The 55,660-nt window shown below is 59.3% G+C and carries 61 protein-coding genes, 1 rRNA gene and 3 pseudogenes (2 of these 65 cut by a window edge); 27 read left to right on the forward strand and 38 right to left on the reverse strand.

All coding sequences use genetic code 11. The features are described from left to right. The 6 genes and pseudogenes from AV059_RS01805 to trxA form a co-directional block, all read right to left on the reverse strand. A pseudogene (locus AV059_RS01805) lies at positions 1-1,046 on the reverse strand (NAD(P)/FAD-dependent oxidoreductase) (it extends 98 nt beyond the left edge of the window). Continuing rightward, positions 1,043-1,279, reverse strand: a complete 237-nt coding sequence (locus tag AV059_RS01810) for a sulfurtransferase TusA family protein (RefSeq protein WP_058991774.1) — start codon at positions 1,277-1,279, stop codon at positions 1,043-1,045. The pseudogene AV059_RS01805 and the gene AV059_RS01810 overlap by 4 nt, the downstream one beginning before the upstream one ends. A 147-nt stretch (positions 1,280-1,426) precedes the next feature. Beyond that, positions 1,427-2,020, reverse strand: a complete 594-nt coding sequence (locus AV059_RS01815; protein ID WP_058991776.1) for a class I SAM-dependent methyltransferase — start codon at positions 2,018-2,020, stop codon at positions 1,427-1,429. A 2-nt stretch (positions 2,021-2,022) separates the two neighbouring features. Next, positions 2,023-2,241 (reverse strand): DUF2892 domain-containing protein, encoded by a 219-nt coding sequence (locus AV059_RS01820; RefSeq protein ID WP_058991778.1) that lies wholly within the window; start codon positions 2,239-2,241, stop codon positions 2,023-2,025. Between the two features lie 106 nt (positions 2,242-2,347). After that, a complete protein-coding gene (locus AV059_RS01825) occupies positions 2,348-3,586 on the reverse strand; it encodes a M20 family metallopeptidase (protein ID WP_058991781.1) in 1,239 nt (412 codons plus the stop codon). A 284-nt stretch (positions 3,587-3,870) separates the two neighbouring features. Beyond that, positions 3,871-4,284, reverse strand: a complete 414-nt coding sequence (gene trxA, locus AV059_RS01830; protein ID WP_058991782.1) for a thioredoxin — start codon at positions 4,282-4,284, stop codon at positions 3,871-3,873. 454 nt (positions 4,285-4,738) lie between these two features. Between trxA and AV059_RS01835 the strand changes: the two genes are divergently transcribed. Together AV059_RS01835 and AV059_RS01840 are read left to right on the forward strand one after the other, a co-directional pair. Next, positions 4,739-5,179 (forward strand): DUF302 domain-containing protein, encoded by a 441-nt coding sequence (locus tag AV059_RS01835; protein ID WP_058991785.1) that lies wholly within the window; start codon positions 4,739-4,741, stop codon positions 5,177-5,179. 1 nt (position 5,180) lies between these two features. After that, positions 5,181-5,741 (forward strand): class I SAM-dependent methyltransferase, encoded by a 561-nt coding sequence (locus AV059_RS01840; protein ID WP_058991787.1) that lies wholly within the window; start codon positions 5,181-5,183, stop codon positions 5,739-5,741. A gap of 102 nt (positions 5,742-5,843) precedes the next feature. On the opposite strand, the gene AV059_RS01845 is transcribed toward AV059_RS01840, so the two are convergent. From AV059_RS01845 to AV059_RS01875, 7 genes are read right to left on the reverse strand one after another with little or no spacing between them, the layout of a single operon-like run. Then, positions 5,844-6,533: an urease accessory protein UreF gene (locus tag AV059_RS01845; RefSeq protein WP_058991789.1), complete on the reverse strand. Its 690-nt coding sequence runs from the start codon at positions 6,531-6,533 to the stop codon at positions 5,844-5,846. Next, positions 6,530-7,114 (reverse strand): urease accessory protein UreE, encoded by a 585-nt coding sequence (locus AV059_RS01850; protein WP_058991791.1) that lies wholly within the window; start codon positions 7,112-7,114, stop codon positions 6,530-6,532. The genes AV059_RS01845 and AV059_RS01850 overlap by 4 nt, the downstream gene beginning before the upstream one ends. Next, positions 7,114-8,013, reverse strand: a complete 900-nt coding sequence (ureD, locus tag AV059_RS01855) for an urease accessory protein UreD (protein ID WP_058991794.1) — start codon at positions 8,011-8,013, stop codon at positions 7,114-7,116. The genes AV059_RS01850 and ureD overlap by 1 nt, the downstream gene beginning before the upstream one ends. Beyond that, positions 8,013-8,636 carry an urease accessory protein UreG gene (gene ureG / locus AV059_RS01860; RefSeq protein ID WP_058991796.1) on the reverse strand — a complete coding sequence of 208 codons (624 nt, stop codon included), beginning with the start codon at positions 8,634-8,636 and terminating at the stop codon, positions 8,013-8,015. Before ureG ends, ureD begins: the two co-directional genes overlap by 1 nt. Continuing rightward, positions 8,633-9,016 carry an urease subunit gamma gene (locus tag AV059_RS01865; protein WP_058991797.1) on the reverse strand — a complete coding sequence of 128 codons (384 nt, stop codon included), beginning with the start codon at positions 9,014-9,016 and terminating at the stop codon, positions 8,633-8,635. The genes ureG and AV059_RS01865 overlap by 4 nt, the downstream gene beginning before the upstream one ends. Further along, on the reverse strand, positions 9,013-10,719 hold the full coding sequence (ureC, locus tag AV059_RS01870; protein WP_058991799.1) for an urease subunit alpha: 1,707 nt from the start codon (positions 10,717-10,719) through the stop codon (positions 9,013-9,015). The genes AV059_RS01865 and ureC overlap by 4 nt, the downstream gene beginning before the upstream one ends. Continuing rightward, positions 10,716-11,132: an urease subunit beta gene (locus tag AV059_RS01875; protein ID WP_058991802.1), complete on the reverse strand. Its 417-nt coding sequence runs from the start codon at positions 11,130-11,132 to the stop codon at positions 10,716-10,718. Before AV059_RS01875 ends, ureC begins: the two co-directional genes overlap by 4 nt. A gap of 630 nt (positions 11,133-11,762) precedes the next feature. Between AV059_RS01875 and AV059_RS01880 the strand changes: the two genes are divergently transcribed. The 6 genes from AV059_RS01880 (at position 11,763) to AV059_RS01905 (ending at position 18,264) form a co-directional block, all read left to right on the forward strand. Continuing rightward, entirely contained in the window at positions 11,763-13,070 is a 1,308-nt protein-coding gene (locus tag AV059_RS01880) for an urea ABC transporter substrate-binding protein (protein ID WP_058991804.1), read from the forward strand. 2 nt (positions 13,071-13,072) lie between these two features. Then, positions 13,073-14,011 (forward strand): urea ABC transporter, permease protein UrtB, encoded by a 939-nt coding sequence (gene urtB / locus AV059_RS01885; RefSeq protein WP_058991806.1) that lies wholly within the window; start codon positions 13,073-13,075, stop codon positions 14,009-14,011. After that, the gene (urtC, locus tag AV059_RS01890) at positions 14,012-15,166 is read left to right on the forward strand and encodes an urea ABC transporter, permease protein UrtC (protein ID WP_058991809.1); all 1,155 of its coding nucleotides are present in this window, start codon (positions 14,012-14,014) and stop codon (positions 15,164-15,166) included. It begins immediately after the preceding gene. Continuing rightward, on the forward strand, positions 15,166-15,972 hold the full coding sequence (locus AV059_RS01895) for an ABC transporter ATP-binding protein (RefSeq protein WP_058991811.1): 807 nt from the start codon (positions 15,166-15,168) through the stop codon (positions 15,970-15,972). The genes urtC and AV059_RS01895 overlap by 1 nt, the downstream gene beginning before the upstream one ends. Further along, positions 15,972-16,670: an ABC transporter ATP-binding protein gene (locus AV059_RS01900; protein ID WP_058992121.1), complete on the forward strand. Its 699-nt coding sequence runs from the start codon at positions 15,972-15,974 to the stop codon at positions 16,668-16,670. Before AV059_RS01895 ends, AV059_RS01900 begins: the two co-directional genes overlap by 1 nt. Before the next feature lie 178 nt (positions 16,671-16,848). After that, entirely contained in the window at positions 16,849-18,264 is a 1,416-nt protein-coding gene (locus AV059_RS01905) for a sodium-dependent transporter (RefSeq protein WP_058991813.1), read from the forward strand. 218 nt (positions 18,265-18,482) lie between these two features. Here the strand turns inward: AV059_RS01905 and nth are convergent. Further along, a pseudogene (nth, locus tag AV059_RS23115) lies at positions 18,483-19,183 on the reverse strand (endonuclease III domain-containing protein). Positions 19,184-19,649: 466 nt separating this feature from the next. Between nth and AV059_RS01915 the strand changes: the two are divergent. Next, the gene (locus AV059_RS01915; RefSeq protein WP_228841700.1) at positions 19,650-20,258 is read left to right on the forward strand and encodes a hypothetical protein; all 609 of its coding nucleotides are present in this window, start codon (positions 19,650-19,652) and stop codon (positions 20,256-20,258) included. 68 nt (positions 20,259-20,326) lie between these two features. Here the strand turns inward: AV059_RS01915 and AV059_RS01920 are convergent. Beyond that, a pseudogene (locus AV059_RS01920) lies at positions 20,327-21,018 on the reverse strand (hypothetical protein). A gap of 81 nt (positions 21,019-21,099) precedes the next feature. Here AV059_RS01920 and AV059_RS01925 point away from each other — a divergent pair. Continuing rightward, positions 21,100-21,573 (forward strand): hypothetical protein, encoded by a 474-nt coding sequence (locus AV059_RS01925; protein WP_058991817.1) that lies wholly within the window; start codon positions 21,100-21,102, stop codon positions 21,571-21,573. A 90-nt stretch (positions 21,574-21,663) separates the two neighbouring features. Here AV059_RS01925 and AV059_RS01930 read toward each other — a convergent pair whose 3' ends face one another. The 3 genes from AV059_RS01930 to AV059_RS01940 form a co-directional block, all read right to left on the reverse strand. Further along, complete coding sequence (locus AV059_RS01930) at positions 21,664-22,692, reverse strand: hypothetical protein (RefSeq protein ID WP_058991820.1); 1,029 nt, start codon at positions 22,690-22,692, stop codon at positions 21,664-21,666. 166 nt (positions 22,693-22,858) lie between these two features. Continuing rightward, the gene (locus AV059_RS01935) at positions 22,859-23,767 is read right to left on the reverse strand and encodes a hypothetical protein (RefSeq protein ID WP_058991823.1); all 909 of its coding nucleotides are present in this window, start codon (positions 23,765-23,767) and stop codon (positions 22,859-22,861) included. A gap of 312 nt (positions 23,768-24,079) precedes the next feature. Then, the gene (locus tag AV059_RS01940; RefSeq protein ID WP_058991825.1) at positions 24,080-24,430 is read right to left on the reverse strand and encodes a hypothetical protein; all 351 of its coding nucleotides are present in this window, start codon (positions 24,428-24,430) and stop codon (positions 24,080-24,082) included. Between the two features lie 735 nt (positions 24,431-25,165). Here AV059_RS01940 and AV059_RS01950 point away from each other — a divergent pair. Next, on the forward strand, positions 25,166-25,609 hold the full coding sequence (locus AV059_RS01950; protein WP_058991828.1) for a MaoC family dehydratase: 444 nt from the start codon (positions 25,166-25,168) through the stop codon (positions 25,607-25,609). A 155-nt stretch (positions 25,610-25,764) separates the two neighbouring features. Here the strand turns inward: AV059_RS01950 and AV059_RS01955 are convergent, their stop codons facing one another. The 5 genes from AV059_RS01955 to AV059_RS01975 form a co-directional block, all read right to left on the reverse strand. Beyond that, a complete protein-coding gene (locus tag AV059_RS01955) occupies positions 25,765-26,523 on the reverse strand; it encodes a creatininase family protein (protein WP_058991831.1) in 759 nt (252 codons plus the stop codon). A 467-nt stretch (positions 26,524-26,990) separates the two neighbouring features. Continuing rightward, complete coding sequence (locus AV059_RS01960; protein ID WP_058992123.1) at positions 26,991-28,133, reverse strand: GAF domain-containing sensor histidine kinase; 1,143 nt, start codon at positions 28,131-28,133, stop codon at positions 26,991-26,993. 23 nt (positions 28,134-28,156) lie between these two features. Next, positions 28,157-29,593 carry a glycosyltransferase family 2 protein gene (locus AV059_RS01965; RefSeq protein WP_058991833.1) on the reverse strand — a complete coding sequence of 479 codons (1,437 nt, stop codon included), beginning with the start codon at positions 29,591-29,593 and terminating at the stop codon, positions 28,157-28,159. 3 nt (positions 29,594-29,596) lie between these two features. Beyond that, complete coding sequence (locus tag AV059_RS01970) at positions 29,597-30,721, reverse strand: HEAT repeat domain-containing protein (protein ID WP_058991835.1); 1,125 nt, start codon at positions 30,719-30,721, stop codon at positions 29,597-29,599. A gap of 15 nt (positions 30,722-30,736) precedes the next feature. Then, the gene (locus AV059_RS01975; protein ID WP_058991837.1) at positions 30,737-31,114 is read right to left on the reverse strand and encodes a response regulator transcription factor; all 378 of its coding nucleotides are present in this window, start codon (positions 31,112-31,114) and stop codon (positions 30,737-30,739) included. 118 nt (positions 31,115-31,232) lie between these two features. On the opposite strand from AV059_RS01975, the gene AV059_RS01980 reads away from it, so the two are divergent. Next, entirely contained in the window at positions 31,233-33,386 is a 2,154-nt protein-coding gene (locus tag AV059_RS01980; protein WP_195156604.1) for a hypothetical protein, read from the forward strand. 107 nt (positions 33,387-33,493) lie between these two features. Here the strand turns inward: AV059_RS01980 and AV059_RS01985 are convergent, their stop codons facing one another. Further along, on the reverse strand, positions 33,494-33,946 hold the full coding sequence (locus AV059_RS01985) for a pyridoxamine 5'-phosphate oxidase family protein (RefSeq protein WP_058991838.1): 453 nt from the start codon (positions 33,944-33,946) through the stop codon (positions 33,494-33,496). 184 nt (positions 33,947-34,130) lie between these two features. On the opposite strand from AV059_RS01985, the gene AV059_RS01990 reads away from it, so the two are divergent. Continuing rightward, positions 34,131-34,355 carry a hypothetical protein gene (locus AV059_RS01990; RefSeq protein ID WP_058991841.1) on the forward strand — a complete coding sequence of 75 codons (225 nt, stop codon included), beginning with the start codon at positions 34,131-34,133 and terminating at the stop codon, positions 34,353-34,355. A gap of 71 nt (positions 34,356-34,426) precedes the next feature. On the opposite strand, the gene AV059_RS01995 is transcribed toward AV059_RS01990, so the two are convergent. Further along, positions 34,427-34,858, reverse strand: coding sequence for a DCC1-like thiol-disulfide oxidoreductase family protein (locus tag AV059_RS01995; protein WP_058991842.1), 432 nt, complete (start codon positions 34,856-34,858; stop codon positions 34,427-34,429). Positions 34,859-35,070: 212 nt separating this feature from the next. Here AV059_RS01995 and AV059_RS02000 point away from each other — a divergent pair, with 212 nt between their 5' ends. Beyond that, positions 35,071-36,369 (forward strand): DUF6498-containing protein, encoded by a 1,299-nt coding sequence (locus tag AV059_RS02000; protein WP_058991844.1) that lies wholly within the window; start codon positions 35,071-35,073, stop codon positions 36,367-36,369. A gap of 29 nt (positions 36,370-36,398) precedes the next feature. Here AV059_RS02000 and AV059_RS02005 read toward each other — a convergent pair whose 3' ends face one another. Continuing rightward, positions 36,399-36,875 carry a hypothetical protein gene (locus AV059_RS02005; RefSeq protein ID WP_228841702.1) on the reverse strand — a complete coding sequence of 159 codons (477 nt, stop codon included), beginning with the start codon at positions 36,873-36,875 and terminating at the stop codon, positions 36,399-36,401. A gap of 156 nt (positions 36,876-37,031) precedes the next feature. Beyond that, positions 37,032-38,222, reverse strand: coding sequence for a PQQ-binding-like beta-propeller repeat protein (locus AV059_RS02010; RefSeq protein ID WP_058992129.1), 1,191 nt, complete (start codon positions 38,220-38,222; stop codon positions 37,032-37,034). A 230-nt stretch (positions 38,223-38,452) separates the two neighbouring features. Between AV059_RS02010 and AV059_RS02015 the strand changes: the two genes are divergently transcribed. Both AV059_RS02015 and AV059_RS02020 read left to right on the forward strand, forming a co-directional pair. Then, positions 38,453-38,665 (forward strand): hypothetical protein, encoded by a 213-nt coding sequence (locus AV059_RS02015; RefSeq protein WP_058991846.1) that lies wholly within the window; start codon positions 38,453-38,455, stop codon positions 38,663-38,665. A 61-nt stretch (positions 38,666-38,726) separates the two neighbouring features. Continuing rightward, positions 38,727-38,990: an MTH865 family protein gene (locus AV059_RS02020; RefSeq protein ID WP_058991848.1), complete on the forward strand. Its 264-nt coding sequence runs from the start codon at positions 38,727-38,729 to the stop codon at positions 38,988-38,990. A 103-nt stretch (positions 38,991-39,093) separates the two neighbouring features. Here the strand turns inward: AV059_RS02020 and AV059_RS02025 are convergent, their stop codons facing one another. The 3 genes from AV059_RS02025 to AV059_RS02035 form a co-directional block, all read right to left on the reverse strand. Beyond that, the gene (locus AV059_RS02025; protein ID WP_058991851.1) at positions 39,094-39,291 is read right to left on the reverse strand and encodes a heavy-metal-associated domain-containing protein; all 198 of its coding nucleotides are present in this window, start codon (positions 39,289-39,291) and stop codon (positions 39,094-39,096) included. 464 nt (positions 39,292-39,755) lie between these two features. After that, a complete protein-coding gene (locus AV059_RS02030; RefSeq protein WP_058991853.1) occupies positions 39,756-40,190 on the reverse strand; it encodes a universal stress protein in 435 nt (144 codons plus the stop codon). A 120-nt stretch (positions 40,191-40,310) separates the two neighbouring features. Further along, positions 40,311-41,666 (reverse strand): sulfatase, encoded by a 1,356-nt coding sequence (locus AV059_RS02035; protein WP_058991854.1) that lies wholly within the window; start codon positions 41,664-41,666, stop codon positions 40,311-40,313. 478 nt (positions 41,667-42,144) lie between these two features. Here AV059_RS02035 and AV059_RS02040 point away from each other — a divergent pair, with 478 nt between their 5' ends. Together AV059_RS02040 and AV059_RS02045 are read left to right on the forward strand one after the other, a co-directional pair. Next, entirely contained in the window at positions 42,145-42,540 is a 396-nt protein-coding gene (locus AV059_RS02040) for a hypothetical protein (protein ID WP_058991856.1), read from the forward strand. Positions 42,541-42,683: 143 nt separating this feature from the next. Continuing rightward, positions 42,684-43,082, forward strand: a complete 399-nt coding sequence (locus AV059_RS02045; RefSeq protein WP_058991858.1) for a hypothetical protein — start codon at positions 42,684-42,686, stop codon at positions 43,080-43,082. Positions 43,083-43,147: 65 nt separating this feature from the next. On the opposite strand, the gene AV059_RS02050 is transcribed toward AV059_RS02045, so the two are convergent. Together AV059_RS02050 and AV059_RS02055 are read right to left on the reverse strand one after the other, a co-directional pair. Beyond that, the gene (locus AV059_RS02050; RefSeq protein ID WP_058991860.1) at positions 43,148-44,221 is read right to left on the reverse strand and encodes an NAD(P)/FAD-dependent oxidoreductase; all 1,074 of its coding nucleotides are present in this window, start codon (positions 44,219-44,221) and stop codon (positions 43,148-43,150) included. A 119-nt stretch (positions 44,222-44,340) separates the two neighbouring features. Further along, positions 44,341-45,015, reverse strand: a complete 675-nt coding sequence (locus AV059_RS02055; protein WP_058991862.1) for a ribonuclease HI family protein — start codon at positions 45,013-45,015, stop codon at positions 44,341-44,343. A 144-nt stretch (positions 45,016-45,159) separates the two neighbouring features. Here AV059_RS02055 and AV059_RS02060 point away from each other — a divergent pair, with 144 nt between their 5' ends. The 3 genes from AV059_RS02060 to AV059_RS21815 all read left to right on the forward strand — a co-directional run bounded on the left by AV059_RS02060 (position 45,160) and on the right by AV059_RS21815 (position 47,134). Then, the gene (locus AV059_RS02060; RefSeq protein ID WP_058991863.1) at positions 45,160-45,489 is read left to right on the forward strand and encodes a hypothetical protein; all 330 of its coding nucleotides are present in this window, start codon (positions 45,160-45,162) and stop codon (positions 45,487-45,489) included. Positions 45,490-45,562: 73 nt separating this feature from the next. Beyond that, the gene (locus tag AV059_RS02065) at positions 45,563-46,771 is read left to right on the forward strand and encodes a PQQ-dependent sugar dehydrogenase (RefSeq protein ID WP_058991865.1); all 1,209 of its coding nucleotides are present in this window, start codon (positions 45,563-45,565) and stop codon (positions 46,769-46,771) included. Positions 46,772-46,930: 159 nt separating this feature from the next. Continuing rightward, positions 46,931-47,134: a DUF202 domain-containing protein gene (locus AV059_RS21815; RefSeq protein WP_154020970.1), complete on the forward strand. Its 204-nt coding sequence runs from the start codon at positions 46,931-46,933 to the stop codon at positions 47,132-47,134. Between the two features lie 66 nt (positions 47,135-47,200). Here AV059_RS21815 and AV059_RS22900 read toward each other — a convergent pair whose 3' ends face one another. Next, positions 47,201-47,332 (reverse strand): hypothetical protein, encoded by a 132-nt coding sequence (locus AV059_RS22900; protein WP_255356088.1) that lies wholly within the window; start codon positions 47,330-47,332, stop codon positions 47,201-47,203. Positions 47,333-47,648: 316 nt separating this feature from the next. Here AV059_RS22900 and AV059_RS02070 point away from each other — a divergent pair, with 316 nt between their 5' ends. Continuing rightward, complete coding sequence (locus AV059_RS02070; protein WP_058991868.1) at positions 47,649-49,079, forward strand: APC family permease; 1,431 nt, start codon at positions 47,649-47,651, stop codon at positions 49,077-49,079. Between the two features lie 2 nt (positions 49,080-49,081). After that, a complete protein-coding gene (locus AV059_RS02075) occupies positions 49,082-49,816 on the forward strand; it encodes a universal stress protein (protein ID WP_058991870.1) in 735 nt (244 codons plus the stop codon). 63 nt (positions 49,817-49,879) lie between these two features. On the opposite strand, the gene AV059_RS02080 is transcribed toward AV059_RS02075, so the two are convergent. Then, the gene (locus AV059_RS02080) at positions 49,880-50,425 is read right to left on the reverse strand and encodes a TCP-1/cpn60 chaperonin family protein (protein ID WP_058991872.1); all 546 of its coding nucleotides are present in this window, start codon (positions 50,423-50,425) and stop codon (positions 49,880-49,882) included. A 203-nt stretch (positions 50,426-50,628) separates the two neighbouring features. Here AV059_RS02080 and AV059_RS02085 point away from each other — a divergent pair, with 203 nt between their 5' ends. From AV059_RS02085 to AV059_RS02095, 3 genes are read left to right on the forward strand one after another with little or no spacing between them, the layout of a single operon-like run. Further along, a complete protein-coding gene (locus tag AV059_RS02085; RefSeq protein ID WP_058991873.1) occupies positions 50,629-51,306 on the forward strand; it encodes an SCO family protein in 678 nt (225 codons plus the stop codon). Then, positions 51,303-51,830: a TlpA disulfide reductase family protein gene (locus tag AV059_RS02090; RefSeq protein ID WP_058991875.1), complete on the forward strand. Its 528-nt coding sequence runs from the start codon at positions 51,303-51,305 to the stop codon at positions 51,828-51,830. Before AV059_RS02085 ends, AV059_RS02090 begins: the two co-directional genes overlap by 4 nt. Before the next feature lies 1 nt (position 51,831). Next, positions 51,832-52,491: a cytochrome c biogenesis protein CcdA gene (locus AV059_RS02095; protein WP_058991877.1), complete on the forward strand. Its 660-nt coding sequence runs from the start codon at positions 51,832-51,834 to the stop codon at positions 52,489-52,491. Between the two features lie 190 nt (positions 52,492-52,681). Here the strand turns inward: AV059_RS02095 and rrf are convergent. The 4 genes from rrf to AV059_RS02115 all read right to left on the reverse strand — a co-directional run bounded on the left by rrf (position 52,682) and on the right by AV059_RS02115 (position 55,544). After that, positions 52,682-52,804: ribosomal RNA gene (gene rrf, locus AV059_RS02100) — 5S ribosomal RNA — on the reverse strand. Positions 52,805-53,023: 219 nt separating this feature from the next. After that, positions 53,024-53,641, reverse strand: coding sequence for a nitroreductase family protein (locus tag AV059_RS02105; protein WP_058991879.1), 618 nt, complete (start codon positions 53,639-53,641; stop codon positions 53,024-53,026). A gap of 241 nt (positions 53,642-53,882) precedes the next feature. Further along, entirely contained in the window at positions 53,883-55,208 is a 1,326-nt protein-coding gene (locus tag AV059_RS02110; RefSeq protein ID WP_058991881.1) for a hypothetical protein, read from the reverse strand. A 147-nt stretch (positions 55,209-55,355) separates the two neighbouring features. Then, entirely contained in the window at positions 55,356-55,544 is a 189-nt protein-coding gene (locus tag AV059_RS02115) for a hypothetical protein (protein ID WP_058991883.1), read from the reverse strand. Between the two features lie 113 nt (positions 55,545-55,657). On the opposite strand from AV059_RS02115, the gene AV059_RS02120 reads away from it, so the two are divergent. After that, positions 55,658-55,660, forward strand: partial view of an ABC transporter ATP-binding protein gene (locus AV059_RS02120; RefSeq protein ID WP_058991885.1) — the 5' end (the start) only. Its footprint extends 747 nt past the window's final position; 3 of the gene's 750 nt are visible here — the first part of the coding sequence; the start codon lies at positions 55,658-55,660; its stop codon lies off the right edge, out of view.

Here is a 55,660-nt window from a genome sequence, read left to right on the forward strand (position 1 = left end):
CGTAGTCGAACTCGACGAACGACGCCGCGTCCATCCCCGTCTCGATGAAACACAGCGTCTTCCCGTCGTAGGTCGCTGTCGCCGGACGACCGCGGATTTCGCTGGCGAGGCGTTGGCCGACGACGCCGGCCTGGTAGTGGGCGACGCTGCCCGCGTTCGGGACGCCAGTTTCAGCGGTGTCGCCGAGCGCGTAGACGTTGTCGGCGGCTTCGGCTTCGAGCGTGTGCTTGTCGACGTCGACCCAGCCGTCGTCGCCGAGCCCCGCCTCCTCGATGAGGTCGATACCGCCGTGGGGCGGAATCGTCACGAGGAGGTCGTAGTCGAGTTCGGTCCCTTCCATCGAGACGAGCGTCTCCGAGTCCGGGTTGACTTCTTCGGCGTTGAAGAACGTCTCGACCTCGATGCCGCGTTCGTCCATAATCGGCCGGGCCCATTCGGCGATATGGGGGTTGCCGTGGACGCGTTGGATCGGGTACGTATAGGTGATGTCGACCTCGTCGCGGAGCCCGCGCTCGCGGAACCAGTCGTCGGCCATGAAGACGAATTCGAGTGGCGCCGCCGGACACATATGCGGTGAGCCGATGACGCTCAACACGAGGTGCCCCTCGGTGAACGAAAGCAGTTCGTCACGGAGGGGTCGAGCCCGATTCGCTGTAGTAGTCGTGCCCGCCGTCCACGAGGCCGGGAATCCGTTCGGGTTCGAGCGTCGACCCGGTCGCCAGCACGAGGTAGTCATAGTTGACTGCCGGGGCGGTGCCGTCGAACCGTAGTCGCTGGGCTTCGGTGTCAATTCCTGTCACGCGGTCGATTCGAAGGTCGACGGCGTCGTCGACGAGCTCGTCGAGCGGTCGCCGACCGTCGTCCGGTTCGCGTTGTCCGAACGGCACGTACAGCCAGACCGGCTTGTACACGTGGTCAGGCCCGTCGTTGACCAGCGTGATTCGGACGTCGTCGGCGTCAAGCTCGGCCCCAAGTCGGTCGGCGAGGTCGTTCGCGAGGACGGTGCCACCGGTCCCGCCGCCGACGATGACGACGTGCTCAGTCATGATTTCTCCACGTAGAACGCGTTATGATCGTCGAACTCCTCGACGGCAAGCAGTTCGTTGCCGGCCTCTTCGGCCCACTCCGGAACGTCCGTGAGCGACTGGTCGGTGTCGCTCAGGAGCCGAACCACGTCACCGGCTTCGGAATCTCGGATCTGTCCGATGAGGTCCATCAGCGGACCGGGACAGGCTGCGCCTCGGGCGTCGACGGTTTCGTCAGGTTCGATGTCAGTCATGGGAGTCTCACAGGAGTTAGTTGGGACTCACCCGTATTAGTATTGTGCGTAAATTCCAAGATTATGAAAACAGATAAGTCCGGCGCAGTGGAGCAAGCGTATCGAACGGACGGCGAGTACGAAACCGCCGGGAGCGCGACGCTATCTCTATCGGGTAAACACGAGGGCGTAGTGGTACGGCGGCAGTTCGACCTGCCGCTCAAGCGTGAACTCCGACGCCGAGAGCACCGCATCCTCGGTTTCCTCGGGTGTCATCCGAAGCGCTGTCGGCGGTCCTCGCGGTTCGCCCGCAACGGTCGTGGTTTCGCGCGGACGGTCGTGCCAGTTCACGACGCGTAGGCTCCCGCCAGCCTCAATCGCCCGGAAGGCCTGTCGGATAAAGCCTGACTGTTCGTCGACGCCGTGCAGCGTGTTTGCTATCATGAGCGTATCGACGCGGGCAGGGAGTGCTGAAGGCAGGTTCCGGGCATCGCCGTGGATCGGAACGACGTTATCGATTCCCTGTTGGTCGGCGAGGTGTTCGAGTTCGTCGAGGAGGGCCGCATCCAGATCGAGCGCGTACACCGGCTCAGGCTCGACGATACGGGCGGCCGGGAGCGCAAAGTACCCGCTTCCACAGCCAACCTCGGCGACGGACTCGCCGGACTCGACGCCGAGTGTCCGGAGCGTCGCGCCCGGCGTCGGCCAGAGTTTGCTCCACCAGTCCCAGTCGGGCTGGCCGGTGTTCTGGAACCGGTCCATTCCTATCGGGAACCCGACGTGTCGATACCTACCAGTCGGTACAGGAGACACACCCGGACGAGGCCAGTCGCGACGAGGACGACACCAAGCAGTGTCACGACAGCACCGACTGTCGTCTCCAGACCCAACAGACCGCCGAGCGTCGCCAGTCCAACAACTGCCAGCCCGAGGCCAACAGCGATGCGGGTCAGTCTGTCAGTGGCACCAATATTGTTTTCCATACCCACAAGTACACAATACAGACACCTAAGTCTTACTTGATGCACGGCGGCCACCGGAGCAGTCGCGCCGAGAAAATCACACCGTAACGGACTGCTACGGGACTGGCTATGACGCCCACACTGCCGGCAGTCTCGTGTAGACGGCTGCATTGTCGACGAGTACATCGATAGGGACGTACTCGTCGGGGGCGTGGACGGTGTCGGTTCCGAGCGCGAACTCGACAGTCGGGACGCCCGCGTTCCGGAGTGTCTTGGCGTCGCCGCCGCCCGTGGCACTCCGTCGGAAGACGCGTTCCCCTGTGATGTCCGCTGCCGTTGACGTGACGGCTCCGACGAGCGGGCTGTCGGGCTCCTCGGCAGTCCCGACGCTCCAGGAGACATCAGTAATCGTAATTCCCTCGCAGTCGGCGACACAGGACCGAATCTCCGAGAGCACGTCTGGCGTCTCTACCCCGGCGGTCAGTCGGATATCGATTTCGGCGCGAGCGGACTGCGGAACGCTGTTTATCGCGTCGCCGCCTTCGAGAACGCCGAGGTTTATCGAGGGATACCGGAACAGGTCGCGAGCGACATCCTCGCCCAGTGACGGGGCGTAGTACTCGACCGACTCGTCGACAATCGGCTCCACCGCCGGAGCGATATCGAGTCGCCTGGTGCCAAAGCGGTTCCGCAGCGTCTCGACGGCGTCGTAGAGCCGATCGACCGCGTTGACACCGAGTACGGGTCGAGAGCCGTGAGCCCCCTCGCCGCTGGCTTCGAGCGTCAGCCAGATGCTGCCCCGGTCAGCAACCGTGACGGAGTGACGGCCCGCCTCGCAGGTGGGTTCGCCGATCACGCACGCGTCCGCGTCGAGCTGTCCGGCCTCCAGCAGCGCGGGAAGGCCGGCGTCGCCGCCCATTTCCTCGTCGCTCACGAAGGCAAACAGGAGCGTGACGGGCGGCACAGCGTCGGTTGCGGCGAAAGCTTGGATAGCAAGCAGCATCGACGCCACGGCGCCTTTCATATCGGTCGCACCGCGCCCGTACACGCGGTCGTCGACGCGCTCGCCGAGCGGATCGCGAGTCCACGCGTCGGCCTCGAATGGAACCGTATCGAGGTGCCCGTTGTACAGCAACGTTTGGTCCGATTCACCAGGAATCCTAACGAGAAGGTTCGGCTTCGCCGGGTCGACTACGAACCGCTCGACATCGACCGGAAGCGGGTCGAGGAACCCCTCTATCTCGGTCACAATCTCACGCGTATTCCCGGGCGGGTTCGACGTGTCGATCGCCAGGAGATCGAGGGCGAGTGTGACCAGTTTTTCGCGGTGGTCTCGAACGTAGGCGAGGGGAGTAGCGTTGCTCATGCGTGGTCATTGCCGTCGAGGATATTTGCTGCCGTCAAGACCATTTTCGAGTGGTCGACGACCAACGACATATCGGCCATACCTTGTAATTGGATCAGTATACGCAAAAGCATTTCGCGGAGAATACAATACTGTGGGCTATTGACTGTTAGGACGCGAGTGCTGAGTGAAACGTTGTACACGACCGTCCGGAAGATGTCCAAACGAATCGCTGCGAGTTCCCTGGCTTATGAGATGGGGTTTGCTTCCCGTTTCGACCCAGGTGAGCTTGCTAACCGCCCGAATCAGGCGTATTCTTCGATAACGGAACGCAGTTGTGCTTCGTCCTGCATTCCGACGAGTCGCTCGACCGGCTCCCCGTCAGCAAATAGAAGCAGCGTCGGGACACCCCGAACGCCGTACTCCGCGGCGAGCTTCTGGTTCGCGTCGACGTCGATTTTCGCCACTGTCGAAGCGGTCTCGGCGGCGACGGTTTCAACGACGGGTTCGAGCATCTGGCACGGCCCACACCAGTCGGCGTAGAAGTCGACCAGAACCACGTCGTGATCGGTAGTCGTGTCGGATAACTCGGCTTTTCCATCGACCGTAATCGGCTCGGCGGGGTTTCCTGATTCAGATTCGTTGGTACTACCCGACTCATCTCGGGTGCGGAGCTCGTCCAGTTTTTGTCGTCTGATCTCCTCTAGCTCGTCAGTCATCACTCCGACATTCGGACCGGGTCGACTTATTTGTTTTGTACATTCTTTGCAATACTAGGTTGCACTGCGGGAGTCTATACGAGAGTCAAGAGTGGGACCTGACCAACAGTCGATTCCCATCCTCGGTGTCACGGTCGTCGGTTCCATCAAACGGTCACCGAGGCAGGACAGTCTCATATATGACAGCAAGTCGGTGTTACCTATCGTGTGGGGTGTCACAGATAGAATCGGCTCAGTACCCGTGGAAGTGGTCGGTAATGGCGCACTTTACTAGCCATTTAATAACCACATTTATCCGAAGTACCACATAACAATACATACTCCGCCGACGAGCTACGGTTGCAATATCGACGAGTAACGAACATACTGTCGATCCGGAACTCGAAAATTCTCTCTGTCCTTTCGACAGCGTACCCGAAGAGACTTTGTTCTGTAGGCACAATACAACACACGAATGGTACTCCCAATCGACCCGAGTCAGATCAACCCTGAAGACATCGGCGAACAACAGGCGACGCTCGAAATGAGCCACGAGGACGCGATCGAACACGTCCGGGACGTGTTCACCGACGCCGGATTTGGTGTCCCCGTCGAGTTCTCGCCCTCCGAAATGCTCAACGAGAAGATCGACGCGGAGCGTGACCCATACTACGTGCTGGGTGCCTGTAACCCCGAAGTTGCCGACCGCGCCCTCGATGCGACGGACAACAAACTTGGCGCGCTCATGGCCTGTAACGTCGTCATCTGGGAGGAAGAGCCCGGGCAACAGCGGGTCTATCACGTCTCGATTATGCGTATCGCCCGCCTCGTTGGGATGGCACCCGACGACGAGGAGATGGCAGACATCGTCGCTGACACCGGTGAAATCGTTGACGAGGCGTTCCAGAACCTCTAACATGGGCTATCACACCTTTGATGCCGGCCGGGCCGACAAGCTCGAAGACGCACAGCAACGGTACCGTTCTCTCTCCGCGGAAGAACTCCGTTGGGCGCTGTCGGCCAGTCGTGACGAGACGGTCGCAGACCTTGGGAGCGGAACCGGCTTCTATACCGACGATGTTGCACCGGCCGTCGACCACGTGTACGCCGTAGATATCCAGGAAGCGATGCACGACTACTACCGGGAGAAAGGCGTCCCCGACAACGTCGACCTCGTGACGAGTGCAGTCGACGACCTCCCGTTCGATACCAGCAGTCTCGACGCGGCGTTCTCGACGATGACGTACCACGAGTTCGCTAGCGACGGGGCACTGCGCGAGGTTGCACGGGTGCTCGAGCCCGCTGGGACGTTTGCCATCGCCGATTGGGCGGCTTCTGGAAGCGGTCGCAACGGCCCGCCCGTTGATGAACGGTTTTCGGCTGACGAAGCCACGGACGCGCTCCGCCAGCACGGATTTACGATCGAGTTCGAGGCAGTGCGGCCGGAGACGTTCCTGCTCGTCGCGAGTGCTGAATAACGGGTCACAACTGACCACCGGTCACGCCCGATTTCTCCTTTCCTCCAAGAGCCGGTTCGGAAACAGAACTGGTCGGACTGTTACGCTCGAATCTGCTGGCCGTTAACTGGCGAACAGCCGGCGCTCCGCCCGCTCGTGCTCGGCGGCTAATACGTCTACCAGTGGGGCGAACGGCGTCATCGCATCCACTGCTCCGTCAGCACTCTCCTCGACAACGGCCGTCATCACCGGCTGCAGGTCGTTCAGGATTCGCTGGGCATCCGTGTGGCCGAGTGAGAGGAGACGCTGAGCCGCGCCCAGCAGTCCGGTGACGAACCCGTGACAGCACAGCAAGCAGGCCTCGCGGACGGCTACGTCGGCGAGGGCCGTCACGACGCCGAGCACGACGGCGTAGTTCCCGGGTGCTTCGTCGGCGTCGACACGCTCCGCGTACCGGTCCAGCACCGTCTCGTCACGCAGATCGGTCTGAAGCGAGAGCAGTCGAGAGCCGGACTGCTGGGCACTCTCACGAAACTCGGCGGCCAGCGTTACGGCCGACAGCCGCCGGTCGGCCCCGCAGATCGCGTCGATATCACCGTCGGTCGCGGCGGCGTGTGCTGCCCGGAGCGCGACGAGTTCGGCGGGGCCGACCTGCCGTCGGAGGTACGTCGACAGGAGCGCTTCGAGGTCTGCCGCGCCTTCCACCCGATCGTCCTGAATGAACTGCTCCAGTCCGTATGACACTGTGTAGGTCCCGACCGGCAGGAACGAATCCGCGAGGCGGAACGATTCGAGCGACGCAGCGTCGCTCACTGGTCCCCTCCGTCAATAGTACGGACGCCGTGGTCGTGGGCGTGGCCAGCGCCGCCGTGACTGTGGCCACCGTCGTCATGGGTATCGGTGCCGTCACCGTGGGTGTGGTCGACTCCGTCATCGTCGAACGTCGTCGGTGGCACGTGCTCGTACCGTGTCGGCACGTCCGCAGGGAGCAGGTCGGCGACCGTGTCCTCCATTCGTTCCTTCGAGTCGGTCACGGGGAACAGGGCCTCCTGCCCGCGGACCGCGAGGTTCCAGTGCTTGTTCCCGACTGCGTGCCCGAGTTCCAGGGCCGTGGCCGGTGAGATATCGCTGTCGGCGAAATCGAGCACGAGGGCCTCGATTTCGGCGAGTTCGACAACGACGAGAGTGCCGTCCGCAGCTTCAAGCACGTCGCCGTCCGCGAGGTCACGGGCAACCACGATACCGAGGTCCCGGCCGGCCGTCGTTTCAGTCCGGACACGCGAGCGCTGGCGTTCGGTGTCCGAGAGCACGACAGTGGCGTAGTCCGATGCATCGACGGCCTCGGCGACAGCATCGTCATTGTGGTGGCCGAAATAGGTGTCTGCGACCAGCATCAGTACTTCCTCCCGGACGGCGCAGCGGTGTCCAGTAGCTCGGTGCGTGTGTGGTCCCAGGCTGCGTGGAGCGTCGACTGGACGGTCTCGGCGCGGTCGCCGAGGGCACGGACCGCGACCCCGGCACCGTTCGGCAACGCTGTCGCACCGGCTCGAGCATCACTGTCGGTGACGACCGCGTGGAGCGCATCACTCAGTTCGGCCTCGTCGTGGTCCGGCGCGAGGACGAACGTCGTCCCGTAGACGGTGAACTCACCGAGGACGCCGGGGGCTGTGGGGTCATCGTCCGCTGGCGTCAGGTGTGTCGCGTCCTCGAACAGGAGTCCGTCGGGTCCGGTCCCGCGCACGCGAGATAGATACCGTTCGAACTCGAAGCGCTCGCCTCTAGCGAGACGACCCGGGACGACCACGTCGCTGACCACGGCGGTCGCGCCGGGGGCCAGATCGACCGAAAGCTCTTGCAGGTACCGGGAGTCAGCGTGGAGGATTGTCGGCTCGGGCACGTAATCCAGGTGACCGCCAGCACCGACGCGAAGCGTCGTGTCGGCGGCGGCGTAGTTACACGTCATCGTCTGGACCTTCGTCGAACTCTGGGTCGAGACGTGTGCGACGGCCTCGTCCCCGACGGTTATCGACACGTCATGGCGGTCACCCTGCGCGACGCCGCCGGTCGGCGACTGGATGAAGACGGTGTCGGCCTCGGGGAGTGGGTCGTGGCCCAGTGTCCCCGTGATGTGGAACGGGACTGTCGCATAGTCGTGGACTAGGGTCGTTCCCTCAGCCGTCCGCTCGAAGGTCAGTTCGAGCACGCCGTCTTTCCCGGGAGACCCCACGGCGGCCTGTGGCACGGCTTCGGTCGCATACCCCTCGAACGCTGGGTGGGGCGCGTCGGCGGCCATCAGGCGAACAGCACCCCGTCACGGACGTGTGACAGCACCGTGTCGATGTTCGTCTCGTCTTTGCAGTTGGTAAAGACGACGGGTCCGTCACGAACCTCGTTTGCGTCGTGCTCCATCACGTCGAGGTCGACGCCGACGTGGGGCGCGAGGTCGGTCTTGTTGACGACCAGCAGGTCACAGTCGACGACCCCTGGGCCGCGTTTTCGGGGGATGTCCTCCCCCTCCGCGACCGAGATGACGTACAGCGAGTAATCAGCGAGTTCGGGGTTGAACGTCGCCGCGAGGTTGTCGCCGCCGCTCTCGACCAGCACGAGGTCCAGTTCCGGGTGCTCGGCGAGGAACGAGTCGATTTGCTGGAGGTTCATCGACGGGTCTTCCCGGATGCCCGTATGCGGGCACGCGCCGGTTTCGACGCCGGCGACGAGGTCCTCGGGCACGACGCCGGCGAAGCGCTCGCGGAGCACGTCCGCGTCCTCCTGTGTGAGAATATCGTTGGCGATGACGCCCACATCAAGCCCCTGGTCGCGCAGTTCGGGAACGAGCGCGGTCAACAGCGAGGTTTTTCCAGAGCCGACCGGCCCGCCGATACCGACCGTCGCCACGTCGCGGTGTGTGAGACTCATTTGTCTGTCTCCGCTGAGTCCCCGCCATCCGCCGCCGTCTCCTCCTCAGATGTGTCGTCGGCTGACCCGACACTGTCGGAGCGAATCGGGTCGTGAACCGTGACCAGTTTGGTTCCGTCGGGGAACACCGGTTCGACCTGAATCATGTCTATCATCTCCGGCACGCCGTCCATCACGTCCTCGCGGCCGAGCAGTTTCGACGCACCGGAGCGGATTTCGGCGACCGACTGCCCGTCACGACCGCGTTCGATGCACCAGTCGCTGATGTAAGCGACGGCTTCGGGGTGGTTCAGCGGGACGCCGCGTTCCTTGCGGCGCCGCGCGACCTCTGCGGCGGTAAAGACCGTGAGTCGTTCCTGTTCTTTGGCTGTGAGTTTCATAGCAGGTATCGCTGCGCGAGTGGGAGTTCGGAAGACGGTTCGCAGGTGACGTGGTCGCCGTCGACCCGGACCTCGAAGGTCTCCGGGTCGACCTCGATGTCATCCGGACAGTAGCTATTGTGCACCATGTCGTCCTTGCCGGGTGTACGTGCGCCTTCAATTGGCACGACGCGGGAGTCAAGCCCGTACTCCTCGTCGATGCCGGCCTCTGCGGCCGCCGGAGAGACGAACGACAGCGAAATGGCGTGCTTGGCCTTGCCGACCGCACCGGCACGTTCGCGCTGGAGAATCGGCTCGCAGGTCATCAGTGACCCGTTGGCTTCGCCCATCTCCGAATGGACCGGGAAGCCGCCCTTGAACGTCATCGCCGGTTTGACGCCGAAGAACGCGGGGTCCCACAGGCAGATGTCGGCAAGCTTGCCGGGTTCGAGCGTTCCGACGTGCTCCTCGATGCCGGCGCTGATAGCGGGGTTGACGGTGTACTTGGCGATGTAGCGCTTGATGCGGTGGTTGTCCGCGCCGGTCCCTTCGTCTTCGGGCAACGGCCCACGCTGGGATTTCATCTTCGAGGCCGTCTGCCACGTCCGCGGGATGACTTCGGCCATCCGCCCCATCGCCTGGGAGTCCGAGGTCATCATAGAGATCGCGCCCATGTCGTGGAGCACGTCCTCGGCGGCGATGGTCTCTGCGCGAACGCGGGATTCGGCGAAGGCCACGTCCTCCGGCACGTCGGGGTTGAGGTGGTGACACACCATCACCATGTCCAGATGCTCGTCGAACGTGTTGTCGGTGTACGGCATCGACGGGTTTGTTGAGGACGGCAGCATGTTCGGTTCGCCGACCATCTCCATGATGTCCGGCGCGTGGCCCCCGCCCGCACCCTCGATGTGGAACAGGTGCATGGTTCGGCCGTCCACAGCACCGAAGGTGTTCTCGAGGAATCCGGCTTCGTTCAGCGTATCTGTATGCATACACACCTGCACGTCCTCGTCTTCGGCGACTTCGAGGCAGGTGTTGATGGTTTCCGGGGTCGACCCCCAGTCTTCGTGGAGTTTCAGCCCACAGGCACCGGCCTCGACCTGCTCGCGGAGCGGGCCCGGGTCGGAGGCGTTGCCCTTCCCGTAGAAACCGACGTTGACCGGCCACGCCTCGGCGGCCTGCAGGAAGCGCTTGACGTTCTCTGGCCCGGTTGTACAGGTGGTCGCGCCACCGCCGTACCCGCCGCCGAGCATAGTTGTGATTCCGCCAGACAACGCGTGTTCGTGGAGCTGTGCGGAGTTGAAGTGAATGTGGATATCGAGGCCGCCGGCGGTCGCTATCTTCCCCTCAGCCGGATAGACATCCGTCGACGGGCCGACGACCATATCGACGCCGTCCATTGTGTCGGGGTTGCCGGCTTTCCCGATGCCGGCGATTTCTCCGTTTCGAATGCCGATATCAGCGGCAACGATACCCAGTATCGGGTCGATAATCGTCGCGTTCGTCAGCACCCAGTCGAGTGCGCCCTCCGCCTGTGTGACGCCGGGAGCCATTCCCAGCCCGTCCCGGAGCGTTTTCCCACCGCCGAACACTGCCTCGTCGCCGTGGGTGCGTAGGTCCTCTTCGACCTTGGCGAACAGCTCCGTATCGCCCAGCCGGACTTTGTCGCCCGTCGTTGGCCCGTACAGTTCGGCGTAGTTCTCGCGGTCAATGTCGCGTGTCATTGGTCGGACTCCGTGTCGCCGTCGTCCGGTGCCGCCTCGCCTGTGTCACCGAATCCTGCCGCACGCATGCGTTCGACCGCGTCGCCCGTGTCGCCGTCGACGCTCCCGTTGACAAGTCCGTTCATCCCGTGGGCGCGTCGCTTCCCACCGATTTCGACGAGTTCGACCGTTTGCTCGTCACCAGGTTCGAACCGGACAGCTGTGCCGGCGGGGATGTTCAGCCGCATCCCCATGGCCGCTTCGCGGTCGAACTCCAGGGCCGCGTTGGCCTCGAAGAAGTGGAAGTGCGACCCGACTTGCGAGGGTCTGTCGCCGGTGTTCCCGACAGTTACCTCTGTCGTCTCCCGGCCTTCGTTCAGCGTCACTGTCCCTTCGTCCGGGATGACCTCGCCGGGCACGAGTCCATCACTCATCGCGCCACCGCCCGAGTATTTCTGACTGTTTGTCTATCATCTGCCCTTCTCTTTGAATACACATACTAAAATGATTGCTCTCTGCGCAAGTGACGCCTCTATATCGAGAACCGGATTAAATGCTAAAGTTTCGGCCCTAGATAAAGGGGTTCGACTATCGAACTGTCCTACTTCCGGGAGTCAACACAACTCACGTCCAGTCTGTCGGCAGTGTCGACGGGGACTGCTCCTGTGACGCGGGCGAGAATATAACGGGTGATCTGCGGACTGAAAGCGCAAAACTCGCCGACAGCAGCGAGCCAAACCGCTGTCACAAAAATATCACGTTGATTTCTACTTTTTCCGCATCGACCAATTAGGATATAAAATTCCAGAATAGTTCAAACCCACACTCAAATACTAGTGGTTTCGGTGACTATTCGTCATATCCTTTGACGACCTTATACTGTCAAGTCTGTGTGGTGGACAATATAAGATAAAAGTGGCAAACCTTATTTGCCACCTCCCAGACGGCAACATTGTGAACGAAATCATGGACGAATGTCGGGATATGGTAAATAAAGAACGAAATATGGCCAATCATGATAGACACAACAGCCATAGCAAAAACCTAGTATCGGAGGTGAAAGCATGAGCCGGGCCCCCCTCAGCCGCCGTCAGTTCCTCGGCGCGAGCGGGGCCGCACTCGTTACCGGCCTCGCCGGCTGTTCAGCCGGTGAAGGTGGGACCTCGACGGACACCGCGAGCAGCGCCGAGACGCTCAAAATTGGTGTGCTCGAGGACCAGTCCGGAAACTTCGCCCTCGTTGGTGACCCGAAAGCAAAGGCGTCGATGCTCGCTATCGAGGAAATCAACGCCAACGGTGGTATCGACGGGAAGCAAATTGAGACGTTCCAGCGTGACCCCCAGTCTGACAATCAGCGCTATCAGGAGCTTACCCGCACGGCGATCAACGAGGAGAACGTCGACGCGCTGTGGGCTGGGTACTCCTCGGCGACCCGGGAGGCCATTCGCCCAATAATCGACCGTAACGAACAGCTCTACTTCTACACCACGCAGTACGAGGGCGGCGTCTGTGACGAATTCACCTTCGCGGTCGGCCCGACCGCCCGCCAGCAACTCGGTATCGTCCTCCCGTATCTGGTTGAGGAGTTCGGCCCAGACATCTACACCATCGCGGCCGACTACAACTTCGGTCAGCTCTCTGCGGACTGGGTGAAGGTGCTGGCAAACGAAAACGATGCGAACGTCCTCGGTGAGGAGTTCATCCCGCTCAGCGAATCCTCGTTCGGTTCAACGATCAACCGGATTCAGGAGGCCGACCCGGACTTCGTCATGTCGATGCTTGTCGGAGCGAACCACACGTCGTTCTACGAGCAGAAGGCCTCGGCCGGTCTCGACGTGCCGATCGGCACCTCTACCGCGATGGCACAGGGGTACGAGCACCGACGGCTCGACGCTCCGGCGATGGCCAACATATACGCGGGCGTCAACTACATGGAAGAGGTGCCGACCGACAGCAACACGGGCGACGGCGGCTTCGTCGACCGGTACTTCGAGATGTATCCCGACGCGCCATACCTCAACGAGGAGGCCGAGACCAACTACTTCTCGACGTACATGTACAAGAAAGCCGTCGAGCAGGCCGGGACCACCGAACAGCCGGAAGTCATCGACGCTCTGGAGTCCGGCATCGAACTCGGTACCGAGGAAGCACCTGAAGCACCGGAGGGTGAGACGATCCGCCTCGACGGCGCGACTCACCACGTTGACCACCACATGTGGATTATGCGCGCCGACGACGAGCACAACATCGAAGCCGTCGAGAACCGCCAGATCCCCGAGACGTTCCTCTCGGAGACGGCCGGCTGTAACCTCCCCGAGAACCCGGAGCAGACCCAGTACACCCCGGTGGACTACTACGAGGAGGCCGAGTAGGGATGGTAAACGGGATCAACCTCGCGCTTCAGTTCCTCGATAGCTTCGCGTTCATCGTGCTCGCCGCGGCGGGGTTGGCCATCATCTTCGGGATCATGGGCGTCATCAATCTGGCACACGGGGAGTTCATCCTCATCGGTGCCTACACCGCGACGCTGGCCGTGACGCAACTCGGCCTCCCGCTCGTCGTGGCGATGCTCGTCGGCGGTCTGGTCACTGGCCTCTTCGGGATTCTAACCGAGCGGGTGATTATCTCCGGAGCCTGGCCCAATTACATCAGTCAACAGACGCTGGGCCGCGATATCATTGAACCGCTGTACGACCGTCTGGCCGATTCGATGGTTGCCACGTTTGGACTCAGCCTGATACTGACTCAGGGGGCCCGAATCCGCTTTGGCAACTCAATCGACCAGATAGCCACGCCGTTCGGCGCAATCTCGTACGGGGAGTTCTCGTACTCGACGTACCGAATCGTCCTGGCCGGCGTCAGCATCGGGCTGCTTCTGGCCACCTACTACCTGTTCACCCGGACCGACTTCGGGATGCGCGCTCGGGCGACGATACAGGACAAGGAAACGGCACAGGCCATGGGCGTCAACACCGACCGGATGTATATGCTGACGTTCGGCATCGGCTCGGCGCTCGCTGGGCTGACCGGTGCGCTGTTCGCCCCGGTCATCTCGATGCAGCCGACGCTGGGCGACCAGTTCTTGGTCGAGGCGTTCGTCGCCGTCGTCGTCGGCGGGCCGAGCGTCGTCCTCGGGACCGCGCTGTCGGGAGGCGTTCTCGGGGCGATTCTGGCCACGTTCTCGAACCTCTACGGGACGTTTATCGGCCGTATCGCGCTGCTGGTCGCCGCGCTCATCGCGCTCCGGTTCCTCCCCGACGGTATCACCGGGTTCATCGAACAACTGCGGCAACGGAGACAGGAGAGCGACTAGATGTCGAGAAACAGTGCAAACGGCGAGGCGAACAGGTCGCTCCCGGGCCGGCTTCGCAGCCGGTTCGAGGGGCCAAACACTATCGGGGAATCGCGCGGGTTCTGGGTCGGCTTCGCCGTCGCCGTGGCAGCCCTTGTCGTCTACCCGGCCTTCGGTGACGGCTCACAGCTGTCGCTGTTCATGGTGCTGGCCCTGCTGGGGCTTTCGCTGTCGGTCGTCTGGGGCTACTCGGGCGTACTGAGTTTCGGGCAGGTCGTCTTCTTCGGCATCGGGGCCTACACGTTCGGCGTCGTCTCGATCAACTTTGCGACCCCGGGCGGTATCACGGCCGCTGTCATCGCTGGCGTCATCGGTGGCGGTGTCAGCGCGGCGATACTGGGCTACTTCATGTTCTACGGCGGGGTGCGAGACGTCTACGTCACCATAATCACGCTCGTCTCGACGATAGTCATGCACACGTTCATGGCCCAGACCGCCGGGTCCGAGTGGGCCATCGGCGAGGCAGCACTGGGCGGGTTCAACGGGATGCCGGACATCCCGCTGCTGACGCTCGGCATCGAAGGTGCATCCTACCAGTTCATCTACAACCCGTTCCCGATGCGGGTCGTTGGTATCGGCTCGTTCGAAATCAGCCCGTTCTACTACCTCGTCCTCCTCCTGCTAGTCGGGACGTACCTCGGGTTGCGGGTCCTCGTCAATTCGGACTACGGGCGCGTGATGGTCGCCGTCCGAGAGGACGAGGACCGCACCGAGATGTTCGGCTACAACGTGACCCGCGTCAAGTTCGTCGTGTTCACGCTCGGCGGAGCGCTGGCGGGTCTGTCCGGCGTACTGTACGCCGCACGGAACGTCTACATCGACCCGACCGTGTTTTCGCTGCTGTTCGCAACGTTGCCGGTCATCTGGGTGAGTATCGGCGGTCGAAAGAGCCTGCTCGGGGCCGTCGTCGCAACGCTCGCCATCGAATACCTCCGCATCTCGATGGCGGGTGAGCTGGCGCTGGTCCTGCTTGGCACTCTACTGCTGGTGACGATCCTGGTCCTTCCGAGCGGCTTCGTTCCGTGGCTCCACGGGCAGATCGTCGAAACCCGGTTCGGCCCGGGCGAAGCCGGCGGGGCTAGCGCACCCGACGCGCCGAGTGAGGTGAGTGACTAATGAGTGATACTGAAACCGACTCCGAAATCGACTCGCTTGGACCGAACGTCCGGCAAACCGCTGCGGAACTGGCAACGGGTGACAGAACGGAGACACTGCTACAGACTGACGGGCTCGTCAAGCAGTTCGGCGGGTTTACTGCCACCGACGACGTGGACTTCTCGGTCGCCGAGGGGGAGCTACGCTGTCTCATCGGCCCAAACGGCGCTGGCAAGTCAACGCTACTGAACCTGATTACCGGGACGTACGAGGCCAGCGACGGCAGTATCTACTACAACGGCCACGACATCACTGACCTCGACCCACATGAGCGGGTCTCTCGCGGTATCAGTATGAAATTCCAGGTCCCGTCCGTGTACGGTGACCTGAGTGTCAGAGAGAACGTCAGGCTCCCCGTCCAGCAGTTCGCCGACGGGGAGGAGCGGCGGCGGCTGGTCGCCGAGGCTATCGAGGCTGCGGGCCTTACCGGCTACGAAGACGTTGCTGCGTCGCAACTCTCACACGGCCAACAACAGCAACTGGAAATCGGGATGGCTGCCGCGCTGGAACCCGACCTGCTCCTGCTGGACGAGCCGGTCGCCGGCCTCGACGTGGCCGAACGCGAAGCTATTGCCGAGCGGATCAGGCGGCTCAACGAAGAGGAAGGGATCGCCTTCATCGTTATCGAACACGACACCGACTTCGTCGCGAGCATCGCCGAAGAAGTGACCGTCCTGCACAACGGTGAGGTGTTCCGCGAGGGGCCGATTGAAGAAATCGAATCCGACCCAGAGGTCCAGCGGATATATCTGGGAGGTGAGTCATGATGCTCGAACTCGACGAGGTTTCTGCAGCCTACGACACAACGCCGATACTGCGGGATGTGGATCTCTCCGTTGACGAGGGCGAAATCGTCGGCGTGATGGGGAAAAACGGCGTCGGCAAGACGACACTCCTGAAGACGGTGATGGGCTTGCTGGAGCCCAGCGAGGGGACCATCAGCTACGATGGCGTTGATGTGACCGACGCGAGCGCCGACGAGCGTGCCCGGGCCGGTATCGGCTACATCCCGCAGGGCCGGGACGTGTTCCCCAAGCTAACCGTCGAACAGAACATCAGGATGGGCGAGACCATCCGGTCGGACAGCGACGAAACGCTGTACGACCAGATATACGATTACTTCCCCGTGCTCGAAGAGCGAGCCAGTCAGGAAGCCGGAACGCTCTCGGGCGGGCAACAGCAGATGCTCGCCATCGGTCGCGCACTGGTGTCGAATCCTGACTTGCTCTTGCTCGATGAACCGTCCGAGGGCATCCAGCCCTCTATCGTCGACCAGATCAGCCAGGATATGCAGACAATCAACGACGACCTCGGGACGACGATTCTGTTCGTTGAGCAGAATCTCGGAGTCATCCGTGAGATGGCCGACCGCTGTTACGCGATGGAGCGTGGCACGGTGGTTGACGAACTCGGTCCGTCGACTATTGCCGACGAGGACGCGATTGCGGAGTACCTCGCGGTCTGAGACGGACTGCCGTCGCCGTTCCACGCCGCTGGCACCCGCCTTCGGACGGTCGTCTGCGGAATGACGCGTGGCGGTTCGGACGCAGGCTGAACTGTCGGCTGTCTAGTTCCTTCATAATCAAGTGCAAGCAACCGAATCAACAGGAACTTGAGTACCCACTGAACAGACCTGTACACGAATGTCCGATCGTGACTCATGGATATCGAATCTTGGTTTCGTGCTTGCCGCCGTCGGCGGTGCGGCAGGTCTGGGGAACATCTGGCGGTTCCCGTGGCTGACCGCCGGAAACGGTGGCAGTGCGTTCCTCATCGTCTACCTGCTCGTCGTCGTCGGCATCGGCGTCCCGGGACTACTCGCTGAGTTCGTCCTCGGACGCTGTGGCCGACAGACGCCGACTGCGGCGTTGCGCTCGCTCACCGGCTCCCGCTGGGGGTCGTGGCTGGGCGCGTTCAATGTCCTCACAACGCTCGTCATCCTCTCGTTCTACTCTGTCGTCGGCGGGTGGATCCTTCGCTACACGCTCGTCTCACCGGTTGGGACGTACTTCGGGCAGCCCCAGCAGTACTTCGGGGCAATGAGCTTTGGCCTCGAAGCGGTCGCCTTTCACCTGCTGTTCCTCGGTATCGTTGCCGCCATCGTCTTCTTTGGCATCAGCAACGGTATCGAACGCGTCTCGAAGGTGATGCTCCCCGGCGTCGTGATTATCCTGCTCGGCCTCGCGGTGTGGACGGCCACTCAGCCGGGGACGGCCGCCGGCTACGCGTTCTATCTCAGTTTCGACGCCGAATACCTCGCTGGGAACTTCCTGAGCGTCATCGGGCCAGCGGCGGGACAGGCGCTGTTCACGCTCTCGCTTGGTGCTGGAGTGATGCTGACGTACGCCTCGTATCTGGACGACAACGCATCGCTCCCGCGAGATACACTCGTCATCGCGGTCTCGAACACGTTCATCGGAGTTCTCGCCGGGCTGGTCGTCATTCCGCTGCTGTTTTCTCAGGGCGTCGACCCCGGGCAGGGCGGTCCCGGTGCGCTGTTTGTCGCGCTGGCGACGGCGTTTGCGACGCTACCGGGCGGTGAACTCGTCGCGACCGCGTTCTTTGCGACCGTGCTGATGGCTGCGGTGACCAGTGGTATCAGCCTGCTTGAAACGCCGGTGGCAACGCTCGTCGACAGCTTTGGCGTCCCACGACGCCGGGCGACAGTGCTGGTTTCGGTCCTGCTCGCGGTTACTGGGAGCGGGCTGTCACTCACAAGCTCGGTGTTCCAGTTCGTCTCTGGCACGCTCGCAGACCTGATGTTGACCGTTGGGCTGTTCGCGTTCACTGTCATCGTCGGCTGGCTGCTGCGCGGGGACGCGCTGGCCGAGTTCCGCGCCGGAACCGACCGTTTCGAATGGCTAGCTAGACCGTGGCTCCTAACCGTTAGCTGGGTTCTCCCCGTCGTCGTGTTGTTCCTGTTGACGAACACGCTCGCGTCGCTCGCCGGAATCTTGCTGGGACTCGGCGGTCGAGCGATTATCGCGGTCATCGGCACCGTCGCCCTGGCTGTCGTCGTTCGAAACGGAAGCCGGAGCGACCGGCTGAGTTCGCACTAGTCCGACTGTCCTGACTCGGTCTTTCTCCAGAAGCCGCCTAGTCGGTGTCCGTGTCACGCATGGCTACGGACCACGACAATCTCGAACCACTCGACCCTGAAATGGTGGTAAAATTATTCACCGACTACAAGTCGATGACTCTCTCTGTCACAGCTTACCGTTGAAGATCAGCCCTGTCCAGACAATGTCTTTTGACATTCCGTGGCCGTCGGCTGTCGTTAGCACTCTTCGCAACTGCAGTAGCGCTCGCAGACGGGGTTAGCGCAGTCGGGACTGCGCGCTGAGCAGAACTCCCGGCCGTGGGTAATAAGCAGAACGTGCAGCGGGTAGGTCAGTTCGTCGGGAATGATTGCGTCTAGCTCGTCGTGGGCGCGCTTGTTCGTTGCTGATTCGGTTACCAGCCCGAACCGCTTGGAGACCCGCTCGACGTGGGTGTCGACAGCCATTGTCGGCTTCCCGAAGTGGAAGTTCAGGACGACGCTGGCGGTCTTTGGGCCGACGCCCTTGATATCGGTGAGCCAGCCTTTCGCCTCGTCGGTTGGCATGGCGTCAAGGAAGGCAAGAGAATAGGCCCCACCGGTTTCCTCGCGGATGGCCGCAAGCGCCCGCTGAATGCGGGCGGCTTCTGGTCGGGGAGCCCTGCGACGCGGATGGTGTCGGCCAGTTCGTCGTGGTCTGCCGCTTCAATAGCTTCGAAGTCGCTGTATGCGGTGAACAGCGCCTCAGAGGCTCGGCGTGTATTCTCGTCGGCTACGTTTTGTGAGAGAATCGTCGTCACGAGCTGTCGAACTCCCTCGCCAGGGTCGGCGCTGGCGTCGGCGCCGTGGTCGCTTGTGCGTTCGACCGGGCCGTGCAGCGAGACGAGGTCGTCGTGGAGGTCACGAACACCGGCGGCGTCCCACTCTTCAGTCGTCGACATATTCCCTGCCAAGGCCCAGACCGACTTCAAGACACCGTCCTCGTTCGGTTTCGACTTGCGCCGGTCCACGCTGACTCTATACCTTGCCAGAGACTCTTTTCGACGGTGCTACACCACTCACCAGACTGTGAGTAGGGAACAGCAAGATCGGTATCGGGGCTATCTACCCGGGCAACCCCTCAGCCATTATCAGCAACTGCGCTTAGCGATGGGGCGAGGACAGTCATAGACGGCTTCGCCTGAGCCGACTGAGATATAGGTGTCATTGAGTGTGAATACCTTCTTACCCACACGAAGTGAATGGCCATGTATGGGGATGCGCTGTGAACTCTTTGGACATGAATTTGGAGACTCAAAGATAGAGGAGTCGTACGATGAAGGCGAGCGCGGCACTGTTCTAACCGTTCGGGAATACAGGGCTTGCCAGCGATGTGGACATATCCACCATATCTCTGAGAATCGAGGCTTGATATCCACCATAGCAGAATCGAAAGCAAATGACGAGCGGTCGGACGATGCCGAATACACAGCCGAAACCGAGCGGCAAGTGGAACGGAGAGAGAATGCAGAGGACGAGACCGGGGCGACGGACACGGGTCAGCCGGCGGAAACGGAACCGACCGATGCTCCCGAATCGACAGCGAACGCGCCGGACACGGTCGCGGACCCACCCTCGGATACGGAAGTGAGTGAGGCATCCGCGGCGGTGACCGCATCGACACCACCGGAGCGGACTGACGATGCCGTAATACTGTCTGAATCAGCGACACAAGAGCCAGATGACGACGGCTCCACGCCGCCGAATAGCGACGATGCAGTCATCATTGATGATGCTTCAGACACTGCGCACCCGTCGTCTGAAACTTTCGAAGAATCAGGTACTGAAAACGACCAAGACGAGAGTTTGCACACAGCGGACGACCTAGAGAGTACGACAACTGACTCGGATCCTACATATCGGTGCCCAAGATGTGAGTTCGAACTCCCAGTGAGTGAACCGTCATTCTTTAGCGGTGATGTCTGTCCACAGTGTCGAGTCGGCTACCTCGAGGACACATCGGACAGCGAGTCGTAAGCCTTCGACGGGACGTGCCCCCCAGAGAGGTGGTCACCGTGGAATATGATCTTGCAGTGAGCGCCCGCTCAATAGTTCTGGAACAGCAGTTTTCGCACGTCATCTTTCGTCCGTGCGCTCACTGTTGAACCGTCGGGGAGCGTGACTTCGTATGGTTCGTCGGTTTCATCTGACCGAGTCCACTTTTCGTCATGTTCAGTCAGCAAACGGTTAGCGACCGACAGGGTGTCTCCCGGGTGTTGTTGGGCTCGGCTGCGTCACCGGTTTCGACGGCATCGGGTGTTGGACCAGCCTGTGCCGACGTATCGCTTTGTGTGCTCTCGTGTCCGTCGCTTGGCGTATCCGCTGACTTCTTTTGACCAGTAGCGGCCCCTTCTCCATCACCTTCGTTCGCTCTCGTATCGGGGTCGATATCTGCAAGGCGAGTCGCGAGTTCACTCGTCCCAAGCGCCGAGAGCAGTTTCCCTCGCATCTCGTCGGCTTCAATACCGCTTCCGGGGACCTCCGGCACCTCGGACGCGATGTGTTGGAGTTCCGGATACTCAGCTGAGGCGATTCGCTCGTAGTCGGGACGGCTCAGGCCTTGCTCGCCTTCAAGCTGGTCCGGCGGTGTGTATGTATCGAGGAGGTAGTCCACGACATCTTGCGTACGAATATGACCGTACGTCTCGATGAACGCATCTTCAAGCTCCTCTTGAATTGCCGTTAAATCCGCCTGTTGTGTGTCCGTAATCTCGATCTCCGGCATTGCCTCCAACATCGGTCGCCCAACTCATAACTCGTTCCCTAGAGGGGGAGAACTGACGGAACCATTGTATAGCAGAGACACGCATACTCTGGTATGCGGTGCCCCCGCTGCGATTCCGACCTCAGCACGTACACGCTTGCAACCGGCAACCAGACAGCGATCGTCTGTGAATCGTGCGGCTTCGCAGACCTCTCTACGTCCCATCACAACGAGGTATCTCCTCCAGAGTCCTGGGAATTCGCTTTTGCCCGGTTCAACCAGCATCCTGATTCTACCCCTGGGAAACCCGAGAATACTGGCCGGACACCCAGTGTCCCGATTCCAGAGAGTGACGAATCCACAGACCGACCAGAGTTCTCGCTTGAACAGGCTGGTGTTGCGGTCGGCATCTCTCTGGGGTCTGATACTAACACGTTCCGACAGGACGCTGCTGACGAGTTGAACCGCGTTATCGACGAGAGCGAAAGTGAATCAGGTGGAGACGGTACAGCCAACCTTGACGAGAACGATGTGGACAGTCAAAAGGCGGACACTGAAGCCGACGAAAACGGCGACGAAACTGAGTAACGCCCACCGTCGGTTGTGTTATCTGGAACGAGGACCAAGCACAGATCTTGGCTGATGTCGGCGAGCAGCGCGTCGATGCGGGAGTAACCGTTACTCAGCGGAGGTGTCAGATTCTTCGGTCTGCTCGGTTTGCCCTTCGCGCTCTTCTTCCGACCGCGCTGCGACGAGTGCTCCCTGTGCAACGCTATACAGTGGATTCTCGGCCTGGCGGACATCGCTGATCGAGAATGGTATCTCGGAGTCATTGATCCGCTCGGCGAACAACTCTTCAAAGCCATCAGGACTCGATGTCCCACCAGTCACAACGACCGGGACATCCAATCCTTCCTCGACATCTTCCTCATCAACTTCACTGATGATGTTTTCGATAACATAGTCGAGGAGATTGTCGTAATAGATGCTCAGCGCACCCTCAATACCACCGACATCCGTCTCAAAGTTGAGTGCGAAGTCTTCTTCCTTGACCGAGGTAACCTTATCTACGGGCGTGCCGGTCGCCTGTGCAGCTTGCTCGTCGATCCAGTCACCACCGCGTGCGATAGAGAACTTCATTACGGGGACTGCATAGTACGACAGACAAACGTTGGTCATCCCAGCGCCAAAGCTGATTCCGAGGCCAGTGAACTCACGATTTGCGAGCTCCGAGTAGATGACGGCCATCCCCTCATTGATCGGCTCTGGGCTGTATCCCATATCAGTAAGGAGTGACTCAACCGTCTTTTGATGATACAGCGTCGACACATCGGCGTCGATGGGGTCTGCAGGAACCGAGAAAAACAGCCGCTCATTCGGGTACTCCGGTTGTCCAACCACCTGTTCAGTGATGAGCTTAATCATCGGAATTGCTGATTGCTCGTCGCTTGAGAGAATCCCGGCCTGCATCGGTCGGCGCGTCTCCTCGCTGAAGATGTTCGCGAAATTCAGGGCGTCATCGCCAACAATATAGACCCGATCATCCTTGCGGATGTGGAGAACGTCACTTCTCGACAGCATTTGTTCGGCCATATCGCTGTAGTCAATTTCAACGAAGGAGTTCCGTTGCTGCACGAATACTGTTTCGTTACCATCTTGACGTGCAGACAGGAGGTTCATCGTACCGACATCGAGACCTTGAGGCATACAGTTGTATTCCTCCTACCAAGTTGAAAAAACTAGCCTATAATATAGAACAAATTACAACTTACGTACCAACTGTGGAGCGAAAGAAGTGTAAGGATATACTAACATGGTAAAACCAACCCAACAAAACCGCCACAGTAGACGGTATACGGACCAATCAGACTGTTTACTCGAAAAACAATGACCGAAGGCGGCTCATAAGACCCTTCTGCTCTTCGACACCAGTCTCTACATCATCGTCTTCGGCCTGCTCATTCCGGAACTCGGTAAGGGCGTTGACCTGCTCTTCGGTTCCAGTGCTTCGATCCGTCTTTGATTGGCCACCCTGCAACTGCCTGAGGCCATCTACTGCGTCGTCAACATCGTCGCTGTCGGCCCGTGTCGTGGTCGCCTCGGAATTCTCGATGGCCGTCTGGTCGAGGTCGGAGTCTGTGTCCGGCATATCCAGATTCAGCCGCTTGGTCTTTGGCTGTTGTTCGACGCCGCCCCAGGATAGCTCCGCCCCTTCCATCGCTTGCTTTATGTCGCTGTCTACGTCTGCTTTGCTGACTGACTCTGACTCACTCTCGGCCGACTCAACCGGCTCGGCTGACTCAGCTGGCGTTGTCGCTCGCTCGAGGTAATGTGCGACCAGTGCCGCTCCTGTCGAAGCTACAAGTGTAACTAGGCCAGTAGCGTAGACGCTGATCGTCCAGACGCTCCCGTTGATTCCCTCACTGGTCGTCCACCCGTACGGAAAAACGTCAACCAGAATCACAGTTGCAGCAAGACAGAACACTGCGCCAGCGGCGCTGATAACTCGGGTCTTCAAACCCACTGGGAGGAGCACGACGACGCTCAATAGCACGGAGGGCAGTCCAATGAACCCGACGACGAGTGCGACCTCTCGGATCTGCCAGTACAGCGTACTCCCGGATTCCAGAGCGTTACTGTACAAAAAGAGGCCGAATCCGACAACGGCCAGGGTGACTCCAGCGAAGAAGAGGCCAAATCCGACGTAGATGTCTCGCTCTTTAGCTGGCTCGCCGATATAGTCGTGATAAGCCGACCTGAGCCTGTCGCGATAGCCCGACACAGGATCGGCAGATTCGGGGGACCTGTTCGATGTAGATGCAGGGCTCATTCAATTTGTTATTTTGTTCGGATGGGTGTTAAAGATGAGCTTACCCCTTCTCACTCAATCTTGCTTACGATAATTCGAGCCGAAAGCCGCACTATTCACGGCGGAAATAAAGCCGACACATTGGGGTTTCCACGCCTGTTAGACAAATCTACTGGCAGAGTATGCCTGCGAGAACAGGTCGTCCGCTGAATCCTACTCTCCCAACGTGGGAATCCTCGCGCTTCAGCAGGGAAGGTCTCAAGCAGGGCAAGGCGACACGTCGGTTCAGGGACGTGAGGGAGTCACTCCCTGTTCAATGGTGACCCTGTCGTTTTGAATGTGGATGAAGATTGTCTGTTCAGGCTCATCAGAGACTGTGACGGCAGCGACTGACTCGTGCTGTCCGTCGAGAACGGCCTTAACCTTGTAAATGCCATCCTGTAACAAACTGACCGAACAACCCGACTGACCTGCCAGAAGGTGATAGTGTGCTGTATGACACCAGTCCTCGTCGTCGTATATTTCTATGTGGATGTCATGCTTGGCGTCGGTGGCGTTTCTGATGTGGAGGTCTTCGCGTGCTAAGCGCCACTCTTCACTGGTCGCCGAGAGGAGTGTCCGACTGTTGGAGGGCATGTCGACATCGTGTCTATGTTATAGCTGAAATATATATCTTAAGAATAAATAGCGAGAATACACATCAGCAGTATCCAACTCACATATATGCGAACAACCACTACTCGGCGATTGCTACTTATTCATGTCTAACTTAGCGAAGCAGATTCTCAAGATACTGGAAGCACAGGGAAATGAAATGGCGTCTGTGATGTACGTGCTTGACCAGTTAGAGAAGGCGGAGACTCAGTTCTCCATGGCGGAGTTTGATCAGACGGTTGACCAACTTCGTAGAGATGGCGTTGTCCGTGTCACGAACAGTTCTGACCCCCGGAATAACTGGCAGCTCCAACGACGGTAGCAGCCCGATAAGAGCCATATTGTGGGACGCAGTTGCTGATGTGGTGTGATGGAAGGCTCCGAGTAAATGTGGGTAGCTCCTCGATACGGGCTTCGAGTTCTGCAATCTCACCCTGTAACTGCTCTCTCTTGTCGTCTGCAGCGCCGCTGGCTGCAAGACAGTCTTTCGGATCTCGGAGGTTGGTCCCCGTAGTTTCCGCAGCAACATCGGCTTTCCCCGGAAGAGGCTTGGAACCGTGAGATCTCAGCGTCCCGCACGACGTTGGTATGGGTTGGACACAGTTCTCTAACCAGTATTGTCCATGTGCCTGATGCCGGCTCTGCGGCTGTGGCCACTCACTCTGGCGGCGGTCGTACCACGTCGGATTTTTATCTGTCCATCATTATCATAATTATATGCAATTTTACGAGGATGTCGCAGTCGGCGACGTGCGCCAGTCGGACGGATACACCGTGTCGAAATCCGAGATTGTCGAATTTGCTGAGAAGTACGACCCGCAACCGTTCCACACCGACGAGGAGGCAGCGAAGGACTCAGTCTTTGGCGGGCTAGTCGCCTCTGGGTGGCAGACCGCCGCGATCTGTATGCGTCTCAACGTCGAGACCAGCGAGGACATGGCAACACAGGCTGGCGTCGGCGTCGACAATCTCCGCTGGCACCAGCCACTTCAGCCCGGTGAGACGCTACGATTACGAACCGAAATCATCGACAAACGCCCCTCTGACAGTGATCCGAGTCGGGGATACCTCACCGCCCGCTACGAAGGTCTGAATCAGGACGACGAACTGGTTATTTCATACGAGGCGACAGCCATCATTCGCCGCGAGACCGACGAGTGACGACACAGCCAAGCGCTGTGGGCGAACTGTCAATAACGCGAAACCTATCGTTTTGAGCCGTGTTCTGGCTCACACCTCAGACAGCTTCGCTCCCGCTGCAACACTTCTCGCCTCAGTCATTGGCTGGCAAGGCAGACGCACGCCTACGCCTTCGGTTAGGTCGCACTACGTTCGGCCGTGACCTGCTTGACGTTCGCCTCGACAACATTTTCGATGATCGCTTCACCTGCCTCGGTGGTTGCCGCTGTCGGGTCACCGAGGACACCGTTTTCTGTGATTGATTTGAACCCTTCGCTTAGCAACCGAGCCGGCGAAATGTCACCTTCAGGCCCGGATTCGATAGCCTCCGTCCTGATGAGTCCCTCATCGATAGCTAGTACAATCGCTGTTTCGGCGGCCCCGGCGTGAATAACATCCTGCTCGTACTCGATACCGGCCTTGCTGAGTCCCTCATTCAGCAATTGCTTGTGTTCATCGAGGTCAGCGAGCGGAATTACTGCGGCTTCGAGGTCACGTGCGATGTCTGGTGCCACGGTTTTGACCGGCCCGAAGTTCCCACCGTGGGTCGGGACAAGCACGATGTGTTCGAAGCCGTGGGTATCGAGTGACCTGCAGTACGATCGGATGACATCCATCAATGTCTCGGGTGGAACGGTTATCGTTCCGGGGAACTCCATGTGATGTCCCGAGCATCCGGGGCGGATCGTGGGGGCGGCAAGAGCATCACCCATCTCGACCGCCATTCGGCGCGAGAGTTCATCCCCATCTAGTGTATCCATATTCAGCGGCAGGTGTGGGCCGTGTTGTTCGATTGAACCGACAGCTATGATCACTGTCCGTGTTCCGTTTTCGAGTGCAGACTCAATTTCTGGCCATGCCAGTTCCTCAAGACACACTGACCTGCGAGAAGACATTGATGTCAGTTGTCTGTCTTGACCCAAATACCTGCCGAACCCTGCACACGATTACCCATCAGCGGGTCCGGGTCCACCGTTAGATTGCCCTTTGTACTGATTTTCGTCCTGTCGGGCCAGTAACCCGATGTTAGCTTTCTACACAGTCAGTGCAGCGGCCAGCGCCGGGTAGCGAGGGCCCGCCACATTCTGTGCACGCGTCAAGGCCTGCGCTGGGCTTCTCCCGTGGGACAGGTATTGTATCCAGGGCTTTTCGCAACCGCTTTTTCATGTAGCGTAGTATTGTAGTCAAGTATTTTAATATTTGGGGAGAATATCCGATTAGTGGTGTAATTAAGTGAGAAAAATAGCCACAGTCTTGGATGAATGTGCCGCGATACCGTCTTGTATGTGAGAAATCAACCAAAATATGTCTAGTCTGGCGACGCTACACTTTGTACCCGTACCGATGGACGAATCATGTGGGGTCAGACTGTCTTGCCAGCTTTCGTGGCCGTCCCAATGTCCGAGAATATGAATTTGGTTTCTTCGGGAGTCGTTTCTACGTCGCCCTCCCAGCCATGCCCAGAAACGACTCGCTCTACGATTAGGAGGCCAAGGCCGACTCGATTTTGGCCGAACGAGCCACCAAACACCGACTTTGCTATCGGCTCCGGTAGTTCAGGCCCGTCATTACTGACTTCAAATCCGGTCTCTGTGCCCCGGACCGTGACTGTCACATCCTTGCCACAGTGCTCTTTGACATTACGGAACAGGTTCTCGAATAATTGCTGGAGACGCGACCTGTCAGCCATAATCGTGCGACTATCAGAGATGGTCAATGTGGCGTTCGGCGGCGAAACGATATCCCATGCGTCACGTGCAATCGCCGCGATATCGACCGGCTCTCGCTCTCCGACATCTGCACCGTCGCGGGCCAGTGAGAGTGTATTTGTAATGAGTGTCTCAATCCGGTCTAAAGAGTCAAGCACTGTGTGTAAGTGCGTCGCAACTGCGTCCGGCGCGGATTCCAAGGCATATTCTGTGTATCCGATCGCGGCCGTCAGTGGGTTCCGAATATCGTGTGCAAGCACCCCAGCGAACTCGTTGAGTCGCTCATTTTGCGCTTCGACGGTCTGGTAGTGTTTGTGCCGCTCTATTTCGTAGCTAATCCACTGCGTCAATAGCTCGACGAACCGTTGTTCCTGGTCTCCAAAATCGCGCTCCCGAGGGGTATCATCAGAGTAACAGAGCGTTCCATATGCTTCACCGTCGACCAGTATTGGGGCACCGATATAACACTGCAACCCAGTGGCCTCTACAGCGATATCATCAGCATATTTCGAGGCGTCCGCATCAGATACAATGAGCATTTCGCGGTCCTTGACAACGTGCCGGCACCACGTTTCGTCAAGATTGTGGACTGTCCCGACTGCGTAGTCGCCCGTCTCAACAGTTGACCCAACGACACTATACTCGCCTTCAGCTGTGTATGAGAGCACTCCGTAGGCCAGCCCCAGTCGATCACGTCCGATTGTTATCGCCTGCTCGATTTTTTCATCTAATGCCAATGAGCGATCTGTGCCGAGTTCATACAGGTCTCGAAAGTAATCGTCAGCATCGGCTGACATAGCCATTTGATTACATATATTTCTCAGCTATCTTCATGGTTTTCAACGCTGAACCCGCCTCGCTCCATGACGCCCCAGCTATCTACCCCGCGGAAATACTCAAGAAGCCCCTGCCAGGCCACGATAGTCTTCCACTGTCGGTAACCAAAGTTCTCCAGCACGCCGTACCACAGTAATCGTCCTATCTGCCGTGGGTCTTCATATCGGTTGAAACTCCAGACTTCGCTGAACACGCCGAACCATGACAGGAAGATACCAAACCCAGTCGTAAGCAAAAAGAAAACAATGACAAATTCGATGCTCAACACCCCAAAGTACCACGCAAGCGGGAGAATAATGTAGCCTAGCCCCTCGATAAGTGGACCAAACACCTCCGCTGCGACAAAGAACGGAAGAATGACTGTTCCGACGCGGCCGTACGATGGGTTGAATAGCATTCCTCGATTCGTGACAACCGTCTCAACCATTCCACGGAACCAGCGACGGCGCTGGCGGCCGAGCATGCGTCTATTGCTTGGAACTTCCGTCCAGGCGACTGGCTCGGGCACAAAATCAACAGTGTATTCCCGTCCTTCGTCGGTCAGATACCGGTGAAGGCGAACGATGATGTCGAAGTCTTCTGTAATCGTGTCATGGCGATAGCCACCGATCTCGCGGACAACGTCGGTTCGGAAGAGCCCGAACGCACCCGAGATGAGAATTAATCCTTTGAGCCGATTGAGTCCGAGTCGACCGGAGTAGAACGCACGGAGATACTCCATTACCTGTAGTCCTGGGAGCCCAGTCTTCGGAAGCTTCACCTCTTTGACGAGGCCATCCTTGACAATACATTCGTTTGCTACTCTGATGACGCCGCCTGTCGCCACTGTCGTCCCCGGCCGCTTGAGAAACGGTTTGACGATCTGCAATAATGCATCTCTGTCGATAATCGTATCCGAATCGACCGCACAGAACAGCGCCATCTCTGTCAGCCAGATACCGGCATTGAGTGCGTCACTCTTGCCCCCGTTTGCCTTGTCAACAACCAATAGCTCCTCGTATCGGGTTGACCGGTATGTCCCGTGTATCTCTTCGCTGGGCACTTCGAATGGCACGGCTGCCTCGATTTCTTCGAGTTCAAACCGTTCGATCAATCTCTCAAGCGTCTCATCAGTTGACCCATCGTTGACGACGACAACCTCGAGTTCTGGGTAGTTCAGCGACAGCATCGACTGGACACTCTCTTCAATCGTCGCTGCCTCGTTGTAGGCTGGAACGACAAGCGCAATCCCTGGATAAAACGGGCTGGCAAACCGCCTGAACGGCTCATCCCAGTTTGCTTCACGCACGTCGTCGCGCAACTCGAACAGAGCCAGAATATGGAGACAGAGATAATAGCCGTTTACTACGAGATAGTAGGCAAGAATGAACAGCCCAATTGCGCCAAACACTGAGACGGCCAGATGAGTCGTTGAATGCATTAGTTATCCCTGGGTGGCCCGGGTGTGGCCCCGGGCGACACTATCGTATGATACGTGTTCACTGCTCCATTCCCAGGCAGCGCCGAGAATAGCTGGTCCACTACGACCGATTTGATCCTGTCGTCGCACCAGTGCGTTCGTTCCACGGACTAACGCCCGTGGATCCTCTTCGGAAACAAGCGCATAGAGAAGGATTGTCACTGCCTCTTGATCGCCCCATGAACCCAGCATCTCGTAGACAGCACCCCGAACACGCGGCGAGGAATCAGCCGTGGCCCGGGCCAGAAACCGTGAATCTCGAAGCTCCGGTCGCCAGCCGAAACTGCCAAGTGCACTTGCTGCGGCCGCTCGTACACCCTCGTCATCAGCCTCCAAATTGGATGTCAACCAAGATACATCTGCTGTGCGAATGCCGGTTCCGAGTTGTCCGTGAACGAGTAACACTTGCGCCAACAGTGCATCTGACCACGCCTCGTACCGGTTTGCTGCAAGTGCAAACATCGTATCGGGGGCCTCCCGTGCAAGCCGATACAGCGTATCTTGACCAAAGACACTGAACTCCGTTGTCGCCCCATCTAGCAGTAACTCGACGCCCTCTGCGGGGGAATCCAACTGTCCGGTCTGAAAGAGCAGACGCGCAACGGCCGCTCGCTCGGCCTGTGTCGTTGGCTCGTAAGATGCCGCATGATACGGGTCTGGATCATCTAGTCTGATGAGCCACGTTAATGCCTGTAATCGAACGAACGTATGACCACGTTCTAAATCAGACCGGGCGTCATCTGGGATGCCCAACGCGGCACCGAGCTGCTTGAGCGAGTCGGCTTCGCTCCCGTCAAGCTCACGAAGATACTCTGCTAGAAGTTCCGTCGCGACGCTCCGTTCTGTCTTCGAAAGAGTAGGGACCCATTCGTCCCACTTTGATTCTGGTGCAAAGGCTCTGCTGAGTAGCTCGTCTTGTACGTCCGAGCGCACACGACTCCGCTGTGTGGCCTTGAGATACCGGTAGCTCGACAGCCCCATTGTGAGTGCAAGCGAGACTATGAGTCCGATTCCAACGAGGAGTCCTATAACAGCGAGGATGACACTGATGGGTACGGAATACTCACCTACCGCCACAGCACCCTGCATCACCGGTACTCCTGTTCACGCTGTCGCATATCTTCGAACCCGAGCTAGTAGCTCTTGCGCACGAAACGGCTTGGTGACATAATCATCCGCGCCGGAGTCAAACCCCTCCAGTACGTGCTCTTCCTGCCCACGAGATGTGAGCATGACAATGGGTAAGTCCGAACGCACTGCCAACTCACCACCCCGGATCATCCGTAGTAGTCGGGTCCCGTCGAGACGCGGCATCATCACATCACAAATAACCAGTGCTGGTTCATACCCCGTATCAAGCAGATCGGCCGCGGCCTGTCCGTCCTCACAGACGCGGACAGCGTATCCCGCACTCTCCAATCGGTGGGTGAGCAACTGCCGAAGTGTTTCATCGTCATCAACTACGAGTATTTCATCACCCATTTGTTGTTGTCGCTAATATATGCAGAGTCAAAAGTCCGTCTAATAATATATCAGTGGCTAGTAATTACTATCCATTAGAGAGCAATAGAGTAATCAGATACAGAACCATATGCTATCTATGGAACGTCGCCGCTTTCTCGCATCTGTCGGTGTGACTGGGGCTGCTGGTGTTGCGGGGTGTTTAAGCGAGAACGGTAATCAACCGATGTTTCAGGTCCGTCGGAAAGGGTTTGAGCGACTCACTGACGACGGGTATGAACCGCTGACCGTTCGTGGCCTGAACATTGGTATGGCAAAGCCCGGCTATTTCCCAGGGTCGGCAGCCATTACACGGGACGAATACGACCGCTGGATAGCGGATATCGGCGCTATCGCCAATGTGATACGAACGTATACGATTCATCCTCCCGAGTTCTATCACGCCCTTGCAGCGTACAACGCGGATGCAACCGATCCGCTGTACCTCTTGCAGGGAACGTGGGTACCACACGAGCCACTAGTCACCGCAGGCGATGCAACCAGCATCTCAGACACAGTCGATCAGGAGCTACAGCGTACCGTGGACGCTGTCCACGGTGACACGACTCTTCCGGACCGACCCGGGCATGCTGGTGGTGTCTACGATACTGATGTTCACGAGTGGCTTCTGGGGTATTTATTCGGTATCGAGTGGCCACCATCCGTCGTTGAGGCAACGAACCAAGCCAACGACGCTGGGACGTACAGCGGGTCGTACGTACAAAGTGATGGGAGTGCCTTCGAGCGGTGGCTTGCGGAGCGGTTAGACGGTACTGTCGCTCACGAAACAACCAACCATGACTGGCAAGCCCCTGTCGGGTTCGTCAACTGGGTGACGACTGATCCGCTGGAGCATCCGTATGAGCCATTTGTCGACGAAGATTCAGTCACGATTGACCCGGATACTGTAACCACAACTGATGCGTTCGATCCGGGCACGTTTGCGGCCTACCACGTCTACCCGTACTATCCCGACCTGCTCAATGAAACACCGGACTACGTCGACTTTATTGACCACCGTGGTGAGCCCAATAGCTACGCCGGCTACCTCAATGACCTAGTCAGTGTGACAACCCATCCACTCCTCATCGCTGAGTTCGGAGTACCGAGTTCACGGGGTATCGCACACCGTGACGTACATGGGCGTCATCAGGGCCAACATACTGAGCAGTCCCAAGGCGAGATCGTTGCGGCGATGTACGAGGACATCGTCAAAGCAGGCACCGCAGGCGGCGTTGCGTTCGCGTGGCAAGACGAGTGGTTCAAGCGGACGTGGAATCTCGATGCCCGCTCGGTCCCCGGTCGCCGTCCGTACTGGTCAAACATTGAGACTCCCGAACAGCGATTCGGATTGTTGGCGTTTGAGCCGGAGAATGCGGTTTCCCTGTCCGGCAACAGCTCAGACTGGGACGACGCCACTGTCATCAAGCCACAAACAGCAGCCGACGTTCCAGCCGATCACCAACTCGAGGAGCTTCGCATCTCACACAGTCTGGAAGGATTAGAGATGCGAGTAACGCTCGGTGACGTAGCTGACCCGATGGACTGGAGTCGGGTGAACATCATCCTGACAGTTGGACTACGTGGGCAAGAGACGCCTCTCCCACTCAATACGGGTGCGACAGCCGCTGCTGACTTTGTCGTTCACCTGCGTGGACCAGCGACATCCCGTCTGCTGGTCCAGTCGTCGTTCGACGCGTTCGCCCGCGAATTCGGTTCTCAGGCGGGCGTACCACTGCAGGAATATCGTGACGGAACGGCGGGGTTCGTTCCCGTACGCGAGCCTATCAATCGTGGATACACCGTCCCAGCGACAGGCGATGCCGTTCCATTTGAGGCCGTCGAAACGGGCCAGCTCACCTACGGGAACGGGGACCCATCATCGCCCAATTACAATTCGCTCACCGATGTCCACGTCAGTCCAGTAGACCGAACAGTCGAGGTGCGACTGCCCTGGATTCTACTCAACGTTGCTGATCCGTCAACCAAACAGCGAATCGCATCGGACTGGTCCGACGGTCTTGAAACAACGTCTTTCGAGACAGTGACAGTTGGCGCTGCAACGTATCGTCCGACCACAGATGGACGACAGGCGCAGACTATCGATGGCACAACAAATCTCATAGACGCTCTCCCCGGACGCAACGGTACGACAGTGGACACAGCCACGTACAGCTGGGAACAGTGGAACCAGCCATCATATACCGAGCGATTAAAACAATCATATGACGTTTTGCAGAACTCGTGGAGTTAGCTTGCTGTGAAACCCCCGCGTTCGTGCCCACATGGCGACTCGTTCATGTCCACGGCAGCGTTAACTACAGCATGGCCCGTCAGCACAGGGCTAAAAAAGACACACAATCACTGCTGTCCGACAGCGCGGCCTGACCGTTCCTGGGCTTTCAGTGACCACACGTTAGGATTCTCCTGCAGTTCGTACTCAGAGAGAAGGTTTGACTGGTACGCGTTATCAGCGAGTGACTCACGTGCGCTGTCCCATTCGTCGATTTCGATGCGGTTGAGCGGTCCGGAGACAATCACACTCCGCCATGCACCATCTTGACCAATATCGAAGGTGGTAAAACTCGCGACATCCGTCTGTTCCGCGTAACTTTCTTTCCGGAGTTCGGTGGTTGCGCCCAAAAACACGAAATACAGGGTGTCCTCTCCGTCGTACCCGAAGGATAGCGGCACGCCGTATGGCACTCCCTCAGCGGCCATCGACAGCACACCAACACCTCTCTCAGTTAGTACCTCATCAATGACCGATTCTTCCAATTCCGCGCCCAACAAGGGTTGGTAATCTGAACTCATAGCTAAAATATGTTCTTGATACTGGATTAAGCTATGATAGGATTCCCAGAACCTCGGAATTCGAGTCTTGATTAACGACCCGGGGGAGCGCAGGCCACCACTATAACAGATAACGACCAACACTACCCCTGTCATTTGCTACCTGAGTACAAGACTTTGTTACCTGTCAGTCCGAACAGGCGGTATGGCGATCGACCCACTGACAAACGACGAAGTTCTGGCGGTCCTTGAAGACTGTGAGGCGACGGCGGTCCCGACAGCACACATCTCTGCACGTCTGTCGGCCCCGAAACCGTATGTCACGACACACCTCCAACAACTCGCGTTGAAGGGATTAGTCGGGTTCAACACACACAGAGGCGTTCGCCGCTGGCGGCTCACAACCGCCGCAAGGGAAGCCTGTGAGTAAAGCAGAGTCGAACCTTCCTGCTGTCGTCTGGGCACGACTGCTTCACAGAACGCTGGGCTGTGAGCACACGGCTATGCGTCGGTGCGTATATCCCGATCAACAGCGTTTCTGGCAAGCTTTTCGAAGTGGTCTTTCGCGTCGTCTGCCAGCACGTAGCGCTCGTGGACATCATCCGGCTCTCTGCCGCGCCCACTCGCCAGGCCAACGACATGCGCGATTTTCTCGTAGTTTTCCCTGACGAGGGAGCCGACGAGATCGGGGAGCCCGGCGCGGCCGGCGAGTTCTTCGGCGGCTGCCCGCCCCGCGTACACCTGCTTTGTCGGCCGATCGACCAGCACCATCGCAAACGGTGGCTCCTCGAACTGGGCCGTCAGAAACGACTGGGCCGACTCATCGTACCACGAGATCGCGCCGATATCGTCGACCTGCTCCAGAGCTTTCGCAGCCACCGAGCAGTACGGGCATTCGCCGTCGTAGATGAGAACCGAACTAAAACGAGCCATGTACCCACTAGGGGTTCTCGACGCATATATCGTTGGATTGGGAGGGCCGTAGGTAGTGTCAGTGGCCAGTTCGGACCGCGACCTGTCTGCCTTTGTCTCCCAGAACTATCCTCGCATGAGCCGAAGTTGTGTGCCGACTCTTGCCCTGTTGTTTGGCGCAGTCGGCTGTGCAATCAGTTCGTTCATACGTCACTAGCTATCACCATAGAATAATGCCCTCCCCCGGACGGATTCTCCATACAGAGGATAGCCGTCGGACGGAACTACTCGGCACTATCGTTTCGAATTCGCTTCCGATCGTCGGTGTTGCGTTTCTCGACTGGAGTGCGGCTGCATTGCTGTTTCTCTATTGGTTTGAGCTTGGCGTCGACTCGGTCTGGGCACTCGTCCGGGCAGTGTTCGCCGGTCGCCCGCCGGAGATCGAAACTGGAACCTTGCTTATCGGACCGCTGGCACAACGGCAGTTCTCCCTCGCTATCCCGCGAACCGATCTGCGAGTCTATCTCACGACACTGCTCGTACTCCCAATTACTGTCCTAATCTTGGCTGCCGTCTGGTTGTTTACTGGGGCCTTGCTGATCGGCCCGCTGCCGGAACCCGGCACGGAGACGGTAACTGGTGTGCTGCTGGCAACTGTCGGAATTTTCGTTCTGACGGGCATCACTACGGTACGGAATTACTTCTACAACGGCGCATATCGGAAACATAACTCGACGACGGCGTTTCGTGGCCTGTTACCCCGGATAGTAACCGTCTTTTTCGGCGGCATACTCACGCTGACACTGATAACAGCAGCTACGGAGGGGCCTGAAGCAGAACTCGGCAGTCTCGACCCGACTGTTGTTGGACTGCCGCTGGTACTCATGGTCGTCTGCTTCAAATTCACGTCTGACCTCCTGGGCGTCTACAGCGACCGTCTTGCCGTCTATTTCAAGTCGTACGATCAGGAATACGGCTGGCAAACGGCCCCGCCGAAGGCACGATCTATCGACAGGACGCTCGCTGATGCACATGAGTGCGTTCGCCCGGTTCGCTGGGGCCGAGTCATCGGCGGCCTCCTCCGATTCCCATATCACCCAGGCAGCCTGTTTATCGGTGGTATGGGGCTGCTTGTTGCGGTCCTGTTTGCAATCGGCAGTGCCTGGGATATCGTCGCCGTGATCGTTGTCGCAAGCGTTAGCATCCCGGTTTTCCTGCTGTGTCTCGATCAGCTATTGCGATACGGAACAATCGAATACCGAATCGACGCTGACGCTGGTGTGCTCGTCGCATATGACCGTCTGTTTGGCACGGCACTCTGGCGCATCGAGTCATGGGAGGAACGCAGCCTCCGCGTTGAGAAAACGCCGCTTGATTCACTGCTCGGAACGGAGACGGTTACTATCGAACACGCTGAAGGCGAGTATATACTGCCACATTTGCCTGGTACCGCCTCAATCGTCGCGGTGTTTGACCGACAGCCAGACCAGTCAGAACAGATACTCCCCGGTCGGGCTGGATTACTCGGGTAAGTCGTTTGAGTGGCCTGTGGCGGACTTCGTTATCCATCATCGGCGACCGTGTTGTCGGTCCATAGGTCATAGCCGACGACCAGCGCCATGCCACTCGTCGGAATAATCAACAGTAGCCTGCCAACGGGTGAGAAATCAATGCCGGCCATCGAGAGACCGATGTATGCCACAGCCAGTACCGGTGGGACAGTGAGTGCAGCACCGAGTCGAGTGCTGTCCGCCCGGAGGTAGCCAGTGCCCCAGCCGACGAGTCCCAGGAGAATGAGTGGGATCGCAAGAGCCCAGATGAGGAACGCGGTGAGCTCTCTACCGATATCGTTTGTCCCGGCTGTTGTGAACAACAGCGTTCCGAGCAAGCAGGCTCCGGCCCCAACGAGAGCACTGAATGCGAACACGCGCTGTAAGCGAGACATCGACGCGCTGTCACGCCTGAGTACTGTGCCCAGCCCGACTAACAGCAGCGCATTCGCGCTTATGATGAGTCCCGGTCTGAGCGTCCGTTGCACCCAAATTGCGCTAAACGGCGGTGGGTTGAACACATACGAATCACCCGGTCGCGGTGTCGGCCAAAGTTCGAGCGGCACTGCGGTGATGAGCAGACAGACTGCACTCAACCCAAGCAGCGGACCGGCGAGCCGATATGAGCGACGCCACATGGTAGGTCACTCACCTCCGAGGGCCACGACGGTTCCGTCCGGCGACACGCCCACGATTCCGCCATCGAGTACCGCCAGTGAGACTGCCTGATACTCGGTCGGATACTGCCATACTGCCTCGCCGAGGCGCGTGGTGAACGCGGTGAGGCCATCATCAGACTGGAACGTAAACACAGCGTCATCAGCCGCGGCAGTCACCGCGCCACCGAGATTGATTTCCGAGCACCACCGGGGCTCTGGTGGTCCGTTTTCGACGCGGTCGAAGGCGAACGTCGCGCTGGCGGACTCACCCGGGCGCTCAATCGCATACACGCTATCGGGCGTCACGACCGGGAACTCGAGTGATCGTCTGTCGTCGAGACGCCACTGCTCGGTCCCGTCGGTAAGTGACCGGCCTATCAGGTCGCCGTACGTGTTGCTCACATAGACGGTCCCATCAGAGACGACGGGATAGCCCTCAGGTCGGTCCGAGTGTTCCCACTGGACCTCGCCAGTTGCGGCGTCTACCGCCACTATCTCCTGGCCCGCAATAATGACGGTGTCGTCAGCTACGGCCAGCCTCGTCCCGTCGGCGGTCGCCGTCCACTGCCGGCGTCCGTCGTCGGTCGCAAATCTCGCTACCCCGTCAGTCGTGGGGACGAACAGGGCGTCGTCAGTCACCGCTGGAACGCCTGCCCCGGCCGTGTCGGTGTTTCGCCACGCAACTGCTCCGTCCGCAACCTCGAATGCAGCGATACCGTCTGTCGTCGTGAGAAAGACGCGACTGTTAGCTATCACCGGTGGCGCTGGTTCGTCTCCAATGTCGACCACTGACGGAACCGTCGCCGGTGTGAGATCGCGCCGCCACTGTTCTTCGCCGTCACGGAGCGATAGGGCGACGACACCGGTCGCTGTCGTTAGCACGACAGTTCCGTCGGCGACGACCACCGCGCTTGCACCGGTGGTTTCACCGTCACCAGACGATGTTGAAATATCTGCGCGCCATCTGACCGATGGTGTCGTGGTTTCCATCCCGACTGGCGCATAGCCCGTGTTCGTCGCGTCGAACCGCGGCGAGGGCCACGAGCCGTCGGGCACTGTCTCGAAGCCGGAACTGTCGATATCCGGTTCGACTGTATGTGATGGGTCTGGTGCGCCGTCGTCAGGGCACGACGACGAACAGCCAGCGATACCGGCGACTGATCCGGTGGCGACCATTCCGAGGAATGTCCGCCGCAACGTGGAGGGCATCGACTGCCTGTTCTGATAGCTCGATAAAAAATGTTAAGGCGATATCCCACCGTGCAGAAAATTCAACCTCCGGTTGTCCAGAAGACTCACACACATTCTGAGCAACAGTGTTGGAGACTCCTGCTCTACTATTGTTCGAGGCTCACTTCGCAGGCAAATCCAGCAAAACTTAGTAAATCACTCCCAATAGCGGTTCTATGGCCGAAACGACACTCGCAACCATAGACGAACTGCTGGAGGGCGCTTTCGAAGACGTGGACGACCCCGAAGTCCGATACAAACTCAGAAGTGCGCGACAGCTTCTGCAAGTAGTTCAACAGCGACAGGATATCGTGGACGAAGCCATCGATACTGCCGTCGAAGACGAAGAGATCCTGAAAAACCTCCGCGACCTCGGCTATACCGAGTGATGCGTGACTACGACTGTTGGCACAGAACAAGCCTTTTGTCTCTCTCGACCAAGTCACCAGTATGACAGAAGACACCGCTGAGCAGCTTAGAGCAGAACTAGAGGCGGTTTTCACCAGTGCCGAATACCCCGTCGAGGAACCGATGGAACTGGTGCCAGTGCTGCCGGACGGCCCGAGTACGACATTCGAAGCAGGGGATGTCCGCGTCGGGGTGATGGATTTCGGCACGGAATACGCCGAGTATCAGGACTATCCCTACGAGACGGCTGCGGCCCTTGTCGACGATCTGATGGCCGGCTTTCGGGAAGAAGGGCTGTTCGACTGAGCGGGACTTCCCTCACACTGCCTGAGATGGGTATTCCCCACCTAGCAGTAGCTAAAGAAGTTGTGTCGACAACAGCTACAACGGTATTCGCGGTGGGACTGTCTCAGGTCTCTGCGTCGTACCCCGCGTCCTCCACGACGCTGATGAGTTGCTCTGTGCTGACGTCGCCGTCGACAGACACCTGTCCGGCATCTTTGTCGGCTTTTGCGCCTTGGACACCAGCGAGCGCCTCGATGGCCTCCTCGACGGTCTGCTCACAGTGACCACAACTCATCCCTTCGACGGTCAACGTCGTAGACATAGCAGTTTTGACGAAGGATGCGCAGGACTTCTGGGTTACGACTTACCCGCCAGAACATCAATAAATAGTACCATCTGAATAAGAATATTCAACATCAATATATCAATAGATAATTATATATGTATTAGATTGTTACCGATACTGAGCTCTGTGCTCAACACAGGAGCGTATCGAACCGTTCCGGAGTCACGCCCAGTGGCGCTCGGCCAGTTTCGCCGATAGTGCATCAACTCGCAGAGTCCGGTTCTGACCGAGCTACAGTCAGTACCGTCGAGGCGTATCCGTGGCTCGTGCAGCCGATTGGCAGCGGGTCCGGTCTAAGAGCGATCGCGGCTGTTGGAACTTTTAAGCGGCAGTTGGAGGTATTGTCCTGGCCTGCTCAAGTCGTACAACAGTCCATCGACCCCGTAACAACCGCTTTCGACGGAGAACTGCTTGCGGCCAGTGTGTGACTACAAACGCTCCTAGTCCGACTCGGAAATGTCAACAGTGAGTACCGGAACGGACGACTTCGTGACGACCTTCTGCGCTGTACTCCCGAGCATGTTCTTTTCGTACTTGTCTGCCTGCGTTCCCATCGTAATCAGGTCGATGTCGGCGTCTGTAACGTACGATACGATGCGGTCTGCTGGCTTCCCCCGCTGGATAGCTGTCGAAACCTCGATTCCTTCCTGTTCCAGTGTGTCCCGGACTGCCGACGTGGCCTCTTCGCCCTCCGTTCGCAGGTTCTCCAGTACCTCGTCCTGCATCTCGTCATCCATCGACAGGAACGCTCGGTCGTCGACAACATACAGCGCGTGGACGGTGACATCCCGCCCGTCGGCAATATCGATTGTGTGTTCCAGTACCTGCTCCATTGACGCACTCCCATCCGTTGGAACGAGAATATCGCTATACATCGTTCGTACAAATCAAGTTGTCACAAACATCCCTTTCGATTCTGTTCAGCCATCGCAAACACGGAAGCCGTACCACGATTGTGGCGGACAATGCTCGGTTCAGGCCTGCGTGGCACCGACTTAGAGATAGCCGAGTCGCTCCAACCGCGACTTGAGGTCTACGTCGTCGAAGCCATCGATATCGTATTCTGCCATTTCGTCCTCCCCGGACGCGAGTTGAGTGATTTCGAGCGTCTCACTTTGCGCTGCGGAGTCCGCGACAACGTCCGACGGTGGGCGGTCGATAGGTGTTCCGTCGCTGGGCTCGGACCGCCGGCCCCGCACGACCGCTTCGTACTCATCCTCGCCCCACGCTGCGCGCTTGTAGACGGTGTCACCGGGTCCGTCCCGGTACACGAGCGACGCCGGCTGTCGGAACCGGTCCGGTTCGTCAGTGTACTGCTCGGCGTACTCCGCCGTCTGCCCGGTCGGTGGTGCCTGATATGCAGTCGTCTGCCCGTCCGGTGCGACGAACCATCCGGAGTCGTCCGCTTCGCCGTCGAAGGCAGCCAGCACGGCGTCGGGAAACCGCGACAGCGTCGCCAGGGACTCGATTCGCTGTCCCTCGGTCTGCCCCGGACCTCGGACGACCAGTGGGACGTGAAACAGTTCCTCCTGTGTCCCCATCCCGTGCATGACGGCCGGTGGCTCTGTGGCCGCCTGTGGCGGCTCTCCGAACCCATCACCGTGGTCCGACGTGATGACCACGAGCGTGTCGTCCAAAACGCCGCGTGCTTCCAGGTCACCGATGACCTGCTCCAGAATGGCGTCGGTCTGTCGAATCGCCCCGTCGTACAGCGGTTCGAGCAGTTGTCCGACGCCAGCCGGGAGTTGCTCCCCGTAGACGCTCCACTCCCACTTGATTGGGAGTTCGTCGTGCATTCCCCAGTACAGGTTCGCGCCCCACTCGTCGTAGGCGTCCCGAGTCGCGTACGGCATATGCGCGTCCATCAGATTGAGGCACGCGGCCCAGGACTCCGTTTGCTCGTCAATCCACTCTGTCAGCCTATCGGCGTACCAGAACCCGTCGACACCGTTGCGGGTCTCGGACGGGTCGTCAACGTCCGTCGAATCAGGCCGTTCCGTGACGACGGTCTCGAAGCTGTCACTGAGCCCAGATGGGTGAACTGTGAGATACGGGTTCTCGGTGAATACGCCGGTCTCGTAGCCTTCCTCATCAAGGAAATCAAAGATGGTCTGGCCGGGTTGCAGGCGCTCGGTAATCTGGAGTTCGTGGCTCTCGGACGGCACACCGGTGAACAGGCTTGTATGGGCCGGCAGCGACCAGCTCGCGGTCGTCCGTGCCTGCGTGTACACCGTCGCCTCACGACCGAATTCTTCGAGGAAGGGTGTGGTCTTGCGCCGATGACCTAACAGCGAGGTGTTCGCCGCGCGTACGCAGTCAAGAACGACGAGTAACACGTTTGGCCGACCCATTGTCAGGCTTTAGGAGGTCTTCACGGCAAAAGTATGTTCTGTAACCGTTCTCTCTCACAACGGCACTGGTGTTCCATCTCGACCCATCTGTGAATCACATCGACCACTCGGAACAGAGCCAGTCGGTTATTCAGCGGTTGCCGGCGGAGAACTCTTCTATCAGTAAGCGCCAGATTCACCGCTTGTTGCCGTTACAAACCTCCAACCATTTTGACACAGCCCGTCACTTCTTGGACTATGCCAGAAATTCAAGACACAGGCTCTGTTGCAATCAGCGGTAAGTGTTAGTTTTGTATTCCGGCCGTCCAGTACAGGGGACAATTCTATCAACAAGTCTTTTAATTGGATCATCTGACACCTAGAAGAGTCGCCCATGGTCCTTCGTCGAAGAAAGTACCTCCAATTCCTTCCAATATTGACGACTCCGGTTGTTTCGGGATGTAGCCAGCAAAATGAGTCGCCTTCGGTTATTCTTCGGATGGTACGGATCATCAATCTCTCCGAGACGGAGTTACCGGTTGAACTGACTGCGGTGGATGACACAGGAACGGCTGTTGGGCTATATACCGGACAGATCGGAACTCAAGGACCGACTGCAGGGGATGGTGAAGTTGTCCTCCAGCCGAGTGAAATTATGGAGCCGCTCCAGTACGATTATTACCTCACAGTCTCCGGGTCCCAGCGGGCAAAAATTATCGCTAAAAGCCTCAAATCCGCCTATCAGAGCGAGTCGTCCGAACAGGTTGTGGGATGTGTAGAACTCAGTTTCGCCATTCGTGATCCAACTACCGATGCCGAAGTGTGGGGTGACTACACGTTCTGGGAACGTTGCGAGACTGCCCCTGGGACAGTCGATCCCACGACCAGTTCCTGAACTGCAAAATACGCACCTTTTACCGACCGGCTATTCCATCCTATTTTCTATCTGAAAAATGGGATTTCAGTAGAGCCAAGACACAGTGTGCCAGACCCTGCGGGAGTATATTTTATGTGGGTCGACAGTCTGATGAGTAATACGTGGTCAAATCAACGGTCCGGTTTCCCGAAGCGGTGATGGACTGCGTCGAGGAGATGGTAGCGGAGGGTGTCTTCTCGAACAAGTCCGAGTTTCAGCGGTTCGCCGTTGAGTACGTCCTTTCGGAAATCGAGGACTACGAACCCGAGATGGTTGATTTTGACGAACTCCAGAAAGAGGTCTTCCAGCACCAGCCGGCTTCCAGCGGGGCCGAGATGTCGCCGGAGATCAACGAGAACTTCTACGAGAACGCGGCGCGCGTCCGGCAGTTCGCGATTCGCGGGGACATCGAGACGGCAGAAGAGTACATCGACACTGCGTACCCCGTGACAGACCCTCGCTGCTTACTGCTTGACGACTTGCTCGAATCCTATCGACAGCACGACACCGAGGACGAATAAGTCGCTTCCCGGAGCCGATACTCGATTCCCTCGTCGCATCACCGATTGAACTATTCTACGGCGCGTCAGTCGTCGTCAGCGCGGGCCTCTGGCGTCGCCTCTGAGCGTGGCCCGGCGGCGTGTCCCTCGTGCGTCAGCGCTGTCGCGAACAGTTCTTCTGAGACTGCGGGAACGTCCACGTCTTCAACCGCACCCTCGGACTCAATGTCGTCGACTGAACGAGGGTACTTCCTGAGGTCTTTGTGGATCGCGATGCCCGCGTCTGCGCCTTCGCCCATGGCGATCGGGATCTGGTTGTGGCCCGGCGTCAGGTCGCCGACGGCGTAGACGCCGGAGACACTGGTCTCGCCGTGGTCGTCGACGGCCACAGTCCCGTCGTCGTTTCTATCGAGCCCCAGTTCATCGGCCAGTTCCGCGTGGTAGTCCGACCCCAGCATCGGGAAGCCACCCTTGTACTCCCGAACGCTTCCGTCCTCGAATTCGTACGCTGATAGCCAGCCGTCGTCGTCGGTCTGCTTCCCAGAGAGCTCCGTCTCGATGATTTCGACTGGGTGATTGTCGAGCATCGTCTGCGTCTCGTCGCTCCATTCCGGCGTTTCGCCGCGAGTCAGGATGTCAACGTCGTCGGTGTAGTTCAGCATAATCATCGCGACGTGGGCCGCGGCTTCGCCGGTCCCCATCACGAACACCGGCTCGCCGACGAACATGAACGCGTCACAGTGGAGACACCAGTGGAGCCCTTTCCCGGTCCGCGGCAGCGGCGGGTCCGGACGTTCGTCGGCGAACCCGGTCGCCAGGACAACTCGCTTGACCACCAGTTCGCCGTCGCTCGTCGTTACGGTGAATCCGTCCTCGTCGCTGTCGGCGAGTGGCTCGACCGACTCCACGAAGCCCCGCTCGTAGGTCCCGCCGTAATCCTGCACCTGTTCGCGTGCCGTCTCCAGGAACTCGTTCCCCGAAACGTCCTCGGTGACGCCGATGACGTTGTGGGTGTCGGTCATCATCGCAGCGCGGCCCCCACCACGGTTGATAACAACCGTGTCCATCCCCAGTCGGGAGGTGTATAGTGCGCTCGTCAGTCCGGCCGGCCCACCGCCGACCACGGCCACATCATAGTCGAACTGCCCATCGGTATACATTATCATAAAACACGTGCTCAAGGAATAAAAACAGCAGAACAGCGGCCATCGACACAGTAATCTGTCACTGGTGACTGACTTCTTGAGCAACGCGAACGACAGGCTCGCTGGCCCCTGTCTCACCCAGGACCGAGGGCTGCGATGTCGGCCCCGACCGTCGCCTGTGCATCAGCCGGGTTCGGATCACTGTCAGCCAGATGCGTCCATTCGTGGGCAGGCAGCGCCGACAGGTGGTCAGTGATCGCTGTGCTGTACGGCGTCGCTTTCACGGTGCTCTCCTTGTTACCCCAGATGTGGTTGATGACGGTCATCGAATCGATGCGTATCTCGACCGATTCCGGATCACATCGTGCCACCAGTGCTTGCAGCCCGAGCTGGAGGGCAGCGTATTCGGCGACGTTGTTGTTCGTCCGGGAGCCGACCGGACGCCCGAGTCGGGCGATCGGTGTCTCATCAGCCTGAATCACAGCACCGGCTCCAGCCGGTCCGTTACTGTGCGCGCTGCCGTCCACATAGAGAACTACCTGTGACGCGGCGGAAGTAGCCGCGCTCTGCTGTGCCGGGGGCGGGCCAGATTCGATAAGCTCGTCGATTGCGGTCCGTATTTCATCAGCAGTGGTCTCCGGGTCGAACAGGCCACCGTAGCCAGCGACGGCAGCATTGATCGCATCGATAGCGGGGGTGAGTTCGTATCGATACAGGGCCAAGAGCTCGTCGACCCGCGTCGCCAGCGGCGAGAGCGTCTCCGCTGGCAGACGCTCTCTATCACCTGCTGGCTGATTGTGACGGTCCATCAGTGATGCGTAGCTGCGGGCGGGTAAAAGACACTTCGCCGCGACAGGCCCAACGGGCGGTCGGCGTACGAATATCTCTCCAATGACTGGAACTTTCGGATGGGAGCCAAAATAAGCCGTCGCTGCCTACTGGATAGATATCTGATGACCGTCGACCGGATTGAAGTAAGCCATACCGCTGCAGAGAAAGCTGACCGATATCTCACGCCGGAGCAACTCAAGACCGTGCTGCGGGAACACACCGGCTACGTGTGCCGACGCGCGTCACCGAACCACGACGACCTGTACCCGGACAACGAATTTACACTGCGCGGTGAGTTTTACGGACTACAGCTTGACATCGTTTTTGCCGTCGAAAGCGACCATGTTGCAGTCATTACACAGATGTCACAGCACAGCGACAGTTTGCGCGGACAGTTCTACGAGTACGTCGGCGACACCGCTGAGGATGCCGTCAAACACGCTCGGTCGTAGAGCGCATGAATTCAACGGACTGTCTGCAGTTGGGACCGCAGTTAACAGCCCTGAGACCGTATCCCTAGCCACAATGGACAGACGGACCTTCCTTGCTGCGAGCGGGCTCTCGGTCGCAGGGACACTCGCGGGCTGTAGTGCTCCCAGTGACGACCAGCAAGGGGACGGCGATACAGCCACGGATTCCGGGCAGACCGACGATGCAGCGACCGCTGTGACTGTCGAAACCGTCGTCGATGGGCTCGAATCCCCATGGAGCATCACCTCGCTGCCTGATAGCTCGCAATTGTTGGTCACAGAGCGCGTCGGCCGCGTGGTGCTGGTCGATTCTGGAGACGGAACAATCACGCCTGTCACTGGCGCACCGTCGGTGTACGCGAGCGGCCAGGGCGGGATGCTCGATACGGCGCTCCATCCCGACTTTCCGGACCCGGCGTGGGTGTATCTGACATATTCGAAGGCCAACGACAGCGGTGAGTCGGCCACACATCTGGGCCGTGGTCGCCTGAACGTGGCTGACGCGCAGTTCGAGGCGTTTGAACAACTGCACGTCGCAGAGCCGTTTGTCGACTCAGACGGACACTTCGGGTCTCGCGTCGTGTTCGGCCCGGACGAGTTGGTGTACATGACTGTTGGCGACAGACAGTTCAAGGACTTCGGGCCCGACCACGTCGCGCAGGACCGGACGAACGAACTCGGGACCACACTTCGGCTGACGCCCTCGGGTGAGATTCCCGAGACGAATCCGTTCACCGACGACCCGGACGCGGTCGATTCGATATTCAGCTACGGTCACCGCAACGCCCAGGGGATGACCGTCCACCCCGACACGGGAGCCATTTGGCAGGCCGAGTTCGGCGAGCAAGACGGCGACGAAATCAACATCGTCAAACGGGGCGCCAACTACGGCTGGCCGGTCGCCGACGAGGGCTGTACCTACGGCAGCGGCGACCCTATCGGCGTCAGCCACGCGGACCGGGACGATGTCGTGGCACCGGTCTATTCGTGGGACTGCGGATCAGGTGGGTTCCCGCCCAGCGGGACGACTTTCTACACCGGTGACGCCTTCCCGGAGTGGACCGGCGACTTGCTCGTCGGCGGGCTGGCATCGCAATACCTCGCCCGGTTCACCGTCGACGGGCGAACGGTCGAAGAAGCGACGCCCCTCCTCGACGACCGCGGGTGGCGCATCCGCGACGTGGTGGTCGAACCCGAAACCGGATCCGTCCTCGCTGCAATCGACTCGTCGGACGCACCTATCGTGCGACTCCATCCGACCTGAATCGGCCAAATCGGCGACAACTAGTGACCGGCGAACCGTCCACGGAATTCGAACGGGTGTCGGAGAGATACGTCAGATGTGAGCGGGGGCCGTTCTGATCCTATAGATCCATACAGATTCCTGTCAGGTAGACCCGGTTAGCGAGCCCCGTACCGCGTCATTTTTGCTTCTGAACGCGCTACACTGGCTGTGAATCAGACTGCGATTCTGCACGCCGCGTTCGGAGTACTGATCGTCGCAGGGTTCCTCGTTTCGGCACCACTGAGCTATGGCCTGTACGGGCTGGGAGCTGCCTGTTTCATCGCCGGCATCGTACTTGCACGGCGGGATAGCGACGGATCGGAAACTGCCGATAGCGTCTGATATCGGGAACGCGACATGGGGTCCGGTATCAGGATAAGGCAGAGTGGTTTGCGGGGCTGTACTGCTCTACCGATATGAACGCCTGTGAGGGTAGTCGCCGTCGGGAGTCTCGGCTTCCTCGGTGGAACTGAGCGGTTCCTTGGGCTTGATTGGGTCGCCCGATTCGAGTCCCTTTTCGGCGAGTGCATACCCCCCCATGACCCCGATGATGAGTCGGTTGGCCAGCCCACTGGTGATTGAAGCGCTCCCTCTCGGGAGTAGCTATTATGGGGCTGACACCTGATGCCGAAGCATGGACCGGCGAACGCGGCGACGAGTAAGCCGAGGACGAGAAGCAGCGAGACCCTGAAAGTGATACTCTACATACCACTTCGAATGCAGGCATAATGGCCTGTTCATTTGTCACTGGCGTCTGCGGTCCGGTCTGGGTCAACCGCCCGGTTACTGTTGCCTGCGGTATCAGTCACACATTTCGTCGGCGGTTTTATTCGACAGGTGAAACTATCACTGTCATATGACTGATCAGCCTGTCGATGTCGAACCGGGGGGAGAGAACGTCGCCGGTGAGGCACCTGCCGAGGAGCCGGAATCCGTCACCGACGATGCAGTCGTTCACGACGACGACGTCGAACTCGAACGGACTATCGGGCTGGTCGGCGGGCTGGCAATCGGAATCGGAACGATGATCGGAGCCGGAATCTTCGTGTTTCCAGGGCTGGCGGCCGCCAACGCTGGGCTCGCAGCCACGCTCTCCTTTACGATTGGTGGCCTGATAGCGTTGCTTGTGGCGCTGCCGACCTCCGAACTCGCCACGGCGATGCCCCGGAGCGGTGGCGGATACTACTTCATCTCGCGGGGGATGGGGACGGCCTACGGCGCAATCGTCGGCCTCGGGCTGTGGCTGGGCCTGATGTTCGCCTCGGCGTTCTATTTGGTCGGGCTCGGTCACTACGCGAGCGCCGTGTTCGCCGAGCTCAACGTCGCGCTCCCGTTCAGCCCGGTCATCGGCATCGGGCTGTTGTTCGGGGTCGCACTGACTGCATTGAGTATCGGCGGCACGGAAAACACCGCGAAGATTCAGAACGTGGTGGTCGGTATCCTTCTCGTAGTGCTGACGGGCTTCCTTTCCTACGGTGTCCTCGACGCTGTGGGCGTATTTGGTGGCGGCACCGTGCCCGAGCAGTTCTTCTCGAAAGGATACATCCCAGTGTTGACGACCGCTGCCCTCGTGTTCACGTCGTATCTGGGGTTCGCTCAGGTCGCAACTGTCGCGGGTGAAATCAAACAGCCGGGTCGGAACCTCCCGCTGGCGATGGTCGGCTCGGTCCTGATCGTCACTGTCTTTTACGTTGTCACGATTTTCGTCGCGACCAGCGCGTTCGGTGCTGATCGCCTGGGGGAGTTCGGAGAGACTGCGATGGTCGAAGTCGCCCGTGAGTTCCTCGGGTTGCCCGGGGCGGTCGCGATTCTGGGTGCCGGTCTGTTGGCGACGTTTTCGAGCGCGAACGCGTCGATTCTCAGTGCCTCGCGGGCGGTGTACGCTCTGAGCCGCGATGCCTTGCTCCCCAGAAAGGCAAGCGAGGTCAACCTCCGGTACGGCACACCACACGTCGCACTGCTCTCTGCTGGCGGCCCGATTCTCGTCCTCATCGCGACTGGCCGGGTCGAACTCCTCGCCGAAGTCGCCTCGTTCCTCCACCTGATTATGTACGGGCTGATGTGTATCGCCCTGATCGTGTTGCGCCGTCGGAACCCGGAGTGGTACTCGCCGAGCTATCAGGTGCCGGGCTATCCGGTGGTCCCGGCCGTGGGCGCACTCGCGAGTTTCGGACTGATCGTCTTCATGCAGCCCGCGTCAATCGGTATCGGCATCGTGGTCATGCTCGCCTCGTATCTCTGGTATCGTTATTACGCTGGGGACGTGACACTCAAAGGAGACATCTGATTATGACGGACCGACCATCGATACTCGTCCCGCTCCGCGTGCTCGAAGGGGAATCGGTCCCCGAGGGTGTCCCCGAACTTCTCGCACACGCCCACGTGGTCCTGCTGGGGTATCACGTCATCCCGGAACAGACTGCTCCCGGACAGGCGCGGATGCAGTTCGAGGACCGGGCCACGGAACGGCTTGATGACTACGAGGAGATGTTTGAGGAAGCCGGAGCCACCGTCGAGCGGCGACTCGTGTTCACCCACGACGGCCAGAAGACCATCGACCGCATGATTGCTGAGCACGACTGCATGGCTGTCCTCGTTCCGAACGCGACGGGGCCGGTCGAAGACGTGCTGGTCCCAGTCCGCGGGGCCATCGGGGTTGACCGCCTTGCCCGTGTCGTCGCGAGTGTGTTCGGAGAGATGGACGCCGACGTGACGTTGTATCACGTTGCCGATGAGGACACGACGGACGACGACATTCAGACACTGCTCGGCGGGCTGGCGGACCGGCTGGCGGAATTCGGCATGGACCCCTCGACTATCGAGACGCGGATCGACCGCGACCGGAACCCCCTTGACGCAATTGTGGACGTAGCTAATTCGTTTGACACGGTCGTGATGGGTGAAACCGACCCGTCGCTGGCGACGTTCGTGTTCGGGATGCCAGCCAATCAAGTCGCAAACCGATTTCTTGGGCCTGTGTTCGTCGCCCAGCGTGAACGCCCTTCAGCGGACGAAGACGAGTAACACAGCCTGATCCAGCAGCTGGTCGGCTGGATAGCTGTCGGTGTCCGCGCTCCTGTCATGCCCTCAGTGCCCCACCGCCCACGGATAGCCACCCGTCGCCGCGTGGGCGTGGTCGTGTTCACCGTCCGCTGTGCGCTCGTCTGCGCTGGTTCGCACAACGTCGTCGACCCGAAGGATCTGCGTCACAACGGCGACTGCTCGTTGTAGTGCACTCCTGAACACCGTGGACGGTTCCAGAATACCCGCGTCAATCATGTCGCGGGGATGGCCATCGGGGCCGACACCGACCGTTCCCGATCCGTTGTAGTGTCGCTGTTTTATCGCTGTTAGCGTACCCAGTGGGTCCGTGCCCGCGTTCGTGGCCAGTGTGCGCGGAATCGCTTCCAGCGCGGCGCTAAACCCGTCGAAGACAAGCTGGGTCCGGTCCGATATCCTGCGGGACAGCGTGGAGAGATCCATTGCCAGGCCGGTCGGCACCGCACCGCCGCCCGGAACGAGCGCGCCGTCATCGAGTGTGACACGAGTAACATCGATACAGTCAGCGACGATACGGCGGACTTCCTCTGCGACGTGATTTGAGCGGAACTCACCGGAGAGTACGCGGTACACAGTGCCCCGGTAACACGTGATGAGAATGCCAATGTGCGCCTCGCCTCAGTTCACCGGCGTCTGACCGGGTCCGGAAACTGTCTCTTTCACTGTGCTGTGGTTTTGCTCATTCCCACAGTCAGAAACCACGCGAAAGCAGTCGAACGACGGTTTACGAGAATCACACCAGATTCTCCAAATATTTGAGGGCACAAGTACTGCGTATGCGCCGACGGACGCTTCTCAAATCGACGGGTGCGGTTGGAACAATTGTTGGAGTCGCCGGCTGTCTTGGCGGTGGTCGCTTCGGCGATTCGAATCCTAACGTCGTCCTCGAAGAGCCCGACCGGGAGTTCGAGAGCAGCGACCTTCCGTATCCCGCATGGGGGGAACAGATTCCCGACGTGCGTGTCGCCACACCGACCGCATCCCGCGAGGTTCGACTGCGCGATATTGAAACGCCGACGCTCCTCACGTTCTTCTATAGTCACTGCCAGACGGTGTGTCCAGTTCTCATCTCGACGCAGCGAAACATTCAGAGCCACGCACAGAACAACGGCTACGCCGCTGGCGTCCGGTTCCTCCCGATGACGTTCGACCCCGCCCGTGATACCGCAGAACGGCTCGGAGTGTACGCTGACAAGATGAACGTCGATGCCGACAGCGAAAGCTGGCAGTTCCTTCGACCGGCGTCGAAGCAGCGGGCGAAGGCTGTCATACAGGACCAGTTCGGGGTTATGTTCCAGCGAACTGAACCCGAGGATATGGATATGTATATGTTCACGCACACAGCACTGACGCTTCTGGTCAACGCTGATGGGTACGTCGAGCGTGCCTACCGCTCGAAGTCACCGGACGAAGGCACAATCATTGCTGACCTGGAAACGGTGAGAACCGCGTGAACCGCCGGCAGGTCGTTGCGGCGATGACCGGGCTCGGCCTCACCGGCGGAAGTCTCTGGGTTGCCCAGAATGGGTTATCGGGTATCCAACCGCGGGACACAGACCAGCTTCCGGTTCGCGTTGAGACGCTCGATGCACGCGGCTCGTCGGCAGGCGAAACAGCCGTGCCGACGCCGGGAACCGTCACGGTAGTCGACCTCTTCGCTACGTGGTGTGCACCCTGTGACGACCAGCTCCGGATACTAAACGCGATGCAGCCCGAGTACGCTGACGTGTCGTTCGTCTCAGTGACGAACGAGCGGCCCAGCGAGACATTAACGAGGGCTGACATCAGCGAGTGGTGGAACCGGAACGGCGGTGCCTGGACTGTCGGCCTTGACCCCGGCAGCGAGTTGCTGGCGGCACTTGGGGCGGACGGACTCCCGTACATCGCGATTACTGACGAAAGCGGGACCGTCCAGTTCGGCCACAGTGGGCTTGCCGGGGAAGAGACGCTTCGAGACGAACTCGACGCACTGGTGTGAGATGGCCGGAGCTGCCGTACTCGGGACACTTGCATTCGCCGCGGGCGCAGGCATCACGACGTTTTTCGCGCCGTGTGCGTTCCCGCTTCTCCCGGGGTACATCGGGTACTACATGAACGAGAGCGATCGGGATGTCGGTATGCTACCACCTGCCACTGCCGCTGCTGGCGGGGCGCTTGTCGCGCTTACCCTCGTCGCGCTGCTCGTCCTCGCACTCGGGCAGCCACTGAAAAACGCACTCCCGATGCTCGAACCGGTGATCGGACTCGGTCTGATCGCGTTCGGCGTCGTGATGCTCCTGAACAGGGAGCCCGAACTCCGCGTCCCGTTACCAGCACGACCGGCATCCGTAACCGGATTCGGTGTGTTCGGGGCTGTGTACGCGGTCGCTGCAGCGGGCTGTGTCGTGCCGCTGTTCTTCGGTGTGGTCTCCCAGGCTCTCGCATTGCCAGTCCGCGCAAGCGTTCTCGTACTGGCGGTGTACGCGCTCGGGGTCGCGCTTCCGCTCGTGGGTGTGACACTCCTTGCGGGCGTTGGAATCAGTCTCTGGCGCACCTTCGGAAAGTACCTGCAACGGATACACCAGATCGCAGCCGTCGTGATGATACTCGCCGGCGGCGGACAGATTTACCTCGCAGTGTTCGAACTCGGCGTGGTGTAGTTTCAATCGAGCGGCGGCTGGCTCCTCGCGGACAACTGCCTGTTCGCTGTTCCTCCCATCGACAGCGACAGACCAACGATGTGGCTACGAACACTTCGATACAGAACGGTGACGCTGTCTGGGTGTGCGTGGTACCGACGCAAGCTACAGTGGGTTGCGTCGCTCATCGGCACGTAGGAATAGGTATGAATGGTGGCGGCGAACCGGATTTCCCAGAGGCTCGCGCACTCCAGTACTCCCCGGAACGCTGGCGGGCTTATCTTCCGTGTTCGGGATGGGTACGGGAGGCAACCCCGCCGCTGTGGCCGCCTGTATGATATTTCTCTTGGCCACACTTATAAGCGTAGCTACTTGGAGACAAGAACTACCCGAACGTAGTTCGGCCGCTTAATAGCACAGCATCGAAGGCCGCACGATATGACTCGGTTTGGCGCTCTGTTTCAGAGTCCTGACCCGCCGACCATGATCGGCGGTGTCGGAGAGATTTGGGGTTTCGCTACGATCCTGGCGGGTACAGAACGCAGCTAGCCGCTCACTCAAACCGGCCGTTGAAGACGATTTTGTCCAGCGGCTTCCGACTGCTCGGCTCTTCTCGCTCTTTCAGGTCGTCAGGTAGCGTCTCGGGGTCGGCGCGCTCACCGACAGCGACCATCGCTTCGGCGTCGAATTCGTCTTCGGGGACGCCCAGAGTGTCGTGAATTCGGTCCCAGTCGAAGCCTGCCATTGGATGAACAGCCAGATCGCGCCGAGTGCCTTCGAGAGCGAGATTCTGCCACGCAGCGCCGGTATCGAAAGAGCGCGTCACAGCAGGTTCGCCGTTGTGGTCGAGTGTGACCTTCGAGAAGACGGCGATAAGTGCGCCGGCGTCGCGTGCCCAGGAGCGGTTGGCTTCGTTCAGCAGACCGAGGAAGGCGTCCCACTCGTCGTCTTCGCGGGTGGCGTAAACAAACCGCCAGTGCTGATTGTTGAACGCGGACGGGGCCCAGCGTGCGGCTTCAAACAACGAATGGAGGTCATCGTTAGCGAGCGAGTCACCAGTCATCGCACGCGGTGACCAGCGATTGACAAAGAGCGGGTCGACGTTGTGGACCGGGTCACGGTGTTGAGCAACTTCGTCGTCAAGATTGTGGCCGATATTCGTCTGCGACATTATATATCGTCGTTCGGTTCCCACGCTTATGTACTTCTGGCAACATAAATACAATCAGGTGACATCGATGTTATCTTCGGGTAATTATCAAAGGATATGGCATGAGATAGCACAGATCTATACAGCCGATTAAACCAGGGCGCGACCGCTATCGTATATTCCAAATGGACACATCAGAATCAGTTTACTCGGATCAGAATCGAGGATTGCGTTTGAATTGCGACTATACCCAGAGAGCTGATCAGCGACCAGACGAAGGGACGCCGAGTGAGACGCCGGCAAGGAAGATTGGCAGGCCACCGATCGCAACAGCGGCAGCGCTGGCCGTTGCCACGGGAATGAAAAGCACGCCCAGCCCAAACGGCGCAGGCAGTATTGGGAGGACCGGCAGCATCGACAGCACGAACCCGATGGCGGCCGTCTTCATCGCCAGCCGGCGGTTCCCGTGGCCGACTGCGTACCCGGCCGGGAGAAGCACAAACGCAGGTCCAAGAACCAACAGCGTTGACACCGGGAACGTGAACCCATCTCCGACAACCATCGGCGCCGCCGCTATCGTCACTCCGAGCGCGATGCCCGCGCCGACTACTGCGCCGCCAACGACCGCCCGATAGCTTGTGCGCTCACGGACACGCTGCTGAGAAAGGGCTATTCCACACACGAACAGCGCGGTGCCACCGCCGAACAGCGGTGCTGCTGTGCCACCCAGCCGTATAACGCCCGCCGCTCCGAGAAGCGACAGGACAGCCGCCAGCGCGCCGACGCCGGCGAATACGATGCCCGCGGAGTCTCGGACTTGTTTCAAATCCCAATCAAGCCAGTCAACGCCCCCGGCAGCAGCGCCGATCAAGAGGGTAAACACCGCTGCGGGGAGCGTGATGTATGCGAGCGCCTTCATCGCCATCACGGGACCGAGAAGTGTTCCGACCGCGAGTAGACTCAACAGCGGCCCAATGGCCGTATTCTGGGGAACGAACGTCACAACACGCCCGTCGTTGAGTTCGGTCAGCGTCATCCGCTGTCCGTCGTCTGAGAGGGTTGCACCGTCGATGGACCTCCCGACCCGCATTCCATCGGGAGCCACGACGACAAGCCGGTCAGCACCGAGGCCATCGAGGTTTCGATAGCCGTAGGCTTCAGTAAACTCGCCAGTTCGGACCGTCCCACCGACGGACTGCTGGGCGAAGTCAGCCTCGCGGTAGCGTAGCGTTATGACGCCATCGCCGGAAACATTTGCGCTCAGGAGTTCGGTGTCCCACATCGCCCTGTCGGCGATAGCGGTCCGGAGGCTCTCGTTTGCTCGAAGCCGTGCAACACCTTCTGCGTTAGACAGACGATTGTGGACGACCCACGTCGCGCTTCCGTTGTTGTTGACGGCGACGGTTGCATTGCTGTGTGTGACAGTGACCGACACACCATGAGACTCGGCCGTCGATTCAAAGGTGTCTCCGCAGGCGTCACACAGCGGCCGCGGTGGGGGCGCTGCGCCAGCGGGCATGGCGATACAGAGGAGCGACGCACAGACCAGACAGAGGAGGGCAAGGTGGTGGAGTCGATGCGGGGCCATGTCGCATATCTATCCTGTCATGTGTTAAGAGATATCGATTACTCAAACAACGATTATACCAACACGGACAGCAGGTGACACTTCGGCCAATACATATCTGACAAGTATACCGCTCACTACATATCGCGTCCGCTATGCCGGCCGGAGTCAACTTTCGGCGGTATCAATGTGGTTACTGAGCGGAGCCCACGCCGTCACTGCTTCGTCGAGTACCCCTGACGCACACTCCACCACATTGGGAGACGTACAGTGGATACTGTCGAATCCGCTATCGCGTTCGCGGTCGCTGGTCAGAAACGCGGTCTCGCCGTCGATGAGGCTGATACTGTAGGGCACAGATTCGTCAACTTAGATGCACGTATTTGTGAACCCGCTGTCAGATAATCTGGGATGTTCTTATTTAGTATAACAGCTTATACGGACAGAACTACGATAGTGGAAAGAACTCCGTG

Origin of the sequence: Haloarcula sp. CBA1127 (genome assembly GCF_001485575.1) — an archaeon.
Lineage (GTDB): Archaea > Halobacteriota > Halobacteria > Halobacteriales > Haloarculaceae > Haloarcula.

Coding starts and splice junctions, on each gene's coding strand:
- AV059_RS01810 (WP_058991774.1), bottom strand. CDS start 1,279: ATGACTGACATCGAACCTGACGAAACCGTCGACGCCCGAGGCGCAGCC.
- AV059_RS01815 (WP_058991776.1), bottom strand. CDS start 2,020: ATGGACCGGTTCCAGAACACCGGCCAGCCCGACTGGGACTGGTGGAGC.
- AV059_RS01820 (WP_058991778.1), bottom strand. CDS start 2,241: ATGGAAAACAATATTGGTGCCACTGACAGACTGACCCGCATCGCTGTT.
- AV059_RS01825 (WP_058991781.1), bottom strand. CDS start 3,586: ATGAGCAACGCTACTCCCCTCGCCTACGTTCGAGACCACCGCGAAAAA.
- trxA (WP_058991782.1), bottom strand. CDS start 4,284: ATGACTGACGAGCTAGAGGAGATCAGACGACAAAAACTGGACGAGCTC.
- AV059_RS01835 (WP_058991785.1), top strand. CDS start 4,739: ATGGTACTCCCAATCGACCCGAGTCAGATCAACCCTGAAGACATCGGC.
- AV059_RS01840 (WP_058991787.1), top strand. CDS start 5,181: ATGGGCTATCACACCTTTGATGCCGGCCGGGCCGACAAGCTCGAAGAC.
- AV059_RS01850 (WP_058991791.1), bottom strand. CDS start 7,114: ATGCTGGTCGCAGACACCTATTTCGGCCACCACAATGACGATGCTGTC.
- ureD (WP_058991794.1), bottom strand. CDS start 8,013: ATGGCCGCCGACGCGCCCCACCCAGCGTTCGAGGGGTATGCGACCGAA.
- ureG (WP_058991796.1), bottom strand. CDS start 8,636: ATGAGTCTCACACACCGCGACGTGGCGACGGTCGGTATCGGCGGGCCG.
- AV059_RS01865 (WP_058991797.1), bottom strand. CDS start 9,016: ATGAAACTCACAGCCAAAGAACAGGAACGACTCACGGTCTTTACCGCC.
- ureC (WP_058991799.1), bottom strand. CDS start 10,719: ATGACACGCGACATTGACCGCGAGAACTACGCCGAACTGTACGGGCCA.
- AV059_RS01875 (WP_058991802.1), bottom strand. CDS start 11,132: ATGAGTGATGGACTCGTGCCCGGCGAGGTCATCCCGGACGAAGGGACA.
- AV059_RS01880 (WP_058991804.1), top strand. CDS start 11,763: ATGAGCCGGGCCCCCCTCAGCCGCCGTCAGTTCCTCGGCGCGAGCGGG.
- urtB (WP_058991806.1), top strand. CDS start 13,073: ATGGTAAACGGGATCAACCTCGCGCTTCAGTTCCTCGATAGCTTCGCG.
- urtC (WP_058991809.1), top strand. CDS start 14,012: ATGTCGAGAAACAGTGCAAACGGCGAGGCGAACAGGTCGCTCCCGGGC.
- AV059_RS01895 (WP_058991811.1), top strand. CDS start 15,166: ATGAGTGATACTGAAACCGACTCCGAAATCGACTCGCTTGGACCGAAC.
- AV059_RS01900 (WP_058992121.1), top strand. CDS start 15,972: ATGCTCGAACTCGACGAGGTTTCTGCAGCCTACGACACAACGCCGATA.
- AV059_RS01905 (WP_058991813.1), top strand. CDS start 16,849: ATGTCCGATCGTGACTCATGGATATCGAATCTTGGTTTCGTGCTTGCC.
- AV059_RS01925 (WP_058991817.1), top strand. CDS start 21,100: ATGCGGTGCCCCCGCTGCGATTCCGACCTCAGCACGTACACGCTTGCA.
- AV059_RS01930 (WP_058991820.1), bottom strand. CDS start 22,692: ATGCCTCAAGGTCTCGATGTCGGTACGATGAACCTCCTGTCTGCACGT.
- AV059_RS01940 (WP_058991825.1), bottom strand. CDS start 24,430: ATGCCCTCCAACAGTCGGACACTCCTCTCGGCGACCAGTGAAGAGTGG.
- AV059_RS01950 (WP_058991828.1), top strand. CDS start 25,166: ATGCAATTTTACGAGGATGTCGCAGTCGGCGACGTGCGCCAGTCGGAC.
- AV059_RS01955 (WP_058991831.1), bottom strand. CDS start 26,523: ATGTCTTCTCGCAGGTCAGTGTGTCTTGAGGAACTGGCATGGCCAGAA.
- AV059_RS01960 (WP_058992123.1), bottom strand. CDS start 28,133: ATGTCAGCCGATGCTGACGATTACTTTCGAGACCTGTATGAACTCGGC.
- AV059_RS01965 (WP_058991833.1), bottom strand. CDS start 29,593: ATGCATTCAACGACTCATCTGGCCGTCTCAGTGTTTGGCGCAATTGGG.
- AV059_RS01970 (WP_058991835.1), bottom strand. CDS start 30,721: ATGCAGGGTGCTGTGGCGGTAGGTGAGTATTCCGTACCCATCAGTGTC.
- AV059_RS01975 (WP_058991837.1), bottom strand. CDS start 31,114: ATGGGTGATGAAATACTCGTAGTTGATGACGATGAAACACTTCGGCAG.
- AV059_RS01980 (WP_195156604.1), top strand. CDS start 31,233: ATGGAACGTCGCCGCTTTCTCGCATCTGTCGGTGTGACTGGGGCTGCT.
- AV059_RS01985 (WP_058991838.1), bottom strand. CDS start 33,946: ATGAGTTCAGATTACCAACCCTTGTTGGGCGCGGAATTGGAAGAATCG.
- AV059_RS01990 (WP_058991841.1), top strand. CDS start 34,131: ATGGCGATCGACCCACTGACAAACGACGAAGTTCTGGCGGTCCTTGAA.
- AV059_RS01995 (WP_058991842.1), bottom strand. CDS start 34,858: ATGGCTCGTTTTAGTTCGGTTCTCATCTACGACGGCGAATGCCCGTAC.
- AV059_RS02000 (WP_058991844.1), top strand. CDS start 35,071: ATGCCCTCCCCCGGACGGATTCTCCATACAGAGGATAGCCGTCGGACG.
- AV059_RS02010 (WP_058992129.1), bottom strand. CDS start 38,222: ATGGTCGCCACCGGATCAGTCGCCGGTATCGCTGGCTGTTCGTCGTCG.
- AV059_RS02015 (WP_058991846.1), top strand. CDS start 38,453: ATGGCCGAAACGACACTCGCAACCATAGACGAACTGCTGGAGGGCGCT.
- AV059_RS02020 (WP_058991848.1), top strand. CDS start 38,727: ATGACAGAAGACACCGCTGAGCAGCTTAGAGCAGAACTAGAGGCGGTT.
- AV059_RS02025 (WP_058991851.1), bottom strand. CDS start 39,291: ATGTCTACGACGTTGACCGTCGAAGGGATGAGTTGTGGTCACTGTGAG.
- AV059_RS02030 (WP_058991853.1), bottom strand. CDS start 40,190: ATGTATAGCGATATTCTCGTTCCAACGGATGGGAGTGCGTCAATGGAG.
- AV059_RS02035 (WP_058991854.1), bottom strand. CDS start 41,666: ATGGGTCGGCCAAACGTGTTACTCGTCGTTCTTGACTGCGTACGCGCG.
- AV059_RS02040 (WP_058991856.1), top strand. CDS start 42,145: ATGGTACGGATCATCAATCTCTCCGAGACGGAGTTACCGGTTGAACTG.
- AV059_RS02050 (WP_058991860.1), bottom strand. CDS start 44,221: ATGTATACCGATGGGCAGTTCGACTATGATGTGGCCGTGGTCGGCGGT.
- AV059_RS02055 (WP_058991862.1), bottom strand. CDS start 45,015: ATGGACCGTCACAATCAGCCAGCAGGTGATAGAGAGCGTCTGCCAGCG.
- AV059_RS02060 (WP_058991863.1), top strand. CDS start 45,160: ATGACCGTCGACCGGATTGAAGTAAGCCATACCGCTGCAGAGAAAGCT.
- AV059_RS02065 (WP_058991865.1), top strand. CDS start 45,563: ATGGACAGACGGACCTTCCTTGCTGCGAGCGGGCTCTCGGTCGCAGGG.
- AV059_RS22900 (WP_255356088.1), bottom strand. CDS start 47,332: ATGGGGGGGTATGCACTCGCCGAAAAGGGACTCGAATCGGGCGACCCA.
- AV059_RS02070 (WP_058991868.1), top strand. CDS start 47,649: ATGACTGATCAGCCTGTCGATGTCGAACCGGGGGGAGAGAACGTCGCC.
- AV059_RS02075 (WP_058991870.1), top strand. CDS start 49,082: ATGACGGACCGACCATCGATACTCGTCCCGCTCCGCGTGCTCGAAGGG.
- AV059_RS02085 (WP_058991873.1), top strand. CDS start 50,629: ATGCGCCGACGGACGCTTCTCAAATCGACGGGTGCGGTTGGAACAATT.
- AV059_RS02095 (WP_058991877.1), top strand. CDS start 51,832: ATGGCCGGAGCTGCCGTACTCGGGACACTTGCATTCGCCGCGGGCGCA.
- AV059_RS02105 (WP_058991879.1), bottom strand. CDS start 53,641: ATGTCGCAGACGAATATCGGCCACAATCTTGACGACGAAGTTGCTCAA.
- AV059_RS02110 (WP_058991881.1), bottom strand. CDS start 55,208: ATGGCCCCGCATCGACTCCACCACCTTGCCCTCCTCTGTCTGGTCTGT.